56 protein-coding genes, 1 pseudogene and 1 riboswitch are annotated in these 57,671 nt (G+C 34.8%); of the genes and pseudogenes, 31 read left to right on the top strand and 26 right to left on the bottom strand.

The window, feature by feature from the left end; all coding sequences use genetic code 11:
* Positions 1 to 422: 422 nt before the first annotated feature.
* The 7 genes from nifJ to rsmE form a co-directional block, all read right to left on the bottom strand.
* A complete protein-coding gene (nifJ, locus tag Q0K76_RS07810; RefSeq protein ID WP_294613927.1) occupies positions 423 to 3,965 on the bottom strand; it encodes a pyruvate:ferredoxin (flavodoxin) oxidoreductase in 3,543 nt (1,180 codons plus the stop codon).
* Positions 3,966 to 4,288: 323 nt separating this feature from the next.
* Complete coding sequence (gene purM, locus Q0K76_RS07805; protein ID WP_294613924.1) at positions 4,289 to 5,326, bottom strand: phosphoribosylformylglycinamidine cyclo-ligase; 1,038 nt, start codon at positions 5,324 to 5,326, stop codon at positions 4,289 to 4,291.
* 95 nt (positions 5,327 to 5,421) lie between these two features.
* Positions 5,422 to 5,835, bottom strand: coding sequence for a Holliday junction resolvase RuvX (ruvX, locus tag Q0K76_RS07800; protein ID WP_294613921.1), 414 nt, complete (start codon positions 5,833 to 5,835; stop codon positions 5,422 to 5,424).
* 3 nt (positions 5,836 to 5,838) lie between these two features.
* On the bottom strand, positions 5,839 to 6,396 hold the full coding sequence (locus tag Q0K76_RS07795) for a YqgE/AlgH family protein (RefSeq protein WP_294613918.1): 558 nt from the start codon (positions 6,394 to 6,396) through the stop codon (positions 5,839 to 5,841).
* A gap of 33 nt (positions 6,397 to 6,429) precedes the next feature.
* Entirely contained in the window at positions 6,430 to 6,882 is a 453-nt protein-coding gene (locus Q0K76_RS07790) for a GNAT family N-acetyltransferase (RefSeq protein ID WP_294613915.1), read from the bottom strand.
* Complete coding sequence (gshB, locus tag Q0K76_RS07785) at positions 6,879 to 7,841, bottom strand: glutathione synthase (protein ID WP_294613911.1); 963 nt, start codon at positions 7,839 to 7,841, stop codon at positions 6,879 to 6,881. The genes Q0K76_RS07790 and gshB overlap by 4 nt, the downstream gene beginning before the upstream one ends.
* Positions 7,842 to 8,032: 191 nt before the next feature.
* Positions 8,033 to 8,764 carry a 16S rRNA (uracil(1498)-N(3))-methyltransferase gene (rsmE, locus tag Q0K76_RS07780; RefSeq protein ID WP_294613908.1) on the bottom strand — a complete coding sequence of 244 codons (732 nt, stop codon included), beginning with the start codon at positions 8,762 to 8,764 and terminating at the stop codon, positions 8,033 to 8,035.
* Between the two features lie 105 nt (positions 8,765 to 8,869).
* On the opposite strand from rsmE, the gene folB reads away from it, so the two are divergent.
* The 4 genes from folB (at position 8,870) to Q0K76_RS07760 (ending at position 10,944) form a co-directional block, all read left to right on the top strand.
* A complete protein-coding gene (gene folB, locus Q0K76_RS07775; RefSeq protein ID WP_363322437.1) occupies positions 8,870 to 9,235 on the top strand; it encodes a dihydroneopterin aldolase in 366 nt (121 codons plus the stop codon).
* Positions 9,236 to 9,241: 6 nt separating this feature from the next.
* Complete coding sequence (locus tag Q0K76_RS07770) at positions 9,242 to 10,243, top strand: MBL fold metallo-hydrolase (protein WP_294613903.1); 1,002 nt, start codon at positions 9,242 to 9,244, stop codon at positions 10,241 to 10,243.
* Positions 10,244 to 10,306: 63 nt separating this feature from the next.
* Complete coding sequence (locus Q0K76_RS07765) at positions 10,307 to 10,513, top strand: hypothetical protein (RefSeq protein WP_294613900.1); 207 nt, start codon at positions 10,307 to 10,309, stop codon at positions 10,511 to 10,513.
* Between the two features lie 2 nt (positions 10,514 to 10,515).
* Positions 10,516 to 10,944 carry an EamA family transporter gene (locus tag Q0K76_RS07760; protein WP_294613897.1) on the top strand — a complete coding sequence of 143 codons (429 nt, stop codon included), beginning with the start codon at positions 10,516 to 10,518 and terminating at the stop codon, positions 10,942 to 10,944.
* Here Q0K76_RS07760 and moeA read toward each other — a convergent pair.
* The 3 genes from moeA to rsmI all read right to left on the bottom strand — a co-directional run bounded on the left by moeA (position 10,936) and on the right by rsmI (position 14,478).
* The gene (gene moeA, locus Q0K76_RS07755; protein ID WP_294613895.1) at positions 10,936 to 12,165 is read right to left on the bottom strand and encodes a molybdopterin molybdotransferase MoeA; all 1,230 of its coding nucleotides are present in this window, start codon (positions 12,163 to 12,165) and stop codon (positions 10,936 to 10,938) included. The genes Q0K76_RS07760 and moeA overlap by 9 nt on opposite strands.
* Before the next feature lie 202 nt (positions 12,166 to 12,367).
* On the bottom strand, positions 12,368 to 13,459 hold the full coding sequence (gene ychF / locus Q0K76_RS07750; protein WP_294613893.1) for a redox-regulated ATPase YchF: 1,092 nt from the start codon (positions 13,457 to 13,459) through the stop codon (positions 12,368 to 12,370).
* Positions 13,460 to 13,650: 191 nt separating this feature from the next.
* Positions 13,651 to 14,478 carry a 16S rRNA (cytidine(1402)-2'-O)-methyltransferase gene (gene rsmI / locus Q0K76_RS07745; RefSeq protein WP_294613890.1) on the bottom strand — a complete coding sequence of 276 codons (828 nt, stop codon included), beginning with the start codon at positions 14,476 to 14,478 and terminating at the stop codon, positions 13,651 to 13,653.
* Positions 14,479 to 14,760: 282 nt separating this feature from the next.
* Between rsmI and nlpD the strand changes: the two genes are divergently transcribed.
* The 6 genes from nlpD to Q0K76_RS07715 all read left to right on the top strand — a co-directional run bounded on the left by nlpD (position 14,761) and on the right by Q0K76_RS07715 (position 20,197).
* Entirely contained in the window at positions 14,761 to 15,852 is a 1,092-nt protein-coding gene (nlpD, locus tag Q0K76_RS07740) for a murein hydrolase activator NlpD (protein WP_294613887.1), read from the top strand.
* A 123-nt stretch (positions 15,853 to 15,975) separates the two neighbouring features.
* A complete protein-coding gene (gene gpmA / locus Q0K76_RS07735; protein WP_294613884.1) occupies positions 15,976 to 16,728 on the top strand; it encodes a 2,3-diphosphoglycerate-dependent phosphoglycerate mutase in 753 nt (250 codons plus the stop codon).
* A 101-nt stretch (positions 16,729 to 16,829) separates the two neighbouring features.
* The gene (locus Q0K76_RS07730; RefSeq protein ID WP_294613881.1) at positions 16,830 to 17,426 is read left to right on the top strand and encodes a thymidine kinase; all 597 of its coding nucleotides are present in this window, start codon (positions 16,830 to 16,832) and stop codon (positions 17,424 to 17,426) included.
* Positions 17,427 to 17,589: 163 nt separating this feature from the next.
* Positions 17,590 to 18,798 (top strand): aldose 1-epimerase family protein, encoded by a 1,209-nt coding sequence (locus Q0K76_RS07725; protein WP_294613878.1) that lies wholly within the window; start codon positions 17,590 to 17,592, stop codon positions 18,796 to 18,798.
* A gap of 353 nt (positions 18,799 to 19,151) precedes the next feature.
* Positions 19,152 to 19,748: a UbiX family flavin prenyltransferase gene (locus Q0K76_RS07720; RefSeq protein ID WP_294613875.1), complete on the top strand. Its 597-nt coding sequence runs from the start codon at positions 19,152 to 19,154 to the stop codon at positions 19,746 to 19,748.
* Positions 19,749 to 19,762: 14 nt separating this feature from the next.
* Complete coding sequence (locus Q0K76_RS07715) at positions 19,763 to 20,197, top strand: hypothetical protein (protein ID WP_294613872.1); 435 nt, start codon at positions 19,763 to 19,765, stop codon at positions 20,195 to 20,197.
* 147 nt (positions 20,198 to 20,344) lie between these two features.
* Here Q0K76_RS07715 and pdxT read toward each other — a convergent pair whose 3' ends face one another.
* A complete protein-coding gene (gene pdxT, locus Q0K76_RS07710) occupies positions 20,345 to 20,938 on the bottom strand; it encodes a pyridoxal 5'-phosphate synthase glutaminase subunit PdxT (protein WP_294613869.1) in 594 nt (197 codons plus the stop codon).
* Positions 20,938 to 21,825, bottom strand: a complete 888-nt coding sequence (gene pdxS / locus Q0K76_RS07705; RefSeq protein ID WP_294613866.1) for a pyridoxal 5'-phosphate synthase lyase subunit PdxS — start codon at positions 21,823 to 21,825, stop codon at positions 20,938 to 20,940. The genes pdxT and pdxS overlap by 1 nt, the downstream gene beginning before the upstream one ends.
* Before the next feature lie 164 nt (positions 21,826 to 21,989).
* Between pdxS and Q0K76_RS07700 the strand changes: the two genes are divergently transcribed.
* The 4 genes from Q0K76_RS07700 to Q0K76_RS07685 all read left to right on the top strand — a co-directional run bounded on the left by Q0K76_RS07700 (position 21,990) and on the right by Q0K76_RS07685 (position 25,858).
* A complete protein-coding gene (locus Q0K76_RS07700) occupies positions 21,990 to 23,393 on the top strand; it encodes a PLP-dependent aminotransferase family protein (protein ID WP_294613863.1) in 1,404 nt (467 codons plus the stop codon).
* 33 nt (positions 23,394 to 23,426) lie between these two features.
* Complete coding sequence (locus Q0K76_RS07695) at positions 23,427 to 24,647, top strand: MFS transporter (protein ID WP_294613860.1); 1,221 nt, start codon at positions 23,427 to 23,429, stop codon at positions 24,645 to 24,647.
* Positions 24,648 to 24,904: 257 nt separating this feature from the next.
* Positions 24,905 to 25,168 (top strand): SemiSWEET family transporter, encoded by a 264-nt coding sequence (locus tag Q0K76_RS07690; RefSeq protein ID WP_294613858.1) that lies wholly within the window; start codon positions 24,905 to 24,907, stop codon positions 25,166 to 25,168.
* Between the two features lie 465 nt (positions 25,169 to 25,633).
* Complete coding sequence (locus Q0K76_RS07685; protein ID WP_294613855.1) at positions 25,634 to 25,858, top strand: hypothetical protein; 225 nt, start codon at positions 25,634 to 25,636, stop codon at positions 25,856 to 25,858.
* Between the two features lie 431 nt (positions 25,859 to 26,289).
* Here Q0K76_RS07685 and ydiK read toward each other — a convergent pair whose 3' ends face one another.
* The gene (gene ydiK, locus Q0K76_RS07680) at positions 26,290 to 27,342 is read right to left on the bottom strand and encodes an AI-2E family transporter YdiK (RefSeq protein WP_294613853.1); all 1,053 of its coding nucleotides are present in this window, start codon (positions 27,340 to 27,342) and stop codon (positions 26,290 to 26,292) included.
* A 105-nt stretch (positions 27,343 to 27,447) separates the two neighbouring features.
* Between ydiK and eco the strand changes: the two genes are divergently transcribed.
* From eco to ribB, 7 genes and pseudogenes are all read left to right on the top strand, one after another.
* Positions 27,448 to 27,942 carry a serine protease inhibitor ecotin gene (eco, locus tag Q0K76_RS07675; RefSeq protein ID WP_294613850.1) on the top strand — a complete coding sequence of 165 codons (495 nt, stop codon included), beginning with the start codon at positions 27,448 to 27,450 and terminating at the stop codon, positions 27,940 to 27,942.
* Between the two features lie 313 nt (positions 27,943 to 28,255).
* Positions 28,256 to 29,365 (top strand): extracellular solute-binding protein, encoded by a 1,110-nt coding sequence (locus tag Q0K76_RS07670; RefSeq protein ID WP_294613972.1) that lies wholly within the window; start codon positions 28,256 to 28,258, stop codon positions 29,363 to 29,365.
* A 104-nt stretch (positions 29,366 to 29,469) separates the two neighbouring features.
* Positions 29,470 to 30,606, top strand: coding sequence for a putrescine ABC transporter ATP-binding subunit PotG (gene potG / locus Q0K76_RS07665; protein WP_294613847.1), 1,137 nt, complete (start codon positions 29,470 to 29,472; stop codon positions 30,604 to 30,606).
* Positions 30,607 to 30,924: 318 nt separating this feature from the next.
* Positions 30,925 to 31,797, top strand: a pseudogene (gene potH / locus Q0K76_RS07660) (putrescine ABC transporter permease PotH); the annotation flags it as partial.
* Positions 31,798 to 32,040: 243 nt separating this feature from the next.
* Positions 32,041 to 32,799: an ABC transporter permease subunit gene (locus Q0K76_RS07655; protein ID WP_363322436.1), complete on the top strand. Its 759-nt coding sequence runs from the start codon at positions 32,041 to 32,043 to the stop codon at positions 32,797 to 32,799.
* A 385-nt stretch (positions 32,800 to 33,184) separates the two neighbouring features.
* Positions 33,185 to 34,813 (top strand): hypothetical protein, encoded by a 1,629-nt coding sequence (locus tag Q0K76_RS07650; protein WP_294613838.1) that lies wholly within the window; start codon positions 33,185 to 33,187, stop codon positions 34,811 to 34,813.
* 231 nt (positions 34,814 to 35,044) lie between these two features.
* Positions 35,045 to 35,231: riboswitch (FMN riboswitch) on the top strand.
* 251 nt (positions 35,232 to 35,482) lie between these two features.
* The gene (ribB, locus tag Q0K76_RS07645) at positions 35,483 to 36,127 is read left to right on the top strand and encodes a 3,4-dihydroxy-2-butanone-4-phosphate synthase (RefSeq protein WP_294613835.1); all 645 of its coding nucleotides are present in this window, start codon (positions 35,483 to 35,485) and stop codon (positions 36,125 to 36,127) included.
* Positions 36,128 to 36,368: 241 nt separating this feature from the next.
* Here ribB and Q0K76_RS07640 read toward each other — a convergent pair whose 3' ends face one another.
* A complete protein-coding gene (locus tag Q0K76_RS07640; protein ID WP_294613832.1) occupies positions 36,369 to 37,067 on the bottom strand; it encodes a TetR/AcrR family transcriptional regulator C-terminal domain-containing protein in 699 nt (232 codons plus the stop codon).
* 339 nt (positions 37,068 to 37,406) lie between these two features.
* Here Q0K76_RS07640 and Q0K76_RS07635 point away from each other — a divergent pair, with 339 nt between their 5' ends.
* Positions 37,407 to 37,730 (top strand): SMR family transporter, encoded by a 324-nt coding sequence (locus Q0K76_RS07635; RefSeq protein ID WP_294613829.1) that lies wholly within the window; start codon positions 37,407 to 37,409, stop codon positions 37,728 to 37,730.
* Between the two features lie 24 nt (positions 37,731 to 37,754).
* Positions 37,755 to 38,069 carry a multidrug efflux SMR transporter gene (locus Q0K76_RS07630; protein WP_294613826.1) on the top strand — a complete coding sequence of 105 codons (315 nt, stop codon included), beginning with the start codon at positions 37,755 to 37,757 and terminating at the stop codon, positions 38,067 to 38,069.
* A 334-nt stretch (positions 38,070 to 38,403) separates the two neighbouring features.
* Here the strand turns inward: Q0K76_RS07630 and Q0K76_RS07625 are convergent, their stop codons facing one another.
* On the bottom strand, positions 38,404 to 39,006 hold the full coding sequence (locus Q0K76_RS07625; RefSeq protein WP_294613824.1) for a peroxiredoxin C: 603 nt from the start codon (positions 39,004 to 39,006) through the stop codon (positions 38,404 to 38,406).
* Positions 39,007 to 39,132: 126 nt separating this feature from the next.
* A complete protein-coding gene (gene srmB, locus Q0K76_RS07620; protein ID WP_294613821.1) occupies positions 39,133 to 40,443 on the bottom strand; it encodes an ATP-dependent RNA helicase SrmB in 1,311 nt (436 codons plus the stop codon).
* A gap of 787 nt (positions 40,444 to 41,230) precedes the next feature.
* Here srmB and Q0K76_RS07615 point away from each other — a divergent pair.
* Complete coding sequence (locus Q0K76_RS07615; RefSeq protein WP_294613818.1) at positions 41,231 to 41,776, top strand: RNA 2'-phosphotransferase; 546 nt, start codon at positions 41,231 to 41,233, stop codon at positions 41,774 to 41,776.
* Between the two features lie 381 nt (positions 41,777 to 42,157).
* Here Q0K76_RS07615 and Q0K76_RS07610 read toward each other — a convergent pair whose 3' ends face one another.
* Positions 42,158 to 42,625, bottom strand: coding sequence for a hypothetical protein (locus Q0K76_RS07610; protein ID WP_294613815.1), 468 nt, complete (start codon positions 42,623 to 42,625; stop codon positions 42,158 to 42,160).
* Positions 42,626 to 43,047: 422 nt separating this feature from the next.
* On the opposite strand from Q0K76_RS07610, the gene Q0K76_RS07605 reads away from it, so the two are divergent.
* Together Q0K76_RS07605 and Q0K76_RS07600 are read left to right on the top strand one after the other, a co-directional pair.
* Positions 43,048 to 43,743, top strand: coding sequence for an AzlC family ABC transporter permease (locus Q0K76_RS07605; RefSeq protein ID WP_294613812.1), 696 nt, complete (start codon positions 43,048 to 43,050; stop codon positions 43,741 to 43,743).
* A complete protein-coding gene (locus Q0K76_RS07600) occupies positions 43,740 to 44,063 on the top strand; it encodes an AzlD domain-containing protein (RefSeq protein ID WP_294613809.1) in 324 nt (107 codons plus the stop codon). The genes Q0K76_RS07605 and Q0K76_RS07600 overlap by 4 nt, the downstream gene beginning before the upstream one ends.
* 53 nt (positions 44,064 to 44,116) lie before the next feature.
* Here Q0K76_RS07600 and Q0K76_RS07595 read toward each other — a convergent pair whose 3' ends face one another.
* From Q0K76_RS07595 to Q0K76_RS07560, 8 genes are all read right to left on the bottom strand, one after another.
* Positions 44,117 to 45,016 (bottom strand): heme biosynthesis HemY N-terminal domain-containing protein, encoded by a 900-nt coding sequence (locus tag Q0K76_RS07595; protein ID WP_294613806.1) that lies wholly within the window; start codon positions 45,014 to 45,016, stop codon positions 44,117 to 44,119.
* A 10-nt stretch (positions 45,017 to 45,026) separates the two neighbouring features.
* A complete protein-coding gene (locus Q0K76_RS07590) occupies positions 45,027 to 46,472 on the bottom strand; it encodes a uroporphyrinogen-III C-methyltransferase (protein WP_294613803.1) in 1,446 nt (481 codons plus the stop codon).
* A 25-nt stretch (positions 46,473 to 46,497) separates the two neighbouring features.
* Positions 46,498 to 47,229 (bottom strand): uroporphyrinogen-III synthase, encoded by a 732-nt coding sequence (locus tag Q0K76_RS07585; protein ID WP_294613799.1) that lies wholly within the window; start codon positions 47,227 to 47,229, stop codon positions 46,498 to 46,500.
* Positions 47,213 to 48,193, bottom strand: a complete 981-nt coding sequence (gene hemC, locus Q0K76_RS07580) for a hydroxymethylbilane synthase (protein WP_294613796.1) — start codon at positions 48,191 to 48,193, stop codon at positions 47,213 to 47,215. Before hemC ends, Q0K76_RS07585 begins: the two co-directional genes overlap by 17 nt.
* A gap of 109 nt (positions 48,194 to 48,302) precedes the next feature.
* Positions 48,303 to 49,673, bottom strand: coding sequence for an adenylosuccinate lyase (gene purB / locus Q0K76_RS07575; protein WP_294613793.1), 1,371 nt, complete (start codon positions 49,671 to 49,673; stop codon positions 48,303 to 48,305).
* Between the two features lie 48 nt (positions 49,674 to 49,721).
* On the bottom strand, positions 49,722 to 50,369 hold the full coding sequence (gene hflD, locus Q0K76_RS07570) for a high frequency lysogenization protein HflD (RefSeq protein ID WP_294613789.1): 648 nt from the start codon (positions 50,367 to 50,369) through the stop codon (positions 49,722 to 49,724).
* Positions 50,362 to 51,489, bottom strand: a complete 1,128-nt coding sequence (gene mnmA, locus Q0K76_RS07565; protein ID WP_294613786.1) for a tRNA 2-thiouridine(34) synthase MnmA — start codon at positions 51,487 to 51,489, stop codon at positions 50,362 to 50,364. Before mnmA ends, hflD begins: the two co-directional genes overlap by 8 nt.
* 309 nt (positions 51,490 to 51,798) lie before the next feature.
* The gene (locus Q0K76_RS07560) at positions 51,799 to 52,488 is read right to left on the bottom strand and encodes a LexA family transcriptional regulator (RefSeq protein WP_294613783.1); all 690 of its coding nucleotides are present in this window, start codon (positions 52,486 to 52,488) and stop codon (positions 51,799 to 51,801) included.
* Positions 52,489 to 52,640: 152 nt separating this feature from the next.
* On the opposite strand from Q0K76_RS07560, the gene Q0K76_RS07555 reads away from it, so the two are divergent.
* Positions 52,641 to 52,868, top strand: coding sequence for a helix-turn-helix domain-containing protein (locus Q0K76_RS07555; protein WP_294613780.1), 228 nt, complete (start codon positions 52,641 to 52,643; stop codon positions 52,866 to 52,868).
* An 83-nt stretch (positions 52,869 to 52,951) separates the two neighbouring features.
* Here Q0K76_RS07555 and tpiA read toward each other — a convergent pair whose 3' ends face one another.
* A complete protein-coding gene (tpiA, locus tag Q0K76_RS07550; RefSeq protein ID WP_294613777.1) occupies positions 52,952 to 53,716 on the bottom strand; it encodes a triose-phosphate isomerase in 765 nt (254 codons plus the stop codon).
* Between the two features lie 100 nt (positions 53,717 to 53,816).
* Between tpiA and zapB the strand changes: the two genes are divergently transcribed.
* From zapB to Q0K76_RS07530, 4 genes are all read left to right on the top strand, one after another.
* Positions 53,817 to 54,062, top strand: a complete 246-nt coding sequence (zapB, locus tag Q0K76_RS07545; RefSeq protein WP_294613774.1) for a cell division protein ZapB — start codon at positions 53,817 to 53,819, stop codon at positions 54,060 to 54,062.
* A gap of 91 nt (positions 54,063 to 54,153) precedes the next feature.
* Complete coding sequence (locus Q0K76_RS07540; protein WP_294613770.1) at positions 54,154 to 55,458, top strand: DUF2868 domain-containing protein; 1,305 nt, start codon at positions 54,154 to 54,156, stop codon at positions 55,456 to 55,458.
* Between the two features lies 1 nt (position 55,459).
* A complete protein-coding gene (locus tag Q0K76_RS07535) occupies positions 55,460 to 56,818 on the top strand; it encodes a DUF3482 domain-containing protein (RefSeq protein ID WP_294613767.1) in 1,359 nt (452 codons plus the stop codon).
* Positions 56,766 to 57,314 (top strand): NlpC/P60 family protein, encoded by a 549-nt coding sequence (locus Q0K76_RS07530; protein WP_294613764.1) that lies wholly within the window; start codon positions 56,766 to 56,768, stop codon positions 57,312 to 57,314. The genes Q0K76_RS07535 and Q0K76_RS07530 overlap by 53 nt, the downstream gene beginning before the upstream one ends.
* Positions 57,315 to 57,671: the final 357 nt, after the last annotated feature.

Here is a 57,671-nt window from a genome sequence, read left to right as displayed (position 1 = left end):
CTGGCGTATATTTCGATTCCATTGCAAAAAAGTCATTTTGTAATGACTACCCGGATTAATGTAATCTATAGTTGTGCCGTGTGCTTCTGCCCAGTTATTGAACACTACCGCCGTATTTTTCTCGTCATTTATAAAAAGTTGAGTTTCCTATGGCTTATTTTCGGCAAAGCTCCTTAATTGGAATGCCGGCTTCAGCTTCTTTTAAAATAGATACAATTGATGCTCTGTCTTTTTTTCCATATACAAATCCTTTTTTGCTTTTATCATAGCGAATTTTCCTATTTGTTTGCTGTACTATTTGAGGGGATATTTACACTACATCAGTGTTAGATGCTCAAAAATCAACGCAAAAACTGACTTTAGTTTGTTCACTAAAGTTAGTTTTTGCAGAAAATCTATAATAGATAACTTATTGATAGATATTAACTGTCGGCGGGTGGTTCGATATTTGAGTATGTCGACAATAGTTGTAATAATTTAAACTTCGAATTAACCAATTTGGTCGAACGCTCATGCAAAGTATTGGCAATTGCTGGTTCCAATGTTTCTAGACGACGGAATCGTTGCTCTTTAAGCAATATACCAGATAATGCTTCACTATTTGGTGATTTTGAATCTAGTACTAAGCCCGGTTTGCCTTCTAGCATACGTCTAGGATCATAACGATAAAGTGGCCAGAATCCTGATTTAACTAAATCTTTCATCTGTTCATGTGATTTAGCTAGATCGTACCCATGTTCTTCGCAAGGACTATAAGCAATAACTAATGATGGTCCGTCATAGGCTTCAGCTTCTTGCAAGGCTTTGAGTGTTTGATTGAGCTGTGAACCTAAAGCTACTTGTGCTACATAAACATGACCGTACATCATCACACTAAAACCTAAGTCTTTGCGTGCTTTATGTTTGCCCAAGTCAGCAAATTTAGACACCGCGCCCATTGGCGTTGCTTTGGATTGTTGTCCTCCAGTATTTGAATAACATTGGGTATCTAATACTAAGATATTGACATTATCCGTTAAGCTCATTACATGATCAAGTCCACCAAAGCCTATATCATAGGCCCAACCATCACCACCAATTGCCCAGACAGATTTATCAATCAGGTAATCAGCATCTTGCATCAATTGCTTTGCCTCAGGTGAATTGTTATGGGCTATTTGTTCTCGTAACATTACAATTTGGTTACGCTTTTCATCAATAGAACAATCGGCTGATTGTAAATTAATAATAATTTCTGGTGAAATTTCACCGGCAAGATGTCCAAGCAAACGTTGCGCGCGTTTTTTATGTTGATCATAAGTAATACGATAACCTAATGCAAATTCGGCATTATTTTCAAATAAGGAGTTCGCCCAAGCAGGTCCACGACCATTACGATCGGTAGTATAAGGGGTTGATGGTAAATTTCCACCATAAATCGATGAACAACCAGTGGCATTAGCAATGGCTAAATGGTCACCATAAAGTTGCGATAATAGTTTGATATATGGCGTTTCGCCACAACCTGCGCAAGCACCCGAATATTCAAATAGTGGTGTTAGTAACTGTGAAGTTCGTATATCAATACGTTCAAGAGTTTTGATGTCACGATCTGGCAATGCTATAAAGTATTCGAAGTTAGCGCGTTGGGTCTCAAGATTATCGATACGAGGTTGCATGTTGATTGCTTTAATATCAAAGTTATTACGATCACGAGATGGGCAAACTTCAACACATAAATTACAACCAGTACAATCTTCGGGAGCAACTTGTAATACATAGCGTTGACCTTTCATGTCTCGAGCTTTGACTTCGAGTGAACTTAATGATTCTGGGGCATTAAGCATATCCTCAGGTGTAACGACTTTAGCGCGAATTGCCGCATGTGGGCAAGCTACTGCGCAATGATTACATTGAGTACAAAGTTCAGGTTGCCAAATTGGAATCGCTTCAGCGATATTACGTTTTTCCCATTTAGTCGTACCTGTTGGCCAAGTACCATCTGGAGGGAAAGCTGATACGGGTAAATTATCGCCTAACCCTGCTAGCATAGTTGCAGTAACCATTTTCACAAAATCAGGTGCGTTATTGGGTACAACAGGTGGTCTTGATGCGCTACTTTGATCAACACAACTAAGTGGAATTTGCTCTAGTGAGGTAATGGCTAAATCAAGAGCTTTCCAATTATTTTCAACCAATTCTTGTCCTTTACTGCTATAACTCTTAGCAATAACTTCTTTTAATTGCGTAATACTAAAGTCATTTTTAAAGATCTCTGAAAGGTGAAAAAAAGCGGCTTGCATTACCGTATTAATTCTGGCACCTAAATTACATTCACGAGCGATTTTAGCTGCATTAATAATATAGAAGTGAGCCCGTTTTTTAATTAATTGAACTTGGACTTCTTTTGGCAGTCGATGCCAAATCTCTTCTTTATTATATGGGGTATTTAGTAAGAAAATACCATCATCTTTTAGTTGCTCAACAATTTGATATTTATCGATAAACTGATCCTGATGACAACCGATAAAATGAGCGCTAGTAATTAAATACGGAGAATCAATTGGTTCTAAACTGACTCGAAGGTGTGAAGTCGTTAATCCACCCGCCTTTTTAGAGTCATAAACAAAGAATCCCTGAACAAAAAAAGGTGAGCTATCACCAATAATTTTAATATTATTTTTGGTAGCCGAAACTGTACCATCACTACCAAGACCATAAAATAGCGCTTCGAGGGCAGATTTTTGTGGAATGGATTGATCAGGTAACGGTAATGATAATCCGGTGATATCATCATAAATGCCAACGGTAAACCTAGGTCTGGGCTGATTTAATGTCAGTTCATTGAAAATAGCCAATACACAACGAGGATCATATTCTTTTGAAGATAAGCCGTAACGACCACCAATAATTTGTGGCATATCAGTTCGTTCACCGTGTGACAAACTCTCAGCAAACGCCGTCATTACATCTAAATACAATGGTTCAGCTAGTGCGCCAGGCTCTTTGGTTCTATCAAGCACGGCAATTTTTTTGACGGTATTTGGAATAACAGCAAGAAAATGTTTAGCAGAGAAAGGGCGATATAATCTAACAATGACGAGCCCAACCTTTTCATCTTTTTGTAGTAAATAATCAACCACTTCTTTAGTGGTACTGATACCAGATCCCATAATGATAATAATGCGTTCGGCGTCATGAGCTCCATAATATTCAAATGGTTGATATTTTCGGCCGGTTTGTTTTTCAAAAGCGGCCATTGCTTCAACAACATGTTGATAAACCTTATCATAATAAGGATTAATCGCTTCTCTACACTGAAAATAGGTATCTGGATTAGCTGAGGTTCCTCGTATTATTGGTTTATCTGGTGTTAATGCACGGGAACGAAATGCGGCAATGGCTTCATGTGGTAATAGATTATGAATTTCATCATCACTAATAGGGTGGATTTTATTAACTTCATGCGAAGTTCTGAAACCATCAAAAAAATGAATAAAAGGCACTCGGCTATTATAGGTTGCAATTTGTGAAATTAATGCTAAATCTTGTGCTTCTTGTACTGAGCTGGAACAAAGCATGGCAAATCCAGTTTGTCTTACTGCCATTACATCAGAGTGATCACCAAAAATAGATAATGCATGTGTGGCAACCGTTCTTGCTGCTACGTGTAATACAAATGGGGTTAATTCTCCCGCTATTTTATATAAAGATGGGATCATTAACAATAAACCTTGTGAGGAGGTGAACGAGGTAGCAAGTGCCCCTGTCATTAATGAGCCATGTACTGTTGCTATAGCGCCTGCTTCTGATTGCATTTCAACAACTTTAGGGACATCACCAAATACATTAGGTTTGTTAAATTCCGCCCAAGTACTGGCTTGCTCGGCCATAGATGAGCTTGGTGTAATTGGATATATAGCAATGACTTCGTTTGCACGATAAGCTACGGAGGATACCGCACTATTAGCATCTGATATGATCATTAAAAAACCTTGTTTTTATATAGTGTTACGACATTACTTAGTTATAATAATTTGCGCTATTGTACCAGAAAGTATGATAGCTTTTAGTTATTTTTATGTTAATTTTTTAGCATAGATATTGTTATTAGAATTGATAGTTTATCAATTATTATTGAAAAACTAGGTGAAGTGGAACAGTATTTAGTGAGTTATCCTTTTCCTATACATAGCTTTATCATTCATATCAAACTTGCGTTTATTAAAGCGGTATGCAACAGTTTTAGTAAAGATCTTTCAGATTTTATCCGAGAGATCTTTTAATATTAAGATAATATAAATTAATTCTATTTAATTACTACCCGCTCAGCAGATGATGACTGTTTAATTTCACCTAATAACCATGCTACTTCACCGTTATTAGTTAGTAAATTAATAGCCTTATTTGCTAATGCTTTGGGTAAAGCAATAATTAATCCAACTCCGCAATTAAAAGTGCGGTACATTTCGTGACGACTGACATTACCTGCTTGTTGTAACCAATTAAATAGTGCAGGCCACTGCCAGCTTGCTTCATAGACAATAGCTTGAGTATTGTTAGGTAGAACTCGAGGAATATTTTCCCAAAAACCACCGCCGGTAATATGTACTATCGCATGTACTTCAATTTTTGCAATCAAATCAAGTACTGATTTAACATAAATTTTTGTTGGGGCTAATAAATGTTCAGCAAGTGGTTTGTCATCAAGATATTCTGTTAGTGGATTTACACCACTTACTTCAATAATTTTACGAACTAATGAGTAACCGTTGGAATGTGCACCACTTGATGCCAAAGCAATTAATACATCACCATCCTGAACTTTACTGCCATCTATCATATCCGCTTTTTCAACTACACCAACACAAAATCCGGCTAGATCATAATCATTGCCATGGTACATGCCCGGCATTTCGGCTGTTTCACCACCGACTAAAGCGCAACCTGATTGTTTGCAACCTTCAGCAATACCCGAGATAACAGTTGCAGCAACGTCAACGTTAAGTTTACCGGTGGCATAATAATCTAGGAAAAATAATGGCTCAGCACCTTGTACAATCAGATCATTAACACACATCGCGACTAAATCAATGCCAATTGATTCGTGGTGATTTAAATCCATCGCCAAACGAAGTTTAGTACCAACACCATCAGTGCCAGAAACTAAAATTGGCTGATTATATTTTTGTGGAATTGCACAAAGCGCACCAAAACCACCCAGACCACCCATGACCTCAGGTCGTTTAGTTTCTTTTACAACTTTCTTAATGCGATTAACAAGCTCATTACCCGCGTCGATATCGACGCCAGCATCTTTATAACTGAGGGAGTTTTGGTTTGACACGAAAAAAGTCCTTACAATAAAAAGGTATCAGCTATTTTAGCAAGGATGAAATTTATTAGCGATGGATTATTTATAAAATAATCATGAAAAAGGCATTATGAATTGCTTTCAAACCAGCTTTCTAAAATAATTATTGCCGAGGTTGCATCTACATGTCCTTTTGCAAGAGCACGATAACCACGCGAAGCGAAAATATGTGATTTAGCTTCAACGGTAGACAATCGCTCATCTTGTAAATGAACTTGATAACCAAACATACCGTGTAACCGATTAGCAAATTTACGTGCTCTGGCCGTAAGCGGTTGTTCAGTGCCATCCATATTTAATGGTAAACCGACCACTAAAAAATCCGGTTGCCATTCAAGTAAAACTTTTTCTATTGCTTGCCAATTTGGTATACCATCACGTGCTTTAAATGAACAAAGTGGATTTGCCGTTTTGGTAATATCTTGACCGATAGCTGCGCCAATACTTACGGTGCCAAAATCAAATGCAATAATGGTTGCCATGAATTACGCATTACCCATTTGGTGTGAAATATTACTCATATTAATGCCAAGCGATTTAGCTGATTGTTGCCATCGATCTTCAATAGCCACTTCAAAAATAATTTTGGGATCGGCATCGGCAACCAGCCAATCATTACGAGCAACTTCCGCTTCAAGTTGTAATGATTGCCAGCTTGAATAACCTAAAGCAAGAAACATATCTTTGGGTTGTTCGGGTGTGCCAATAGCTTTAAGCGCATCAAGTGATGTGGTTATCATTACATCATCAGAAATATTTATACTTGATGAAAATCCTGATTGAGGCGTGTGCAAAATAAAGCCTTGTTCTTCTGCCATTGGTCCCCCAGCAAAAACTGGATGCTCAAGTTCGGCACAGTTTCTCTTTGCTGTGATTTCTAAACGATCAAGCACGATGGCAACATTAAGTTCAAAAATAGGTTTATTGATAATAATACCCATAGCACCGTCGCGGTTATGTTCACAAATATACACAACCGAACGAGTAAATATAGCATCGTGCATAGTTGGCATCGCTATAATAAAATGATTTTTTAAATTCATAAGCTCACAATTTTGTGTTTTCGATAATAATTATTATAATGCACATTTGCCAATTTTAACTTTATGTTCTACATTGCAGCGCATTAATAATTCATTTTCATTCGTTTCTTCATTTACTGATTCAGAAATAATTTCGAAATGTTGAGCAAGGTAAAAATCAATGGCATGCGTGTTTTTTTTATAAACATGGACAAACAGTTCATTATGATATTGTTTGGCTTTTTCAATTAATGCTTTACCAGTTCCTTTATTTCGGAAATTTTGCTCAACAAATAACCCTGATATATAATTTTCGGTTAACCCAATGAACCCTTTCACACCATCAAGATCTTGAACATATATTTTTGACATTGGGATTAATGATTTTACTAATTCATAATTTTGTTCAAAAAATTCAGGCACTATAAAATCATGAGCTTGTAAATTACCTTGTAACCATATTTCCATGATTTTATTTAAATCTGTAGGTTGATATTCTCTAATCATTTTTGCGCTCTATTATTAAATCGGCATTCAATTGCATCCATTAACATACCAGTAATAGATAAGGTAGGGTGTTCGGCTTCAATTTCAAGTACACAAGTTGGACTGGTCACATTAATTTCGGTTAATTTATCACCAATAATATCCAAGCCAACAAAGAGTAAACCTTTCTCTTTTAGTGTTGGTGCTATACTTTTTGCAATATACCAATCAGTTTCGCTAAGTGGTCTAACTTCACCATGCCCACCGGCGGCTAAGTTGCCTCGTGTTTCCCCCTTTGATGGGATTCTTGCTAAACAATAAGGTACGGGTTCACCATCTACGACTAATACTCGTTTATCGCCATCTTGTATTGCCGGTATAAAGGTTTGTGCCATACAATATCGTTTATTATGATCAGTTAGTGTTTCAATAATTACTGAAATATTGGCGTCATCGGGTTTGATTCGGAAAATCGATGATCCGCCCATACCATCAAGGGGTTTTAAAATAATATCTTTGTGTTGATGATGGAAGGCTTTAATTCGTTCGGTTTGTCTGGTTACCAGTGTTTCTGGGGTAAATTTTGCAAACCAAGCTGTAAATAGCTTTTCGTTACAATCACGCAAACTTTGTGGTTTATTTACGACCAGTACACCATTAGCCTCTGCGCGTTCTAAAATATAGGTCGCATAGATATATTCAGTATCAAATGGCGGATCTTTGCGCATAAGTATTACATCAAGATCGCTAAGTGCTATCATCTGTTCATTGCTAAGATCAAACCAATGCGTTTGGTCATGATACACTGTCACTTTGCGCGTGGTTGCATAGGCTTGACCATTAGATAAGAACAGATCGTTCATCTCCATATAAAAAAGTTGATAACCACGTTTTTGTGCTTCTTGTAGCATAGCAAAACTGGTATCCTTTTTAATCTTAATATGGCTGATTGGATCCATAACAATACCCAGTTTTATCATGTTTGCTCCTTAGTGGTTGTATAGGGTTAAAATAAAACACTGATGATTTTATTATTCTATATTAATGTTTTATGGTAAATTTTGTTACCAGTGTTGAGGTAATTCACAATTGAATTAGTATTTACAACTATCATACTCGCTACTGTTTAAGATGCAAAGCAAACATTATTCATTCTATTTGTTTTAATTTGCTAACCTAAATCACCAAAACGCACTTGTAAGGCGGTTAGCGCAGTTAAGGCTGCGGTTTCAGTACGCAGTATACGTGGTCCAAGCAATATGTCAGTAAAATGATAATTATTCACCATGCTAATTTCATTATCGGATAGCCCACCTTCAGGACCAATCAATAAATGAATATTATTATTTTGATTATTGTATGATAATTGATTAATGCCAAGTTTAGCTTTAGGGTGTAGATTGAGTTTTAAACCATCAGTTAAACTGGCACACCAATTGTCTAACTTCATGACTGGATTGACTTTAGGAATAACATTACGCCCACATTGTTCACAAGCGGAAATGATAATCTTTTGCCATTGTTGTATTTTTTTGTCAAACCGTGCTTCATCAAGTTTTACTCCACAACGTTCAGAAAGTAAAGGTGTGATACTTGTTATACCCAATTCTACTGATTTTTGGATGGTAAATTCCATCTTTTCCCCGCGTGAGATCACTTGTCCTAAATGAATATTTAATGGTGATTCACGATTGTCAGTTATGGTTGTAGCTGTTTTGACAATAACGTTTTTTTTATTGATTGTATGTATAACAGCTGGCGTGATCTGATTAGAACCATCAAACAAGATAATTTGTTCACCAACTTTCATGCGTAGAACACGGATTAGATGATTGAACGCATTTTCATCTAAAGTAATAAGGCTGTTTTGACTTATAATAAAAGGTTGGAAAATTCTGGTCATAATAGCTAGTATTGCAAATAATTTAAAATAAATTATAGCGTAATTTGTTGCGATTCGGTAATCTTTAGTTGCTACAAATTCTAATTTGGAATGACATATAAAATGATGAGTAAAGACAGAGTATTAATCGAAGGATTAACTATTTTAACAATAATTGGTGTCTATGATTGGGAAAAGACCATAAAGCAAAAGTTAGTGCTTGATCTGGAAATGCAATGGGATAATATACCGGCAGGGAAGAGTGATGATGTTTCATTGTGTCTTGACTATTTTCAAGTAAGCCAATCAATTACTTCATTTGTTGAAACACATAAATTTGATTTGATTGAGTGTGTTGCAGAGCAGGTTGCTGAGCTAATTATCCAACAATTTTCGGTTAAGTGGCTTAAAGTTAAAGTATCAAAACCAGGTGCAATTGCAAATGCCAAAAATGTAGCAGTAATCATTGAGCGAAGCAGAGATAGAAAGTAGGGAATAATGACTGAACAAAAAAAGGATTTAACCACTTTAATACAAAAACAGCAAACGGAAAGGTTTGCTAGTTATCAACCAAGTAAATTTAAAATTCGTGATATTGTGCGGTGGTATATCTCTCGTAAAGTATTACCTCCTAAAGCTGGGTATGATTCATTTAAGCAGACATGGTTTGAACAAATCGATTTGACGTTGCCTGGCGATAGAGTTTGGTGGATAGGTCATGCAACCACGTTAATTCGATTGGATGGTAAATTTATATTAACCGATCCTGTATTTTCTAAACGTGCATCTCCTTCACAATTTACTGGTCCTAAACGCCGCACACCACCTGCTTTAGATATAGCTGAGTTGCCGCAAATTGATTTTATTGTTATTTCACATAATCATTATGATCACTTAGATTATAATAGTATTCGCAAATTAATTGATCGTTTTACTAATATTACGATATTGGTTCCACTAGGTTTAAAGGCAATATTATCAAAATGGGGAGCAAAACAAATAATTGAGTTAGATTGGTGGGATTCTCGCACTATTGGTAAATTTACTTTTACCGCTACACCAGCAAAACACTGGAGTAAACGTGGATTATTCGATGAAAATAAAGCACTGTGGTGCGGTTGGATGATACAGTCAGATTCCAACAATCAAAATAACGGTAAATCACTCTATTTTATGGGCGATAGTGGTTATTGCTCTTTTTTGAAAGAGATAGGTGAACGTTTTACTACAATTGATTTAGCTTTAATTCCAATAGGGGCATATGCTCCTCGTTGGTTTATGCATTCACAACATATTGATCCACAGCAAGCAATTCAATTGTTTGATGAATTACATTGTAAGTCGGCAGTTGCTATTCATTGGGGCGCATTTGAATTAGCCGATGAACCAATTGATGAGCCCCCTGAACTATTAAATAGTCATAAGGCAGATCGTGATTTTCACTTATTAAAAATTGGCGGTAACTTAGCTATCAATCACTTAGAATATGGATTAAAATAAAACGATATGTAAATAAATTGTCAAAATTCATATATTAATTGCATATGAAAACGGAGAAAAATCATGAAAACCATAGTGATGGTATTATCCTGTGTCATACTTAGTCTAGGTATAATTGGTTGTGGTGGTAAAGATGATGAGGGCAAACAATACCGTTGGACAAAACCACACGGTGTATTAGAAGGCTGTAATGGTGTAATGAGTAACTCACAACAATGTCAAAAAAATTCCAATAATCAACAATACATGATCCAAATTGATAGGAATTAAATATGAGCGCATGGTTGATCTATGCTTTACTATCGGCAATCACAGCTGCCTGCGTAGCAATTTTAGGTAAAATTGGTTTACAACATTTAGATGCCAATACAGCTACAGCGATTCGTTCTATTGTAATGGCAATTTTTTTAGTTGGTGTCGTTGTAGTTCAAGGTAAATTGAATTTAATTAATACCTTTCTAAATGATAAAAAAGCGTTATTTATAATTGCATTAAGTGGTATAGCTGGAGCACTTTCCTGGTTATTTTACTTTATGGCTATTAAAGAAGGTAAAGTGTCTCAGGTTGCACCCATTGACAAACTCAGTGTCGTATTTGCAGTTGTGTTTGCAGCTATTTTGTTTGGTGAGAAAATATCATTTCCTGCTGGAATTGGCGTTGCTATGATTGCCGGTGGCGCTATATTGGTGGCACTATTTTAATAGTGCATTAAATAGTTCAACCGTTACTTGCTCACCTTTACTAACGTTGCCGAGTTCTTGATCGAGTACAATAAAACAATTAGCATGATTGAATGATTGGGTGATGTGTGAACCTTGTTGACCTGTGGTGGTAACCTCTAGTTCGCCTTTATTGTTGGTTTGCAAAACACCACGTTGAAAATCTAATCGGCCAGGGCTTTTTTTGAGATCTGTTGCTGTATTAACTTTAAATGATAAGTTTGATAATGATGATTCAACGTTACCTGAGAGTGCTAGAATCAATGGTTGCACTAATTGATAAAAGGTAACTAAGGTTGACACAGGATTGCCAGGCAAACCACAAAATAATGCCTCCCCAATTTGACCAAATGCAAATGGTTTGCCCGGTTTCATGGCAATTTTCCAAAAATTAATCTGTCCAAGCTCTTCTAAAGCCGTTTTAGTATAATCTGCATCACCGACCGAAACTCCACCACTGGTTAGCACTAAATTAGCTTGTTTAGCTGCTGCCATTAACGCTTGTTTTATTTGCCTCGGATCATCAGGAATAATACCCAAATCGATAATTTCACAATTAAGTTGTGTCAGTAATAACTTTAAGGTGAATCGATTACTGTCATAAATCGCGCCAGAATAAGATAATGGTTGACCAATCGGGGTTAATTCATTACCCGTTGAAAAGAGGGCAACTTTCAACTTTTTGAATACAGTAAGTTGAGCAAGCCCTAAAGTCGCAAGCGTCGATAAAGTCGGAATTGTAAGGCGTTTACCTTTAGGAAACACTACGGTATTTTTTTTAACATCTTCCCCAATACGGCGAATGTTACTGCCAGCTTTAATGTCACTTAAAAAATGGATACCAGCATTGGTTATTTCGGTTTGTTCTTGCATCACAACTGCGTCTGCTTCATTGGGAACCGGGGCGCCAGTCATTATTCGCAAACACGTACCTGTTGGCCAATTGAGGTGGCTAATATCATCACCTGCAAAAATAGCACCAGCTAAGGGTAATATTTTAGATTTCTCAATATCAAACTCTCTGACGGCATAGCCATCCATTGCTGAATTATCGAAGCTTGGGACATTAATCGGGGAAATAATTGATTCAGCAGTAATTCGATCAAGTGCATCAATTAATGAGATTCTTTCGTTCGCCAATGGTATTGTCATTGATGCGGCTTGGAGTAATTTTTGTTTTGCCTGTTCAAAAGTGAGTAACATAAAATGTTCCTATTGCTGATCCTTATCCTTATCCTTATCCTTATCCATCTGTGAGTTGTAACTACTTGTAAAGAAGTTTCAGGTTAACTATATGTTTCAGTATAAAGATATGCCTGTATTTAAGTATTATGGGTATTGTTGAAAATTAATTGTCTGCCATTGATTATATATACGTCGCTCAGGAGCGACGTATATATGTGCACTACACATTAAATAAAAAGTTCATAATATCGCCATCTTGAACGACATAATCTTTGCCTTCAGAACGCATTTTACCGGCTTCTTTAGCTCCTTGCTCACCACCATATTTTATAAAATCATCAAAAGCTATCGTTTGCGCGCGGATAAATCCTTTTTCGAAATCAGTATGGATTTTCCCCGCTGCTTGTGGTGCGGTATCACCAACTGTAATAGTCCAAGCCCTAACTTCTTTAACGCCTGCGGTAAAATAAGTTTGCAGATTAAGTAAGCTATAACCAGCACGAATAACGCGGTTTAATCCTGGTTCGGTTAAGCCCAAGTCTTGCATAAACTCATCGCGATCATTGTCGTCTAGTTCGGCTAGTTCGGCTTCGATGGCGGCACACACAGGCACAACCACTGATTTTTCTTGTTCGGCAATTGCTTTCACTTTATCAAGATAGGGGTTGTTTTCAAATCCATCTTCATTAACATTGGCAATATACATAGTTGGTTTTAATGTTAAGAAACTAAGGTATTTAATTGCTTCTAGTTCTTCTTTGCTAAGATCTAATAACAATAATTTTTTGCCTTGTTCTAAATGCGGTAGGCATTTTTCTAGTATTTCTAATTCAAATTTGGCATCTTTATCGCCGCCTTTAGCTTTTTTTTGTACTCGATTGATCGCTCGCTCACAAGCTTCAAGATCAGCTAATGCAAGTTCAGTATTGATAATTTCAATATCTTCTGCCGGATCGATCTTACCCGCCACGTGAATAATATTATCATTTTCAAAGCAGCGAACAACATGACCTATAGCTTCAGTTTCGCGAATATTAGCTAAAAATTGATTGCCAAGTCCTTCACCTTTCGAGGCACCTTTAACTAATCCTGCAATATCAACAAATTCCATGGTAGTGGGTAAAATTCGTTGGGGTTTAACAATAACAGCAAGCTGATCTAAACGAGGATCTGGCATTGGTACCACACCGGTATTTGGTTCGATAGTGCAAAAAGGAAAGTTAGCCGCTTCGATTCCTGCTTTAGTTAGCGCATTAAACAGCGTTGATTTTCCAACATTTGGTAGTCCGACGATCCCACATTTAAATCCCATATTGTTTGTTACCTTTCTAATAAAATGTCATAAAAATAAAGGCTAATTATATACTAAATGATGATGTTTGTGCCAATGTTCTTATGGATGATTTTGCATTGACTTCAATGAAGATTCCAAGTTTACCATTTGATATTTGAGATAATATAAATAGGTGTGCGCCTCAGACTATCTAAATCAAAATAGTTAGATCATTTTTCTAAAGTTAAGCCAACTTGGTAAAGTTGATTCTTTTTAAGTCCATATATTTCGGCGGTGATTGCCGCTGCTTTTTTCAATGGTAACTCTTTTTGTAATAATTTAAGGGTATTAATCACATTTGGGGTAATCTCATTATCATTTTTGCTATGCCCCTCAACAATTAAAACAAATTCACCTTTTTGTCTGCAAACATCTTCATTTAGCCATTCAATAAGTTCTCCCACTCGATAACTCACAATGGTCTCCCAAGTTTTGGTCAGCTCTTTTGCTAGTACAATCGGTTTATCCACGCCAAAAATTGCTTGCATATCATTAAGCGTATCCATTAAACGATGTGTTGATTCATAAAATATCATGGTGCGCGTTTCATTAATCAAGGTTAATAAACTATCTTGACGCGCTTTACTTTTAGCGGGTAAAAATCCTTCATAACAAAATTTATCGGAAGGTAAACCTGCAACTGAAAGCGCGGTTATTGCTGCGCAGGCGCCGGGAATTGGTACTACTTTGATTTGATTGTCACGGCATGCTTTAACCAGATGATAACCAGGATCGTTAATTAACGGCGTTCCGGCATCGGAAATTAGTGCAATTGATAATCCTGCTTTAAGTTTGTCAATCAAAATCTGTGACTTTTCTTGTTCATTATGATCATGTAAGGCAAAGAGCTTAGCCTTAATACCTAAATGTTGTAATAATAAGCCACTATGGCGAGTGTCTTCAGCAGCTATAAGATCAACACGTTTAAGAACGTCAATTGCTCTTAAGGTGATGTCATCGAGGTTTCCGATTGGCGTGGCAACAATATATAGAGTCATTATTTCAAATCACATTAAATTATCATAGAATATACTATACTTAAGAATATTTTATTGTATATACTCACTCTATTCAAAATAAATGCTATTACCAATAGCAGATAAGATGTAAAAGTGTTTTTTAGAAAAATATTTACCTTTTTTTATTTCGTTAAGTTGCAATCAAATTGATTACTTCAAAATAATAATGAAAATTGCTACAAAAAGATATGTTCTTATTATTTTGTGATATAAAAGATGAAAATTTATCTAATGTTTTTTTCATTTAAAATGAGATAGAATGTGCAGTTAGGTCAATGTTTATTAACTAAAGGTGTTGCTTTGAAAAAAACGATAACATTAAGTTGCCTAAGTTTGATGATTGTTGCTTGTACTCAAACTAATCCGGCTCAAATTGAAGATATTTCTGATTCATCTAGCGGATCAATTTCGTCGGTTTATACTAAACCTCCTACTAATATTTCAACAAAAGGTACAATTAGTTCATATCCAAGTACATCTGCACCAACTTATTCAACGGCCGAAGTCAGTTCTTCACCAACTGATGGTATTGAAATAGCAAATAATGAACGTATAGTTTATAACCGTAATTATGATGAAATTCCTAAAGGTGGCTACCAAGGTGATACCTATACGGTTAAACGTGGTGATACGTTATTTTATATTGCTTGGGTAACCGGTAATGATTATCGTTCTTTAGCGGCTAAAAATAATATCAGTGAGCCGTATGCTGTAAGCGTTGGTCAAGTATTAGATGTGAGTGGGTATACAACTGTGATTGTGACTGAAAAAGTGTCTGCCGGACAAAATTCATCCAACAATTCAACATCAAATTCGGGAACGGCTAAGTCTAAAACTAAACCGGTTATGACCACAACAACAACGATAACCTCGACATCCAATAAATCTTTGTCATCACAAATAAAGCAAACAACCAAAACAGTGACCAACCCAGTAAGTAATAAAAACAATACATCAACCAAAAGTCCAAATGCAACCTCTAACGTTGCCAATATTACATGGCGCTGGCCTGCTAGAGGTAAAGTTATCGTAAAATATTCCAGTGCTAGCAAGGGTATTGATATAGCGAGCTCTTATGGTGATAAGGTCATGGCGGCAGCTGATGGACGAGTTGTATATTCAGGTAATGCCTTGCCCGGTTATGGTAATTTAATTATTATCAAACATAATGATGATTATTTAACTGCTTATGCACACAATCAATCAATTTTAGTCAAAGAACAACAATCTGTGCGAGCCGGTGAGCAAATTGCCACTATGGGTGCGACAGGTACTTCCTCGGTAAGATTGCATTTTGAAATTCGTTATCGAGCACAGTCAGTGGATCCATTAAATTACTTACCACTTGAATAAGTGTTTTGCCGCAAAGTAACTTGCGCAAAACAATAACAATGCACAAAATATTTTTCCCGTGCATTGTTATGAATACAAAATTCATTAATCAGTTTTATTCTACGTAACAAAGGAGTTATATTCATGGCAGTAAAAAAATTAGTTCTTATTCGACACGGAGAAAGTGTTTGGAATCAAGAAAATCGTTTTTGTGGTTGGACTGATGTCGATCTTTCTGACAAAGGTAATAAGGAAGCAGCAGAAGCGGGTAAATTACTTAAACAAGAAGGTTTTCAATTTGATTATGCCTATACCTCTGTTTTAAAACGAGCTATCCATACTTTATGGCATGTATTAGATGAAGTGGATCAAGCATGGTTGCCAGTTGAAAAATGCTGGAAATTAAATGAACGCCACTATGGTGCATTACAAGGTTTAAATAAAGCCGAAACTGCTGCTAAATATGGTGATGAACAAGTTAAATTATGGCGTCGTGGTTTTGCTATTACTCCTCCGGCATTAGAAAAATCAGATGAACGTTTCCCGGGTCATGATTCTCGTTATAGCAAATTACCAGAATCTGAATTACCATTAACTGAAAGTTTAGCATTAACCATCAAACGTGTACTTCCATACTGGGAATCAACCATTGCACCACGAGTTGCTAAAGGTGAACGAGTTATTATTGCTGCTCACGGTAACTCACTGCGTGCTTTAGTTAAACATTTAGATAATATCAGCGATGATGATATTATTGAATTAAATATACCTACTGGTGTGCCATTAGTATATGAATTTGATGATAACATGAAAGTGATCAAACACTATTACTTAGGTAACGCTGATGAAATTGCCGCTAAACAAGCAGCAGTAGCTAACCAAGGCAAAGCAAAATAATTACTTATTGGTTTATCTAAAAGGTAGGTTGTTAGACTTACCTTTTTTATTATCTGAATCCTATCATTTATTGTATTGACTTTATTTTTGAGAGCATTATTTTGTCTAAAATTTATTTTATTTACTCCGTGATGAATGCTGGAAAATCTACGGAACTATTACAAGTTGATCATAATTACTTAAGTAATAATATGCAGACGTTGTTACTTAAATCTTCTTTTGATACTCGTCATTCTGATATCGAAATCGTTTCTCGATTAGGGTTACGTAAAAAAGCCATGTTATTAGATGATGATAGTGTGGAGCAGATCATTGAGCATATCAGACAAAATAGTTATGCCTGTGTACTTATCGATGAAAGTCATTTTTTATCCGCAAATACCATATGGAAATTGTCAGATGCCTGTGATGAATATGGCGTGCCAATGATGTTTTTTGGTTTAAAAACGGATTATATGGGACATTTATTTGAAGGCTCTAAAGCATTATTAGAAATCGCTGATAATTTTAGGGAACTTAAAACTGTATGTTGGTGTGGCAAAAAGGCTACGATGAATCTATTGGAAGGTCAAGACGGTCAAATTATTAAATTTGGCAATCCTCTACGTCTGGGTGATAGTGAATTTCACTCAGTTTGTCGTAAACATTGGAAAATGGGACAGATTCAACCTAATTCTCAAAAATCTTCAACTAATTGATAGTTAATTAGTTAATTAAATTAATTTGGCATTATTATTCATACTTTATTTTAAAAGTGTGAATAAGCTCTCATTTTCAATTTTTTCTTTTGCTGATTGTATAATTTTATGTCATATTAACTGAAACGATTCAGTTTTATCAAATAACTTATAAGGAATGAATATGAAAATCAAAATTATTTCATTAGCCATAATATTTAGTTTGACCTCATATACAGCTAGTGCGAAAGAATTTGTATTAACTGATAACGATAAAGGTATTGATAAAGGTAACTGGTCTGTAACGAGTGAAAATTTAGGTATCACAGGTGAAAAATTCACTATACAAAATACCGTTCTTAAAGGGGGGAAACAAGATGGCTCTCAACTTCTGACCATTACCAGTGATAAATTAACCATCAAATTAATTCCTACCCGTGGATTAGGTATTTTATCTGTCGTTGGTGATGGAGTCCGTATGGGTTGGGATTCGCCAGTGAATGAAGTTGTAAATCCTAAATTTATAAATTTAGAAAGCCGAGGTGGTATTGGTTGGCTAGATGGTTTTAATGAAATGATGGTGCGTTGTGGTTTTGAATGGACAGGGCATGCAGTACAAGCGGATGGCATGATGTATACTTTGCATGGGCGAGCTGAAAATACACCTGTATCAAAATTAATTGTCGATGTGGCAGATAAAGTCCCTCACATTATTACTGTAAAAGGTTTAATTAAAGAAAATACATTCAAAAAAAGTAATTTAGAAACATGGGTATCATTAAGTTACATTCCAGGTACCAAAGATTTCACTGTGCAGGATATAGTCAGTAATAAAGGTGATTATACACGTGATTATCAGATTATTTATCACAGTAACTTTGGTACTCCAATTTTGGAAGAAGGCGCTAAATTTGTTGCCCCTGTTAAAGAAATTTCACCGTTTAACGATTATGCTAAAGGTGGATTAAAAACATGGCAAACTTACTTAGGTCCTACTAAAGACTTTGATGAAATGGTATTTAATGTTTATCCATTTGCTGATGCAAACGGCAATACTCAAGTGATGGTAACTAACCAAGCGGGTGATAAAGCTGCGGGCATAGCGTTTAATATTAAAGAGCTGCCTGTGTTGTCATTGTGGAAAAATACTGATACGCTCAAACAAGGTTATGTAACCGGTTTAGAACCAGGAACAAGTTTTGCTTATCCTGTCACAATTGAACGTGAACAAAAACGCGTACGTCAATTAGAACCGGGGCAAAGCACAGCCTTCACACTGACATATAGTTTATTATCTGGTAAGGAAGCTGTAGCTAAATATGCAGATAAAATCAAAACTATTCAAGGAAATCAAACAACGAATGTGATCGAAGAACCGATGGCTAAAGAATAAGTTATGTTATTACAGCTAACATCCATGTTAGCTGTAATCTTTTTTCTTTTGACAATCATTTACGCCTTATTTTCATAAAAATATTGAGCTTTTATGACTTAAGCTCAGTAAACTCATACTAATTTTCTCATCTCATTTATGTTTGAATCTAGTTTATTAGCCTATACTTGCTTGAAAGCTAAGGGTGATATCGGTATGATTAAATCAATTTGTTTATTCAGTAACAAATCAAAATTGATTTTTGATTGTGATTTTTAGTTGATTTGAAACAAAAATTCAAATAAGTACATTTTAATAAAGTCGATAATACCAGACGTAATTTTGTCTGACTGCAAATAACCATAGGAATTAACATGGCTGTGCAACGATTAGTGATTGGAATTAGTGGTGCAACGGGTTTTGCTTATGGCATTAAAGCCTTAGAACTGTTACAACCTTTAGATATTGAAACCCATTTAGTGATTTCAAAAGCAGCACATTTAACACGATCATACGAAATGCCACATATGAGTTTAGCGCAAATTAAAGAACTAGCTAGTAAAGTGTATTCAATTGATAATATTGGTGAAGCTATTGCCAGTGGTTCATTTAAAACCATGGGTATGTTAGTTGCACCTTGCTCAATGCAATCATTAGCGGCGATTGCCAATGGTTTATCCGATAACCTATTAACTCGCGCTGCAGATGTAGTGTTAAAGGAGCGGCGGCGATTGGTTTTAATGGTGCGAGAAACGCCATTACATTTAGGTCACATTAAAAATATGGAGGCAGTGACATTAATGGGAGGGATCATCTTTCCACCTGTACCGGCGCTCTATCAACATATTGAAACTATTGATGACATGATCACACATAGTGTAGCAAGGGCATTAGATCTATTTGATATTGATATTCCTTCACTACCACGTTGGGGTGAAGATATGCATTTGCATACTAAACCAGCTAATTAAGTTCATATATAGATATGCAATTAAATCCTAAAATCATCAAATTTATCAAACAACAGCATGTACTTTCACTGAGTGTATTATTACCTAATAACCTGCCTTGGGCGTGTAATGCTTTTTATGTATTTGACCAGGATTTACTTTGTTTATATATTCTCTCCGAACTAAAAACCACGCATGCAAAAGCGATGCAAAAGAACCCAATGATAGCTGGTACAATTAGCTTCACGCCCAAAACCGTAGCTCAAATTCAAGGGATTCAATTTCAAGCTGTAGCGAGTCAACTGACCGATCAACCTGCTCAATTAGCTTATCAACTTTATTATCAAGCTTTTCCATTTGCTAGAATTATCAAAGCGCCCATTTGGTCGTTACAGTTACAACAGATCAAAATGACTAACAATGTAATCGGTTTTGCCCATAAAACACATTGGTCACGAGAGTCTGTTTGAATCATACAATAAAATTGATGTGAATTGCTTACTTTTATGGAAGATTTAACGATGACGGGCTTAACAATTGATTATATTTTATAGTTTATTTTATTCATCCCATCTTAAACATGGGATGATAGATTAAGTTGTTTTATTGAATTGAGATTAGCATAAATCCACGAAATAGTTGATAATCCGATTATCATCACTGAGTTCAGGGTGGAAGGAACAAACTAAAATGTTATCTTGTTGTGCCATAACACAATGGCCATTGACAAAGGCTAGTTGTTTAACCTGATCACCCGCTTTGGCAATATAGGGTGCACGAATAAAAATAGCCGGAATGTGCTTACCGATTGTTGCAATATCTAAGCTTGTTTCAAAGCTATTAATTTGCCGTCCAAAACCATTACGCTCGACACAAATATCGATTAGTTTGAGTTGTTCTACTTCATTTTGGGAAGTAGAACAACCACAAAGTACTAATCCGGCGCAGGTACCTAAAATACCTTTACCTTGGTGCGCCATTTGTTTGATAGCGGTAGCTAGATTATTTTGGTTAATTAAGCGACTGATGGCAGTTGATTCACCACCAGGAATCACTAAACCATCTAAATCAGCTAATTGCACCGCATCTTTAACTGCGATGGCTTGCACATTATCAATATTTGTTAGTGCGTTAAGGTGTTCACTTACCGCACCTTGCAAATTTAAAACCCCTATTTTTTTTAGGGCTTTTTGCTTGGATAATTGTGCCATTACCAACCTCGATCTTGCATTCTTTCCGATGCAGCTAATTGGCTAATTTCAATCCCTTTCATGGCATCACCTAATCCTTTTGAAAGCTCCGCTAAACGAGGATAATCGTCAAAATAGGTGGTGGCTTGTACAATAGCTTTGGCAAATTTTTCCGGATGTTGCGATTTAAAAATACCCGAACCAACAAACACGCCATCGGCACCAAGTTGCATCATCAATGCGGCATCGGCTGGAGTCGCCACACCACCAGCAGCAAAGTTTACAACGGGTAATTTACCTAATTGTTTGACTTGTAGTACTAATTCGTATGGGGCGCCAATTTCTTTAGCTAGGGTCATCAGTTCATCTTTAGATTTACTTGTCACCAAACGGATTTGTTCATTCACTTTTCGCATATGGCGCACCGCTTCAACAATGTTGCCGGTGCCGGGTTCACCTTTAGTTCGTAACATGGATGCACCTTCGCCGATACGGCGCAAAGCTTCACCCAAATCACGACAACCACAAACAAAAGGCACCACGAATTCATTTTTTAGCAAATGGTATTGATCATCAGCAGGTGTTAATACTTCACTTTCATCAATATAGTCAACTCCCATAGCTTCTAAAATACGCGCTTCGACGATATGCCCAATCCTAGCTTTGGCCATTACCGGAATAGTAACTGCTTGCATGACTTGTTCGACAATTGTCGGGTCAGCCATTCTGGCAACGCCACCAACAGCACGAATATCGGAAGGAACGCGTTCTAATGCCATCACGGCAACCGCGCCAGCTTGTTCGGCAATTTTAGCTTGCTCGGCATTAATAACATCCATAATAACGCCGCCTTTTTGCATTTGTGCCATGCCGCGTTTAACGGTTTGAGAACCTATAATTTGGTTCATTTTTACTCCTAATTAATTATTGTTAGTGTTTCGGGATCTATTATTCAAAAATAAAATACAGTAATAAACAGCCAATTGGACTATAATAAAACCATCCAATTTTATATGGTTGTAAAGATGTTTCAGGAAAGGCATACTTTTCAGTATAAAAAGATGTAATTATTATGTGGGATAAACAAAAATTAATAACATTTGATGGTGCCCTTTATGAGAAATTAACCTCATTGGTTGAACATTATATTGAGCAAGGCTTGTTAATTTCTGGCGAACGTTTGCCGTCAGAACGTGAATTGGCCAAAAATTTACACATCAACCGTTCGACTGTGGTTCATGCTCTGGATATATTAACTGAACGTGGCATATTACTGCGGCGAGCAGGTAGTGGCACCTTTGTTAATGATAAAAAATGGGGTGTTCAAGCAAGCTCTACTATCAACTGGCGTTTACCTGTTCATTTTTATCAAAATAAGCAATCAATTTACCAGCAAAAAGCAGAACAACTGCGTAAGCAAAATACCGCTATTTGTGATCTGGCTAATGGTGATTTACCGACAATCATGATACCTAAATTACAGTTGCCTAATGTCTCATCACACGAACTTGTTATGTATGAAAAAAATAGCGATAAACTACAATTAGGCTTACCAGCACTCAAACAACAAATTGTTGATTATATGCAAAATAGCTTCAATATGGTGGTGGATGAAGCTGAAATTCTAATTACTTCTGGCACGCAACAATCTTTATTTTTGATTACGCAAGCTTTGCTCAAACCTGGTGATGCAATAGGTATTGAATCACCATCATATTTTTATTCGTTGCCTTTATTTCAAGCTGCTGGCTTACGGCTGTATGGTATTGAATGTGATGAACAAGGGATTACTTTAGCTAGCTTACAAACTACGCTACTACAACACAAAATTAAATGGCTATTTTTAAATCCTATTTTTCAAAATCCAACCGGTTTGGTAATGAGTGATGCACGCAAACAAGCTGTCTTGGCCTTTTGCCGTTCACACTGTATTGGTATTGTCGAGGATGATGCTTATAGTGGTTTAGCATTCAATGATAATTTAGCCATCACTCCCATCAAGAAATTTGATCTAAATAATCAAGTAATCTATTTAGGATCACTTTCTAAATATATTGGTCGTAATATCCGTATAGGTTGGATGATTGCTCCACGTAATATTATTGAAAATTTGGCTAAAATACGCCAGCATATCGATTCGGGGTTAAGTATTTTGCCGCAATTATTAGCACAACAATATTTACAAAATCACTATATTAGCCATCAACAATCATTGCGGCATCAATTGCAACTCAAAGCGCAGCAATTAATGAATTGGCTTAATCATTATTTTAATAATGAAATAACTTATCAAAATCCTTTAGGAGGCTTTCATTTATATGCGCACTTACTTGTAAGTAGTGCCCAGCAAGAAACAACATTATTAAATCAGCTTCTTACCAACAATATCATTGTATCGCAAGGTATAGACTTTGGTGACAAGCTGGGAATGATACGCTTAAGTTATGGACATTTTGATCAGAATCTGCTTTCATAGCTTAGATTAATTACTTAGCTTACTTGATTCATTATGGAAAATCTTAAAACCACATTATTATCCACCAATAAACTATTGCTAGTTGCAGGTACCGGTTGGCTTTTTGATGCGATGGATGTTGGGTTGCTGTCCTTTATTTTAGCCGCATTAAAGCAAGATTGGGGATTATCACCCGCACAATTGGGTTGGATTGGCAGTGTCAATTCTGTTGGCATGGCAATCGGTGCATTTGTGTTTGGTATTTATGCAGATAAAAAAGGGCGTAAGTCAGCTTTCTTATTTACGCTTTTAATGTTTAGTGTTGCCAGCGGTTTAAGTGCCTTTGCCTGGGGATTGAGTAGTCTATTAGTTTTACGATTTTTTATAGGTATGGGCTTAGGGGGAGAACTACCGGTTGCCTCAACCCTAGTCAGTGAAAGTGTAGCCCCACAAGTTCGAGGACGCGTTGTTGTACTCCTTGAAAGTTTTTGGGCCGTCGGATGGGTACTGGCAGCATTAATTGCTTATTTCTTAATACCACTACCAACAGTGGGATGGCGTGGAGCTATGATTTTATGTGCGATACCAGCATTTTATGCACTTTATTTGCGTTTCAATTTACCAGATTCTGCCAGTTATAATCAATTAAATACAGCGGCTAAAAAAGAGTCGATTATAACTAAGATACAATCGTTGCTTTCCAAAGAATTTCGTCATCAAACGTTAATGTTATGGATAGTATGGTTTTGTGTGGTCTTTTCTTATTATGGCATGTTTTTATGGTTACCCAGTGTCATGATGATGAAAGGTTTTAATATGGTGAAAAGTTTTGAATATATCTTAATCATGACTATCGCTCAATTACCTGGTTATTTTTCAGTTGCGTGGTTAATTGAACGCGTAGGGCGCAAATGGGTATTAGTTAGTTACTTACTCGGTACCTTAATAAGTGCTTATTTGTTTGGCATAGCTGAATCAGCTAATCAATTATTGGTCTATGGTGCTTTGCTTTCATTTTTCAATTTAGGGGCTTGGGGGGCAATGTATGCCTATACTCCTGAACAATATACAACTAATATTCGTGCAACCGGATCTGGTATGGCGGCATCAATTGGTCGAATAGGGGGGATTTTAGGACCTTTGATGGTTGGATTATTGATGACAAGAAGTATTGCGGTTAGTACTATTTTTGCTTTATTTAGTTTATCTATTTTAATCGCCATTGCAGCTATTATTGTATTAGGAAAAGAGACTAAACAAAAACAGTTAAATTAGATAATTAAATTTATAAAGTATGCTTTAACCAATTATTGTAATTAGTTGTCTTATCAATATTAATAGCTTAATCTATTAAAGTGATGAACTAATCTCATAATTAAATTAATTATATCTGTTTTTTAGTTTTCATAAGCAACAGAAGTCTTAATTATTCTGGTGTTTTATGTCGCCGTTCTGCTTAGTTATTTGAAGTCAATATAATGCTTAATTATACTTAAAAAACCAATTTATCTACTATTATATAGGAGGTATTCTTGCATCTTTCAGCAAAATCTTTCCATTATTTGGGTTTAGTTGCAACAGTCGCTTCTTTAGGTATGTATGTTTCTTATATCCCACAAATAATTGATAATCTTATCGGTCTGAAATCTAATCCAACTCAACCTTTAGCGGCTGCAATTAACTGCTCTTTGTGGGTATGCTATGGATTGTTACGTGAAAAAAAAGATTGGCCAATTGCTATTGCTAATTCACCCGGTGTCATTTTTGGTTTAATGGCTTTTTTTACCGCACTATAATTTATTAATGCAATGTAATAACAAGGGATGGATCTATTACTTGTTTAACTTGTTATCTTTTTGCATCTATCAAAATAGATGAACATATTTTTTATTTAAAGCTTGCCTTTTTGCTAAAAATAAAGTCGCCAAAAAACTAGATTAATATTTAACCGCATTAAAATAATATTTATTTTCAATGTGATACATAGTTATCAACAGGTTTGTTAAATACTTATCAAATACTATAGTGAATAATTTATTTTATAAAGCCAAAAAAATAATTTAATTAAGGCGCCACCCATTGTAATGGTTTGGTTAGCATATTATAGTAGATGTTATCTTAATTAAATCGGTATGCATTATTTGCCGAACAATAAGATATCGTTACTGGTATTATTGAGTAACGTTTCCTTTCTGTATTTTAAGAAATATTATCAAATTGCGTTTGAATATTGAATTTTAGAAACAAAGGAAGGGATAGTTATGGTTGAAGTCAATTTTTCAAATGAATTAATCAAAGAATTCATTTATTCAATGTATCGTAAAGAGGTTTTATTAAATTTAAAAGGCGTAGTGTTGACCGAAGAAGACAGGAAAACATTACACGATAAACGTGATTTTGTTAACGGATTATCTGAAACCGAACTTGCTGACATTCGTTCTTGGATTTTAAATAAATTGAAATTATTAGAATCCCAACAGAAATAAACATTTATAAAAAAGGCATTTTTTATAATTTTATGTTTACTTACCATTGGGTTTGTTGACATTGCAACTTGTGGCAAGCACTGCTATAAAAGTTTGTGATAATTATTTTGAAAAAAATAATAACGAACAACTATGCTAAAAGTTATGTTATCAGGTACCTAGTTGCAAAAACGACAAATATTAATATTAAAAACAGGACGAATTTATAATAAGCCTGAGCCCCATAACACATTAGAAGGTATTTGCAACCAAGTACGAATTGGTTACCTGTGGCGTGGTATCGCCACAGTTTTTGATGATTGGTTTGTTATTTATTGTCAATTTAATTTAAAGTGTAAAAATCATAAAATCAAAAGATCAACAGCCATCCTTATTCATTTGTTGAAATAAAATTTTAATCTAGATTTATACTATATTGCGTTAATTAGTTGTTAAGATTGTTCATTAATCCATGTTTGAATTAATTTATAGGTCAATGCTAATACCACAGGTCCAATAAATAATCCCATAATACCAAAACCAAGCATTCCACCAATTACACCAAAAAGAATCAGTAAAAATGGTAAGTCGGCTCCTTTTTTAATTAAAAAAGCACGCATCACACTATCTAGTGTTGTTAATATAATTGCTACTACAATTAAAATAATGCCAGAGGTAGTATGCCCATCCCAAAATTGCCAAATAATACAACCAAGCATTACAACTACAGGACCAATTTGCGCGACACAACAGATAAATAATATTAAAGTTAAAATTCCAGGAAATGGCATGCCTGTTAAAACTAAACTAATTCCACCAATAAAGGCCAGAGTAATGGCAGTAACTACTACACCAAGTGCTACCGCACGAATTGATTGCCCAGCTAATGTTACAGTTGTGCTACCATATTGCTTGGATAACCGATTGGCAAAAAGATAAACATATTTGGTAAAACTTTCCCCTTTTAGAAATAATAGTAGGCTGAAAATGATCATTACGCCGCCATGGAAAATGAAAATACCAATATTAGTTGCTTGTTCTAACAGCCAACCTATCATGGTACCAATATAAGGTTGCACTTTGCTAACTAAATCTGAGCCATCAGTTTTAATAAGTTCTATCCAATTTTGATGTAATTCAGCACCAAACATTGGTATGTTTTCTAACCAATCGAATGTAGGTAGTTCTTTATGGGGTAACGTTTTAGCCCATTCGATTAAATAATGGCCGTTTTGAGTGATACTACTAATAATTAAAATAAAAGGAATAACACAAACAAAAGCCAATATGAATGTCATAACTAATAGCGATAACCAACGCTTATTAAATAATTTATGTTGTATTTTTATCATCAGTGGCCAAGTGGTGATAACCACCATTACCGCCCAAAAAAAACCGAATAAAAAAACTTCAACTACACGATAGGTGACAATAATAATTAATCCAATCACTAATAGATTTAGTATTAACTTTAATAAATCATAAGTATTTTTTTCGGCCGACATTTTTTTACCATATTATTTTAACCATATGATGTTATTATACGCATTACCATAAAAAAATCATACACTGTAATTTTAATGATGAATAATTTTACTGGAGAGATAAAAATGAAAAAATTAATGTTATTAGCGTTGGTGAGTGCCGCATTGTCAGCTTGTGCAACAACTCCTCGTTTACCTAAAACAGTTGTAAATGCTAATGATACTGCTCCTTATCCTGAAGCAATGTCCGGTTACACTCGTTATGCAATTCATCTGCCAGCTCTACCCGATGAAAATAATGCGCGCGTCGAAGTGTTTATTGGCAAAGAAATGAGTGTTGATTGTAACGCTCATAGCTTGGCTGCAACAGTAAAACAAGAAGAGTTAAAAGGGTGGGGGTATTCTTATTACGTTGTAGAGAATGTCAATAATGGTATATCTACCTTAATGGCATGTCCGGCAAATGTTACTAAAAATAAATTTGTCACAATCAATCATAATTTAGGTTGGTTGGACTATAATAGCCAATTACCTATTGTGTTTTATGTACCGAATGATCTAAATGTCAAATATCGTGTTTGGCAACCAAAAGCTAAAATAATGCAAGCTAATGCTGAATAAATTAACAAAATTAATCGATATTCGAACGTAAACTCTGGGTTGAGAGGCTAAATTATAAGCACTCAATCCAGAAACGAATGATATTTAATATTTTAGGTGGACTTCTTTAAAAAAAAAGGTATTTTATCCATCGTAATGCAAGGTTAAGCTCTACTTGCTCATTAATTATTTTAATGACTTGTGATTGCCTGATTACCTCGGTTTCGCCAGATTATATTTAACAGTAGCTGGTAAAATTTGGGGGTTCATTGCCTTTTAGCAATGGGCTTGTGTCTAACATGTAATATCCCTAACTAGAGGAGAAGTGGTGAGCATGTTTACTCAACGTAAAACAATTCTTTCAATCGTTGCTGGTGTTTCACTAGCATTATCTCAAACTGCTATAGCTAAAGATCGTGTCGTGCATTTTTATAATTGGGCAGGACAAATAGGTTCACAAACTATTTCTGATTTTGAAAAATCAACAGGTATTAAACTGGTTTATGATGTTTATGATTCAAATGAAGCTTTGGAAGGTAAACTCATGGCTGGTCATTCAGGTTTTGATGTGGTGTCACCTTCGGATAGTTTTTTAGCCAGACAAATAAAATCAGATATTTATTTACCATTAGATAAGCGTAAATTACCGAATTGGAAAAATCTAGATCCAAATCTGATGAAATTGATGGCAAACCACGATCCTAATAATACTTATGCCATTCCTTATGTATGGATGACCACAGGTATTGGCTATAACATTGATAAAGTTAAAGAACGTTTAGGGGCAGATGCACCAGTAAATAGCTGGGATTTAGTGTTTAAGCCTGAAAATATGGAAAAGCTCAAAGATTGCGGTGTAGCTTTTTTAGATGCGCCAACCGAAATTTTTGCTAGTGCTTTGCAATATTTAGGTAAAGATCCCAATAGTACCGATGCTAAGGATTATACTGAAGCAGCATATGATTTATTAGCAAAAGTGAGACCAAATATCCGTTATTTCCATTCATCCCAGTATATTACCGATCTGGCTAATGGCGATATCTGTGTGATTTTAGGTTGGTCAGGTGACATTTTACAATCCCGTGATAGAGCTAACGAAGCAAAAAATGGCGTGCATATTGGTTATCAAATTCCTAAAGAAGGCGCATTGGTCTTTTTTGATACCTTTGCCATACCAAAAGACTCTGAGAATGTTGATGAAGCCCATGAGTTTTTAAATTTTGTTATGAAGCCTGAAATTGCAGCACAAGTAACCAATGATGTGAATTTTGCAAGTGCTAATAAAGTGGCAAATGACAAGTTTGTTAAACCTGAAGTGAAAAACGATCCTGCAGTTTATCCAAAACCTGAAGTGATGGAAAAGTTATTCACTTTAAAAGTTAAAGAACCTAAGCTTGAACGAGTAATTACCCGAACGTGGACAAAACTCAAAACAGGTAAATAAGCGACTTATTGTATTTTGGGTTATTTACTAACTTATTCTAGACGGAGAGATTGATATAATCTTTCCGTCTCGTTTTTTTGGCTTGTTGTTATGAGGAAAAAAGAGTGAACGATAAAACAACAAATCAGGTACAGCCTAAAAAAAAGATGATTACTCCTTTATTGGAGATCAAGAATTTAACAAAAGTTTTTAATGATGATTATTATGCTGTCGATGATGTTAATCTCACTATTTATACTGGTGAAATTTTTGCATTATTAGGGGCTTCCGGTAGTGGTAAATCAACACTATTAAGGATGCTTGCTGGTTTTGAGCAACCCACTTCCGGACAAATTATTTTAGATGGGAAAGATCTATCACAAGTACCTCCTTATAATCGTCCTATTAATATGATGTTTCAATCTTATGCTTTGTTTCCTCACATGACGGTTGAACAAAATATTGCCTTTGGTTTAAAGCAAGACAAATTAAGCCAAGAAGAGATCCAAAAGCGTGTTGAAGAAATGCTAGCTTTGGTACATATGGAACAGTTTGGAAAACGTAAACCACACCAATTATCTGGCGGTCAAAGACAACGTGTAGCATTGGCCAGAAGTTTGGCTAAACGTCCAAAATTGCTATTACTCGATGAACCAATGGGAGCATTAGATAAACAACTTCGTGATCGTATGCAATTAGAAGTAGTTAGTATTTTAGAACAAGTTGGCGCGACTTGTGTTATGGTTACCCATGATCAAGAAGAAGCCATGACCATGGCGGGGCGAATTGCGATTATGAACAAAGGCCAATTTGTACAGATTGGTGAACCAGAAGAGATTTATGAGCATCCAAATAGTCGTTATAGTGCCGAATTTATTGGTTCAGTTAATATTTTCGATGGTATTTTGCAAGAAACTTTAGATGATGGTTTGATCATTAGTTGTCCGATGATTAAACAACCTTTAAAAGTCGATTATGATTCCCCAGCGGTTGAAGGTGTACCAATTAAAGTTGCTTTGCGCCCGGAAAAAATCAAACTATGTGATGAACTTCCTGAAGAAAAATATAATGTTGCAGTTGGCGAAGTGGTAGAAATTGCTTATTTGGGTGATCTCTCTATTTATCATGTTAAATTACATAGTGGACAAATTATTATTGCGCAATTACAAAATGAGCATCGTTATCGTAAAGGTATGCCAACTTGGGGGGATAGTGTTAACTTATCCTGGGAAGTCGATAGTTGTGTTGTTCTTACCGAATAAACCAGAGAGGATATAGTGATGCGATCCATTTTATGGGGTTTATTTTTAAATGCATTTGTGTTGCTCAATGTTTATTGGCGTTTTGTAACGACAGACGCATTTGATAATCTATTTTTAGATGCATTATTTATGGCAATGACATTGAGTTTTCTAGTGTCATGTTTGGGAACCTATCTAGCGCATTATAAACCATCTAAATTTGCTTATCGACTTATTATTGCTGGTAGTATTTTATTTATTCCGGCAGGTTTGGTGGTAATTTATTTTGCTATCAAAAAATTACGACAGCAACGAGATAATTCTGATTTAATGACGCTTTATGGTCGATTAATAGTAATTGCGATTCCATATCTGTGGATGCTATTACTATTTTTGTTACCATTTATAATTGTCTTTAGAATTAGCTTTTCGGAAATGGCATTAGCGGTACCACCATATACTAAACTATTAAGTTATGATGATGGATTGCTCAATATTACTTTAAATTTTGGCAATTATCTTAATTTAATTAGCGATACCATTTATATTGATTCGTATTTACAATCATTAAAAGTTGCCGCCATCTCAACATTATTGTGTATATTGATTGGATATCCCCTCGCGTGGGCGATTTCTCAATGTAAAGCTTCAACCCGAAACATTCTATTGTTATTAATTATTTTACCGTCATGGACTTCTTTCTTAATAAGAGTTTATGCGTGGATAGGTATACTCAATCCTAACGGTCTATTAAATAACTTTTTACAATGGTTGGGTATAATTGATCAACCACTTATTATAATGAAAACCTATTTAGCTGTTTATATTGGTATTGTGTATTCTTATTTACCTTTTGTGGTATTGCCGATTTATACTTCACTAAGTAAAGTTGATTCCACTTTAATTGAGGCCGCGTTGGATTTAGGTTGTAAGCCAATTAAAACCTTTTTCAAAATTATTGTGCCTTTAACTAAAAATGGCGTAATTGCTGGTGGTATGTTGGTATTTATTCCTGCAGTTGGTGAATATGTTATTCCTGAATTATTAGGTCCTTCTGAAGGCATTATGATTGGTACACAGCTATGGACTGAATTCTTTAATAATCATGACTGGCCAGCAGCTTCAGCGGTTGCAACGGTAATGTTATTGATTTTAATTGTTCCTATTTACTACTTTAATAAGTTTCAAAATCGACAAATAGGGGGTAAATAGATGAACAATTTACCGATTATTATGCGATCAGCATTGATTGTATTTATCTCATCTTGGTTTGGTTCTTATTTATTAACCATATTAATTCCGTCATCAGGATTGGAATTAATCGCGCATAGTAGCTTATATGTTAATTGTTTTATTTTTAGCCTGATTGTGACGGCTATTGTAACCTTAGCTTTAATTTGTAAGTGCTTAAAAGGGCTTATTTTACTAGTGGTTTATGCCTTTTTATATATACCAATGATTATTTTGATCATTTATTCATTTAATAGTTCAAGATTAGTAACAGTTTGGGCTGAATTTTCAACTAAATGGTATTTTGAATTAATACATAACGAAACACTACTTAAAGCTGTTGGATTGAGTTTATCTATTGCGGCAGGAGCAGCAACACTTGCCATTGTATTGGGTACGTTAGCGGCTTATGCGGTTATTCGTTTTAGGCGATTTCGTGGTTCAAATTTATTTTCATTTATGACCACGGCGCCATTGGTTATGCCTGACGTTATAACTGGTTTGGCTTTGCTGTTATTATTTGTTGGTATGGGGCAAGTATTAGGCTGGCCAAAAGATCGTGGCGCATTAACTATCTTGATGGCTCATGCAACTTTTTGTACGGCTTATGTAACGGTGGTTATTAGTGCCAGATTACGCGAGTTAGATAAATCAATTGAAGAAGCGGCTTTAGATTTAGGTGCTAATCCGTTAAAAGTATTTTTTATCATTACATTGCCGATGATTGCTCCAGCGCTAGTTTCAGGTTGGTTACTGGCATTTACACTATCGCTGGATGATGTAGTTATTGCTAATTTTGTAACTGGACCTGGTGCGATGACCTTACCAAAACTGATATTTTCGAAAGTACGTTTAGGTGTTGATCCACAAGTAAATGCGTTAGCAACAATTATATTATTTATTGTCGGTATTATCGGCTTTATTTCGTGGTTATTAATGCGCCGTGCTGAACGCCGCCGTCTGCGCGAAATCCGCATGCGTTAATACTTTTATTCATTTACAATCAATTTATTATTGCCACGTAATGTGGCAATAATTCACTAATTGGCTTTTTGCAACCTAATATCAACAATACCACTAGCGTGCGATTGCTCCTCAATTCATAATATTTAAAACGCTCGAAACCTAATGAATTAATAGCTTTATTATATTTTATAACAACCAGCAAGTGTCAGCTCAATTCCATTAAACAGGCTATTTACTATTCTTTACAAATCTTCCAGGCTGTAAAGGTAGTTAATTTTTTTTTTAACATTATACTTTTAATGTTTAAAACAAATTCAGCATGATTTATTTGCAAATAAGCATAAATATAAAAATATGAAATAAAGAAATGGATTAATTAACGCAAAGGAAGTTATGGAATATAATGATAAAGATAAGAGATTGGCAAACTTATGCCTTAAATTTAAATAAGTATGATTTAGTTCGATTTTTTGGCTTAAACATCAATTTAACTGATAATATAGTTAATAAAAGTGTACAACTAGATCGTAAGTCTTTATTAATTAGTTTTAATAAGTGGTTAAATTCCAATCTAAAGTTGCGATTTAGCCTAATTCTTGATTCAATCTTCCAGTTAGTTTCAATCCTAACTTCAGTTGTTGCTTCTGCTCAACCTAAAAGCCAAGTCCAAACATCAAAATGGTTATCAAAATTGCTTTTAGCATGGATGCCGTTATTATTACTGATGTATTCATTTGATACTCAAGCATTATCAGCCAAGGCAGCGCAAAATATTAATGGTAGTGCGCCATATTTAACCTTCGATGGTGGTAGTACTAAAAGCACTACTACCAATAGTTTATTATCAATCAAATTATCAGATGGTAGCATTTTCACCCCAGCCAATACCTCAACTATTATGAACCCAATAAAGTTACCCAAGGACGGAGAGAGCTTTAATGATATTGTTATGTCAATCCCCGCCTCTGCTAACTCGATAGATTTGAATAAGTTGATTGGTCCACCCAATAACTACTGGGGTGATGATGATGGTGACGGTCAAGGGGTAAATGGCATAACCGCTACCGGAAGTTTAAGTGTAAGTATTACTAATAAAAATAATCAAAAAGTAAGTCGTGGTACTGTTTTAGACATTTGTAGTGCACCTTATAAAGTGATAATAACCAGTACTAATGGTAGTTTAACAACCCAATATGGGGAACCAAATGACAGTACTTTCATTGGTGGCAGTGCTACTTATTACATCAATCCTAATTCATCACCCGTCATCTGTTACGTTAAACCGGAACTGAATTTAGGCGCAGACAGCTATGCTGGTCCTGAAAATGTATGGAGTTCAACTAAGGGTTTTCTCCCTCAATCGACTTCAGATTATAGTCTTAACTTCCCAACTACTGGTGCTAATAATTTGTATTTTGATTTAAATATAGGGGGAACAGGTCCATTAACTTGGCCACCCGTCACTAAGTCTGGTATTACTGCCACTATGACGCCTGATAATAGCGGCACAAGTGTCAGGGTCAAACTAACCGGCCCGGCGAAAGGACAGTCACAAGTCGGCAAACCAACTTTGCCCGCGGTATTCGAGTTAGTCGGTTATGATAGTAGTGATAGAGCGGTAGTAAAATATGGTTTTGTATTAAAGCAGTGGTTCGTCAACCGTGGTGGAGTAACAGCTGATTTCGCCAATACAGAATCTTGGTGTGCAAGCTTAGGTTATCGCCTTCCACACGTAAGGGACCTTACCAATGCAGTGTGTGTAGGCGTTGACTCAGTAGTTTGCCAAGGAGCCGTAGGTGCTAGTCCGCAATCAGATGGTAATTATTATAAACGTCAAATTGGAGCTGGTTTGTTCTCCGAATGGGGTGATACAAGTAATTACGCTGATGCTGGCTTTGTCTACCTCACCTACCATACAAGTGATGCAGCCTTGGGCGGACCTTATCCGTATAACGCTGTTTATCCTTACTGGGGGAGCGTTGACAACTCTTACCCTATTGAAAGCCGCAGTGGATTATGTACTTATCCTTAGCTTTCGCTCATAATTTAAAAGACGTAAAAGATATTATGGAACAAATAAAGAAACAAAAAAGTTGCTTTGGCCAAACTAACCGAGTCGACAAAGCTAGCGAATAATAGGCTTTTGTTGTTCAATAACAAAGGCGATTGACTGATAACGGCACAAAGATGTTGATGTCTCAAATAAAATATTCATATTTTTTTTACGCATTTTGTATTATAGTGATCAGCGTCAGTTAACTGACAAAATTCTCAGGGCGGGGTGTAAGTCCCCACCGGTGGTTATAGCCCACGAGCGCTTAATATAACAAGTTATTGTTGATTGTTACCTAATAATACAACACCGAGTTGCAAGGTAATTATATTAAGGTCTAGCTGATTTGGTGAAATTCCAAAGCCGACAGTTATAGTCTGGATAAAAGAGAGTTGCTTATCTTTTCATAATTTGCTGTTAAGCAAAGTCCCTATGGTCAAGCACTTGCCCTGGTTCAGGTATTTAATTTATTGCTACATAAATAGTATTAACATGGGCAGCATCATTAAAAGCAAAAAAGTATTATTGGCTGAACGCTAAGCCGATTAAACTACTGGTTTAATGCCTCATCATTGAGTAACACCAACTGTTAATACTATTTAGTTAAATAATAAATATTTATTAATGATAAAGAGATAGGTATTTACCATGAATCAGTTTAATTTACAGGAATTTGGCACCCCAACTGAGCGTGTCCAAAAAGCTATCGCTTCGATTAAAGCCGGTCAAGGCGTGTTAGTTTTAGATGATGAAGATCGTGAAAACGAAGGCGATATCATTTGGGCGGCACAAACAATCACTACCACACAAATGGCGATGACGATTCGTTATGGTAGCGGAATTGTGTGTTTATGTTTGCCTTTAAACCATTGCCAACAATTACAATTACCCATGATGGTTGCCAATAATACTAGCAAAAATAACACCGCATTTACTATTTCAATTGAAGCGGCAGAAGGGGTAACTACTGGAGTTTCGGCCGCCGATCGAGTCACAACGATTAAAGCGGCGGTAGCGGATAATGCTAAACCAAGTGATCTAAATCACCCCGGTCATGTATTTCCTTTAGTGGCTAGAGAAGGCGGAGTTTTGACTCGCCGCGGTCATACTGAGGCTTCGGTTGATTTAGTTACTTTAGCTGGCTTAAAACCCGCCGCCGTTTTGTGTGAACTCACTAATGATGATGGCACCATGGCAAGAGCGCCGGAAGTGGTTAAATTTGCTAAACAACATAATTTACCAGTAGTCACTATTGAAGATATTGTTGCCTACCGTAAATCGGTAGATGTTTAAATAAACCATTGGTTTTCGCCGAGTTCATCGGCGAAAGTTGCAATACCAATTTAATAGGAACATTACGCTGACAGCAGTTGCTGATAATTTATTTAATAAACGATCATTTAGAGAAGGTAATTCTTCATCTTTCAAACACCCAAAACAGATAAAGTCATTGCTTTAGGAGTAGGCAATGCCACTTATAATGAACCAGAGCGTACATTATTTATAAGTACTAATATTTCTTTCTAAACAACTTTTATTGATCTACTAAAAACCTCCTAGCCGATTGGCTGGGCGGTGAGTTTATTGATAATGCCTTTCTGATCCCTTCAATAAATAAATTCACGGTGTAGGCAAAAACTTGTCCGGATTCGACTGCTTGGAAGGCGGGAGCTAGTTTTTTGGTCAGTTCAAACCCTTGATCTGGCAAATTCTCAATGTCTTGCACGTCGGTTTCGTCGGCTGGGCGCAGTAGTCCACCCGCTTCTGATGCCGCCAAACCAATTATACAAGCGTAATAACCCAAACAAAAGCTGGTGACTTGATTATCATTACAACCGGCATCGGTGAGAGCTTGGCACACATATTCAGCGCGAATATAGTCGGCTAGCCCGGTACTCCAAAATTGTTGCATTAATTTAAAGGTGTTGGGATAGGCAAGAGCGATCTCACGATATTGATAAGCTAAATACTTTAAGCGTTCATCCCAGGGGCTTGCGTCACTAATGGTTGAAATCCTACGGGTTAACTCTTCGGCCATTGCCCGTTCTAAGCCTTTTTTAGATTTAAAATGGTATTGTAATGACATCGGATCACAAGCAATTTTAAAAGCCAATTTACGTAAACTAAAATTAGAGTCACCTACCTCTTCCATAAATTCAATAGCTGCATTAACCATAGCTTGTGAGGCTAACCCTTTAGGGCCGGTCGTTTTGATTTTATCTGGATTTTTCATGGTTAATCTCAAACACCAAAAAGCGGTATTATTATATCGCTATTCACCTTCACAGAGCAAAGATAACATTACTGAACAATTAAAATGCTATTAATAATAGACAATTGGTGGTTGTTATTTATATTTCTTCATTGTAGAATTATTTCTATAATGAAGAAAGAATAAAAATTTGAATAACGTTTAGCAAGATAATTGCATAAATGTAAAATCATTTTTATTCGATAAATTAAATGGTTAGGTGCAAATCTTACAATTTGCGAACCATCTTTACTTTCAATGATTAACTTCAATGAAAAGAACAAAATCAAATTAGTTTGAAACAAAAGTGATGAGGTAGCTATGTTTAGCGCAAATAAAGAGTGGGCATTTGTGGTATTAACCTGCTTTTTAGAATTATGCTGGATTTTAGGATTTAGCATTGCAACAGAATATTGGCATTGGATTATTATTATTTCTTTGATTTTAATTGATTTTACTTTTCTTACCAATGCGTGTAAAACGATTCCGACCGGTACGGTTTATGCAATATTTTCTGGAGTAGGAGCCATTGGTGCTACTTTTATTGATATGTTTCTTTTTAATAGAGAGATTAAAGTCATACAAATTTTTTTCGTGGCATTAATTATTATCGGGGTTGTACAACTTAAACGTACCGATAGCTAAGTAATAAACGTGAAGGATGATTTTATGGGATGGCTGTTAATATTTACGGCATCAATATTTGAAGTTATAGGTGCAGTTGGACTTAAATTATACGCTCAGCAGAAAAACTTATTCAGATTAGTTTTATACTGGGGGGGATTTTTTGTTTCATTTGTTTTATTTTATATCTCTTTACATTATCTTGAATTAAGTATTGTTTATCCAGTTTGGGTTGGGCTTGGAACCTCAGGAGCGGTATTAGCTAATATGTTGCTGTTTAAAGAACCAAAAAATACAGCGCGGTTGTTGGGATTGGCTATTATCATTATTGGGGTAGTTGGTTTACATGTGACCATGTAACCTATTATATTTTAGGCAATATTTGCTTTAGGATACTCCCATTAAACCAATTACACCACCAATAATAAATCGCATATAATTTGCCTGAACTAAACTAAAACTATCATTAAATAAGATAATACCCAAAATAACCACCCTCCACTGAACCGTCTGCGGTTCAAATTAAAAAAACAATGCAAACTGGCAAGTTTTCATTGCTGAATTGGGCCAAAAAATCAAACCTATAACTTTTTTTATGAATTAGTCATAAAAAAAACCGAAGGTGACCCTTCGGTTAAATCAAAGTCCTTTTTAATTGAAAATAATAAAAAAGATTGTATTCTTAATACAGTTCTTAAAGCTCTTTAGCGTGTTGTTTTAAATAACTAGCCACACCATTTGGATTATCTTTCATCCCTTGTTTACCTTTAGTCCATTGAGCAGGGCATACTTCACCGTGTTCTTCATGAAATTGGAAGGCATCAACAATACGAAGCATTTCGTCAATATTACGTCCAATCGGTAAATCATTAATTGTTTCATGACGTACAATTCCTGATTTATCAATAAAGAATGATGCACGGAGTGCGACACCTGCTTCAGGGTGTTCAATACCATAAGCTTGCATAATTGTATGTTTAACATCAGCAACAATTGGGAATTTGACCTCACCAATACCACCTTTATCTTGTGGGGTATTACGCCAAGCATTATGAACATATTGCGAATCCATTGACACACCAATTACTTCAACACCACGTTTTTGAAATTCATCTAAACGATGATCAAATGCGATGATTTCAGATGGGCAAACAAAAGTAAAATCCATCGGCCAAAAGAATACTACTGCGTATTTATCTTTGATATGGTTAGCTAAGTTAAAATTGTTAACTATTTCACCTGATCCTAATACTGCTGCTGATGTAAAATCAGGGGCTTTACGGGTGACTAATGTCATAATCTATCTCCTTGTTGTATTCAAAATGCATAACTATCAATGCCTGCATTATAACAATTAAAGTCGATTGTCCAAGTTGTTATGAACAATCAATTATATAAGTTTAAACTATTAAGTGAGGATTTATTATTCGGTAGTAGTTATTAACCGTTTCGGTTTACCTTTGTTTTTGGTGTCTCGGTGACGGAGTTTGACCTTGTTCTTGGTAGTTTGTTCTTTCTTCTTATCCGACTGTTTTTGCTTAGTTTTTTGTGAGACTTTTTTCTTAGTTACCGGTTTTGGCGCTTTAGTCTTTGGCCTTAGTTCATCAATTGTTCTTAGTTTAATCGGTTCTTGAATATAGCGTTCGATTTTTTTCAATAATTCATTATCGTGCGCTTCAACCAACATAATGGCAGTACCTTTTTTACCCGCTCGTGCAGTACGGCCAATGCGGTGCAAATAGACATCAGCAGTTTTGGGTGCGTCAAAATTAATAACATGTGTGACATCGTCAATATCAATACCACGTGCTGCTACATCAGTTGCAACCAGTACGTTAACGGTATTATTACTGATTCTTTTGATTGCTTCGTTACGTTTAGCTTGCACCATTTCACCTTCCAAGTAGCAGCTATTAATGCCAGCTTGATGTAACCACGTAACTAATTCGTGTACCCGCTCGCGTTTACGGACAAAGACAATTGTTTTTTTAAACTCATCTTGTTTCAATAAATGTATAAGTAGAGCAGTTTTATGGTTTAAATCATCTGCACGATAATAAAATTGTAAGATTTTTTTACGTTCTTTGCGCGATGGATCAGCATTAATCTCAATGGGTTCATTTAAAATGCGTTTAGCAAAATCATGTAATCCAACTCCTTCAAGGGTTGCTGAAAAGAGCAACGTTTGTTTGCGCCAACGTGTTTCTGCTGCAATGGTTTCGACATCGGGAGCAAAGCCCATGTCGAGCATGCGATCGGCTTCATCAAGAATAAGCATTTCAACTGCACGGCAGTCAAAATTTTCTTCTTTAATATATTGAAGTAGGCGACCAGTGGTAGCAATAGCAATATCTTGATTTTTACTAAACACTTCGGCATGATTCATATAAGCCACACCACCGGTAATGGTGGCAATACTTAAACAAGTATTTTCGGTTAGTCGTTTGGCTTGTTCTGCAATCTGCATCGCCAGTTCGCGTGTTGGGGTTAAAATTAAAATTCGAGGTGGTCCTGGCTTGCGACGAGGAAAGTCAAGTAAATGTTGTACCGCAGGAATTAAAAAAGCTAAAGTCTTGCCTGTACCAGTTGGCGCTGAACCCAAAATGTCTTTACCATCTAACGCAACTGGAATAGTTTTAGTTTGGATCACTGTTGGGGTATGAATATTTTGTGTTTGTAAGTTGCGAATTAAAATGTCATCTAATTGTAAATCTGAAAAAGTCGTTACAGTCATATTGATCTATCATTCTGGAATAATGTGACACATTATAGCGACAATCAACAGAACTACAATCAATAAAACGGTGACGATTTTGTCATATATGGTTTTTATATGATGATTTTAAGCTGTAGATCTTTTATGTCATTCAAGTAAAGAACATACTAATAAATATTAGGTAAATTCAAATAATAAGTGCAAATTTTAACATTAAAAACCGTGGTAAGATATAACATGGTATGCTTAAAGTCTATGGGCTATAAGATCAAAAAGATAGCGCAGGCGCTAGGTAGACATCCTTCATCACGACCTAAAACCGTTGCTAACAGGACTCAATGGATTGTTATTTAAATTCAAGACTAAATTTGTTGACCATGATGTTTTGTCCTATAATTTTTATTTATATCATAGAGGATACTTCAGTCTACTTTTTGGGCGAAAATCATATTAAACTTGTTTACATCGGTTTGTGTCTGATAGGAAAATTAAATAAATGGGATGATTGTTAAATTATAAAATATTATTAAGTGAGACTCTAATCCAAAACATGTCATTACATTGGTAATACACCGTGTATAATGAGGATTTTATACTATTTCGTACCATAAGCATATAACCTGAGACTTAAGACCATAGCTAACCATGACAGGACGCTGATTTGAACAAATCGATTTTTTGCTAAAAGATCAGCTATTGTGATTAAAGCTGAGTAAAGTAAATTGATCGTTGCGCTTGGGTTGTACATTTAATACAAAAAAGGATACCCCATAATTAAATGGGTAAAATTATTAAGGATTAAAACATGAATAATCAATTAGACAAGAATAGCAAATTTCTAAGTTACATTTTAAGGCATCAACCAGAAGCAATTGGTATAACATTAGACGCAGATGGATGGGTTGATATTAATTACCTAATCCTACAAGCAAACCAACATGGTAAATCTCTTAGCCAAGAACTGATTAAAGAAATTGTGGAAACAAATGATAAAAAACGATTTACGATTTCAAAAGATGGCTTAAAAATACGAGCAGCCCAAGGGCATTCAACTAAACAAGTTGAAATTAATTATGCAGAACAGATACCACCTGAATTTTTATATCACGGTACCGCAACTCGCTTTATTGATTCAATAAAAGAACAAGGACTAATTGCAGGTAATCGTCATTATGTTCATTTATCCAGTGATGAACAAACAGCTAATGCTGTAGGAAAACGACACGGAAAGCCTATTGTATTAAAAGTGAAAGCTCTGTTAATGTATCAGCAAGGCTTTAAGTTTTATTTGGCTGACAATGGTGTTTGGTTAACTAATACTGTTCCTACTAATTTTTTACTATTTGATTAAATCTCACCTAATTCCGCCTGCTCTGCTTAATATTGATCTGCTGATTTTTCGACAAACTTTAACTATTGGTTAAAGTTTTGAATACTAGCTAAGTCCACCCATTAGATGAAGCCACAACCAGAACAAAATATCCTTGGGATCACTTAATTTGTCTAAATTATCAAAATAAATAATATTATCGGTATAAATCTATTAGCAAAAAAATTAAATTTTAAATTCACTACCGTTTCTTGACTGTAAAACATCAACTTTGATTTTTATGCTAGTTGGCAATTTGTAATTAAAATCTAGCAAGCTAAGTGAATTATTAAACTTGCAATACGGTTCTGAGAAGTAATTCAAGTTCTCTTCTGTTAAATTGAAAGCTTGTTTATAATTTTATTAACATATAATTTCATAAAGTGTATCCGGTGGTGCTTGATAAGCTTCAAAATCAGCATGAATAATCTCACGCATCTGAGAAAAATTTATTCTTTTTATTGTTTCTATTTGATTACATTCAGTCATAGATACAACCATTTTAGAAGCGTTAGTAATTTTAATCATATCGATCAAAGTATTGACTAATATATCTAAACGTTGTTTTGGATCAGCAGGAAAACCAATATCTGTATCTGGTGCATATTCGCTATAATCGATTAAATAAGTAGCATTAGGATAGCCAGGTACATCACCAATTAAAAAAGCAAATACATTATCATTAGGAATTAAATTAGTTGGGTAATTATATAGCTCATTTATAGCAATCTTTGTTATCCCTAATTGACTATGTTCAATAAATTCAGATAATTTTATTATCTTATCTTCGGTTAATATTGGTTCTATATAACCACAAATATCATTTGACATACTCTTTCCTACTTCCTTTTATTATTAATAATCCTGTTAACAATTGCGTTACCATTTTTTCTATAAATACATACATTAATAAGATTGATTATTTAGCTAGAATCAACTTTAAGGGTTTTATAGATTAAATATTTTAGGAGATTAAGCCACAATTATCACATTATAATTTTAAATTACATAATATTTTAGTTTTTGATTAAAATGAACACTATAATTTTGTTGGTGAAATTATAACAAAGAAGGGAATTAAATAGATTTTTAGTTCATATAATGGCAATAATTAAGCTAGATTGGTGGGAACGGTGAATTCAACATACTAAAACGCATAGTACTCCTGAAACATCTTTACAAAATCGATTATTTATAATCTAATAATTGAATTTTATTTGCTATTTTGACTCTTTTATTTATTAGGAAGAAATATGGAATTAACATTTAAAGATGGTGTACAAGCTTGCATACCAACTTTATTAGGTTATATAGGCATTGGCATTGCGGCAGGCGTAGTGGGTAAAGCAGCTAATTTATCGGTTATAGAAGTGACTTTACTTGCGGTAATTATTTATGCTGGCGCAGCTCAATTTATTGTAACGGGATTGATGGTGGTTGCTACCCCAATTTCGGCTATTATTTTTACCGTTTTTTTAGTTAATTCTCGTCATTTTTTGATGAGTATGGCAACAGCCCCAGCTTTTCGACGCTTTTCTTTACTCAATAATCTAGGTATTGGTAGTTTATTAACTGATGAGACTTTTGCAGTAGCGATGAATGCTATCACTAATAAAACACCGGTTAATCCTGCTTGGATGCATGGACTTAATTTAACCGCTTATATTGCTTGGATTTTATCATGCTTGCTTGGGGCATTAATTGGTGAGTGGTTGCCTAATCCTACACTTTTTGGTTTAGATTATGCATTAGTTGCTATGTTTATTGGTTTACTTTATTTACAACTAGTTGGCGATAAAAGTAAACGTATTAAACACCGATTAATCGCGATGTTAACTGTGATGGTTATGTTGGTATTGCTCATGCGATTTTTGTCATCAGAAATGGCGATTTTAGTTAGTACCTTTGCAGGTTGCTTTATGGGCGTTGCTATGGAGCGTAAAACATGACTAGCTACAGTTTATTAATTATTTTAGGTTGTGGCATTGTGACTTGGTTACCAAGAGTTATTCCTTTTTTGTTGGTACGCAAGTTGCAATTGCCTGATATTGTGATTCGTTTTTTATCCTATGTGCCTATTTGTATTTTAACTGCCTTATTTGTACAAAATCTGTTTATTATTAAACAAGGGGCATTTCCAGATTTTAATGTAGAATATTGTTTAGCTGCAATTCCAACTATTATTGTGGCAGTTTTAACTAAAAATTTAATGTGGATTGTGGTAGCTGGCATGTCTTTTATGGCATTAATCCGCTATTTTTTAATCTGAAGTCATTTTTCTATTATTGTTATGGATTAAAACAGGGCAAATTACCCCCTGTTTTAAGTTCTTTCTTGCGATTCAATTTTTGTAATAGCAACTTGTAATTTATCTGCTTCATCGGTTTGGCCTAATTGCTTGAGACAATAAATCATTGCTTTTTGATAGCTTAAATTGTTTAGTATTGCTCTCGGTTGTGATTTCCACCAATTGATTAATTGTTGTGGATCTTCATCAGCAGTTAACTGTTTAATACGACCAATATACACAGCTTGTTTGAATTGATCTAATTGAGATTCACTATAAACTTTGGTTTTATACATGATCGGCAATAGGTCGATAACAGCTTGGTAATTAGCTGTTTCATAATACAATTGATCAGCAAGTCTTAGTACTTCTGGGTTGCGAGGTTTTTCATTAAGTAAACGTTCAATCAGGATTTGCGCCGCATCGTATTCATGATTTTTAATTTGCAAGCGAAGTTGTACTAATTGAAAGGCAAACAATTCCCGCGGTTGGCAACTTTTAGCCGCTTGTTCAAGTAATTGATTAGCCTGAATTAATTCATCGTTTTCAATTTGAGCTTGGGCTGCTAGCAAATAGGATAATGTGGTATTAGTTGCACCTTTTGCACTTTTCATAAATAGCTTAGCTGCTTGTTGGTAATTACCTTCTAGTAGAAAAATTTGTGCTTGTTCAATTCGTTTCACTGCTTTATGTGGCGATTTTAATCGTAACCATCTACCTAATGTGGTTTTGGAATTAAAGATCTTTTTAATAAACCAATAAATCAAATAAAAACAAAGAAAGGTTAATATTAATAAAATAACAAATGAGATAAAAGACATACTGATTTTGTAATTGGCAACAACAAATATAGCAGAGCCTTGATGTCCTTGTAATAGTGGACCAAGAAAGAATCCAGCAACTAGAATTAAGAAAATAACTAATATTTTAAGCATTATTATTCTCCTATTTTGCCAACATCGAACGAACGCGAGTTTGCATCAATTTTTCTAGCTCACTTGCACTGACCAGTTTTTCTGGAATATATTGGTCACTAATTGGTTGGCTGCGTAAATTTTCAAGGTCATCTAAAAAAGCTTTTACGCTAGGAGCATCACCATCAAAATAAGCATTTACCCAAATAGAAGCATCACTAAGCGCACGTTGATAAATCAATTCTTGATGTCTTGGTACTGCTTGAGCGGCTATTAATAAACGGAAACGAATATTTTCGCGTAGATAAAGCGATTGTTCTAAACTAAGTGGCGTTTTTAAAATTTGACATTGGACAATTTGTTTTTCGTCATTTCCCGCTTTTGATAAACAAGTCGCAAAATTATTTTCAGTTTCATCAAGTTTTTCAATAGTAATAAATTTCTGCATGAAAGTACTAGTATTATTCAATAAATTACTTGACCAATCCGCAATTGATGTTGAAATATTATTGTTGTCACTGTTTTCATTATTGTTTGGTATTGGTTTTACCTCTGATCCATTGTTATTTAAAGTAGTTGTTTCTGGTGGTACTTCAGTATACTGGGTCATACCAAGATCCAAATTTTTATAATTACCTACTAATGGTAATTCTGTTAATGCATCAGATAATCCTATTAACTTTATAATAATACCATCAGTATCAATATAACTGATTTGAGAGAGGGAACTAATATCTTTATTAATTGCTTGCCTGGTGGGTAATAGACTTGGGTCATTGGTTTGCGCTAAACTTTCATCAGCACTTTTTAGTAATAAACGCGCTGAAACATAATCCTGATCGTTCCAAATTTTTCTTCCTGCTAAGTGGACAAGATAATTAGCTTGCGAAATTAACCAAACATTATTATCTGTGGATGACATAGCAGATAAGCGTTCATTAAGATTGTGTATATTTTTTTCGTTAAGTGTGGTTGCGTCATTTATTTGATTAGCTAACTGTTGTTGAACTTTTTGTTGTTCAGAAAGTTGGCGATTGACTCGTTGTTCTAATGACGAAAATTGCTGATTTTGTTGGTTAACGGCCTCAGTGATATTATTTTGTAAATCGTTAGTAATACTTTGTTTTGTTGTTTGTTTTAAATTAGCTAACTGTGTTTGTAATGTTGAAATAACTTTTTTTTGTTTTTCAATTTGTTTATGACCATAATAAAAAATACTCCCACTAAGACCGATCGCTAACACAATTGCCACAATCGATAGTTTTGAAACTGGAGCTTTGTTTGAATTTGGTTTTATGGTAGGAGAGGTATCTTTTATTTCTACTTCAGGACTCGATTTTGATTCATTTGAATTGATTTTCTCTTCTTTCATAGTTTTATTCGTTTCATTTTGGCTATTAATTGTTGAATTTTGACTAAATGAAGCAGTGTTAATTGTTGAAAGTGTTGCATTGGCACCATAATATTTTGATGGCATGACGAACCTCATTTATAATTTTTAATCATATACTGGCATTATGACATAGAGTTATTATTGTTTTAAATAAAATTTGATTATTTGCTCCATCAATTAGTAAAACTTTTTGCCAATTAAGACATTTAGCTTTTGCAAAAATTCGCCAGCTAGTCACAATTAAATTGGCTTGTTGTTTATGTTTATTGTGGCAATAGGCTTCAAGTTGCAGCAAATGTTCTGTACTGGTACTAATAATTACTTGTTTTTCAATATGGTCAGCAAGTATATTGGGTGGATATAAAATAGGATTGCGACGATAACATTCTATTAATTTCACTTTTGCTTTTTGATGAGTTAATGTGTTTACCAATAATGGCCGACCCGTATCACCACGTAAAATTAATACTGAGCGATTTTTTAAAGATATTTTTTCAAGAAGTTGTAATAGCCCTTCACTATCTTCTTGTTTTGGATAACTGATTATGCTATTGGTTAATTGACTAAACAGTTTGGCTGATTTATTACCAACCGCAAAATATTGAATATTTGTTGGTAGTAATAGATTAGGTAAATTATTTTTAATAATATAAGTAACTTGTGGTGATGTAACTATTACAATATCTGATGGCTTTAATTTAGTTAATTCACTTGGTAGATTAAATAAATCATTACCTGTTGAAATGTTAAATAAGGGCAGGTGTTGGGCTGGGATCTTGGCTTCAATAAGTTGTTGGGTTAGTACTTCACCTTCCGGGGAAGGCCTAGTAACTATGATCATCCGCTGTTAATTCCTGTAGTATTTCTTTCGCACCATGTTTAAGTAATTGTTCAGCGAGCTTGCAACCCAATTGTTGTGCTTGTGCAGTACTACCTTGTATCTTTGATTTGATAATTTGGCTTCCGTCAGTGCGACCCACTAAGCCTTGCAATGATAATATACCATCATTTATTTGGCTGTAACAAGCAATGGGTATTTGGCAACCACCTTGTAGTTGTTGATTCATTGCTCTTTCTGCTTGAATACAGATGCAACTATCTCTGTCATTAAGCGGTGCAAGTAGATTGAGCATTTCTTTATCATCAGATCTCGCTTCTATGCCAACAGCACCTTGACCAACAGCGGGTAATATTAAATCAGTATCAATATATTGCTTGATTCGACTATCTAATGCCAAACGTTTTAAACCAACCGCTGCCAAAATAATGGCATCATATTGGTGATCATCAAGTTTTGCCAATCGGGTACTAACATTGCCTCGTAGATCTTTAATTTGAATATGTGGGTATTTTGCACGTAATTGGCATTGCCGACGTAAGCTAGAAGTACCAATGATGGCTCCATATGGGAGTTGATCTAAATTAGTATATTTATTGGAAATAAATGCATCGCGAACTTCATCACGCCGACAAATTGTTGCTAGTATTAATCCTTGCGGTAATTGAGCAGGAATATCTTTGATGGAGTGAACGGCAATATCTGCTTCATTATTTAATATGGCCTGTTCAAGTTGTTTGACAAAAAGACCTTTACCACCAATTTTAGATAATGGACTATCTAATAATATGTCACCTTGGGTGACCATCGGTATAAGCTCAACCGTTAGTCCATTATGGTTATTCAAAAGTTGCTGCTTAACAAAATTAGCTTGCCAAAGAGCAAGCGGGCTTTTTCGAGTAGCTATGCGAATTTTCAAGCTAATTTCCTGTTCAATATTGAAAGGTACAGTTCTTGTTAGTGACATTTGCTCAGTATTACCTTACAAATCAATCATTAACAGAATTAACCTTAATCTAGCCGATTTGAGCTGAAACATTTTCTCAATCAGTTTTAGATTATTTAAATATCATTTGTTATTCTAGTTTATCAACAAAATTAACCGCATAACCAAGGTAGTTTGCTGGAGTTAATTGTTTTAATCTATTTTTTTCACTTTCTGGTAAAGCTAGAGAATCAATAAACTGTTTTAAACCTTCTGCATCAATACGTTTTCCACGCGTTAGTTCTTTTAATTTTTCGTATGGTTTTTCAATACCATAACGACGCATAACAGTTTGTATCGGCTCGGCAAGCACTTCCCAGTTACGATTGAGTTCCTCAAGAAGATAATCGTAATTTACTTCTAATTTATTCAGGCCCTTTAATGTTGATTGGTAAGCAATAATTGCATAACCAATACCGACTCCAAGATTGCGTAAAACCGTTGAATCAGTTAAATCACGTTGAAAGCGAGAAATAGGTAATTTACTGCCTAAGTGGTTCATAATTGCATTAGCTATGCCTAAATTACCTTCTGAATTTTCAAAGTCAATTGGATTAACTTTGTGTGGCATGGTTGATGAACCAATCTCACCAGCGACGGTTTTTTGTTTAAAATGATTTAGCGAAATATAACCCCATACATCACGGTCAAAGTCGATCATGATGGTATTAAAACGGGTAACACAATCAAAATATTCAGCAATATAATCATGAGGCTCAATTTGTGTAGTGTATGGATTCCATTGTAAACCTAATGAGTCGACAAATTCCTCACTAAATTGATGCCAGTCAATTTCAGGGTATGCGACTAAATGAGCATTGTAATTACCTGTAGCACCATTGATTTTACCTAGTATTTCAACGGATTGTAGTTGTTTCAATTGTCGCTGTAAACGATAAGCGACATTAGCAAATTCTTTGCCAATAGTGGATGGTGTTGCTGGTTGCCCATGAGTTCGTGCTAGTAATGGTAATTCTCGATAAGTTTTAGCTTGAAAGGTGATTGCTTTAATGAGTTTATTCCAATAAGGAACGAGAACTGTCTCTCTAGCCGTTTTTAACATTAATGCATAGGATAAATTATTAATATCTTCAGAGGTGCAAGCAAAATGAATAAATTCATTAATTGCGTGTAATTCTTGATTATTAATGACTTTTTCTTTTAAAAAATATTCTACCGCTTTAACGTCATGATTAGTGGTTTTTTCGATCTCTTTTATTCGTTGAGCATCTTGTTCACTAAATTGTTCGACGATTTGATTAAGATGAGTTATTGCTGGCTCACTTAATTTTGGGACTTCAAGAATATCAGCGTGAGAGGCTAATTTTTGTAACCAGCGAACTTCTACTTGCACACGGTATTTTAATAAACCATATTCGCTAAAAATGGATCGTAATTCTATCGTTTTATCACCATAACGACCATCAATAGGCGAGAGGGCAGTAAGTGCGGATAATTCCATTGGTTTAACTCCGTTACTTTTTAAATATATTATTTTGAAAAATATAAGCTAATTTGCTGTGTTGATCTCTTGTAGTAGTTTATGCGCTGCATTACAGATATTTTTTCGTGAAAATAAGATCTGTAGTCGACTGCCTCCAACTTGATACCACAAGATTGCCGAACGAACACAACCAAAAAGAGATGTCCTGACTTTGGCTTGCACTAAAGAATTTTGTAAAAATTCTGCTTTACCAACCACTTTAATTTTAGAAGATAAAGGACTAACAATATCAGAATAAATTCCAGCTAAGGAATAAGAAAGATCATCGATATGTTCAGCAATAGTCTCATCGCTCATATCACTGTAAAGCCCTGATATACGCGTTAATCGCTGATCTATCTTATCTAGTGCCTCTTTATTCTTTAATAATTTATTAGTAATACTTAAAGTCCCAAATAAATAACGGATAATCTCAATTTGCTCTTTCTGTCCTGAAGATAGTAATTGAATCAACGTTTGTAAACCTGTTTTAATGTTATTTATACCATCATAAACATCAGCTGTAGTCTTCGGAGAGGTCTTAAAAACACTTTTTATTGATTGCTCATAAAGAGAAGTACTACATACCCCAGTATTGGCTAACTGTGGAACTAGCATTGCACTTTGCGCAACACCAGCAAGTGCGATAGCAATATGATAATATTTGTTATTCAAAACGCGACTCCTTATTACCAATAAAACGCTCCTCTATTATGCCACCACCAAGGCAAACTTCACCTTGATAAAAAACAGCTGATTGACCAGGAGTCACGGCAGCGACAGGATTGGCAAAAATCACTTCAATTTTATCTTCTGCCAGAGGATTAACACGACAAGCTATATCTTGTTGTCGATAACGTGTTTTTACTGTGCAGGTAAAAGGTTGCGTAATAACTTGGCGATTCACCCAATGTAACTGTTGAGCAATGAGTCCATCAGAGAAAAGAGCAGGGTGATCATGTCCTTGTGCTACAATCAATTCATTATTTTTGACATCTTTTTCAACAACATACCATGGTGTATCGTCGGTATGTTTTAATCCTCCAATACCGAGTCCTTTACGTTGACCTAATGTATGGTACATTAAGCCTTGATGTTGACCGATTATTTCACCATCAACCGTACGAATGACACCAGATTGTGCAGGAAGATAACGTGCTAAAAAGTCACTAAATTTACGTTCACCAATAAAACAGATACCAGTTGAATCTTTTTTTGCTGCAGTAGCTAAACCGAGTTGCTCTGCAATTTTGCGTACTTGTGGTTTTTCTAGTTCGCCAACAGGGAATAAACTTTTGCTGAGTTGTTGTTCGCTAAGTGTGTACAAAAAATAACTTTGATCTTTGTTGTTATCAATACCTCGCAGTAATTCGACTGTGCTATCTTTTTCTCGTTTACGTACATAGTGACCAGTGGCTATATAGTCAGCACCTAAATCTTCCGCGGCGTATTGTAAAAAGGCTTTAAATTTAATCTCTTTATTACAAAGAATATCAGGATTTGGGGTTCTACCGGCTTTATATTCGGCTAAAAAATGTTCAAATACATTATCCCAATATTCAGCAGCAAAGTTGATGGTATTAAGTTTAATACCTAATTTATCACAAACAGCTTGAGCATCAGCTAGATCTACAGCTGCAGAGCAGTATTCTTCGTTGTCATCTTCTTCCCAATTTTTCATAAACAAACCAACAACGTCATATCCTTGTTGCTGCAATAAATAAGCTGAAACAGATGAATCAACGCCACCTGACATACCGACTACGACTTTTTTTGAACTATTTATATTTGGCATAATTACAAAAACTATAGGAAAAATATTAACTGATTTTATCATAAATGCGCGAAAAAAGCATGAAGTTATGCGGATAACAATTTGAAGAAAGTGCGTAAAATAATAATTAAAATTAAGTTTAGTCTCGATGCTTTTGGATTTAGTTATATTTTAAAGAAACAAAAATGATTCAATTGATAAATATTTTATTTTTATCAATCGTCTTATTTATGGTAGTAAAGTAAATGAGTAATATTATCATCTACTAAATACACTGTCGATTGCTATCGACAGTGTGTAACCATACATTATTGGCAAATAGCTATTATTTTAGTATAGATCTTTTATAAGATACACAACATGCCCAATAATTTCGAAGTCTTGAGGTGAATTTTTGTTAATCATTATTGTTGGATATTTACAATTATCACAAAGTAATGCCAAATTATACCCCTGATGTTGAATTCTTTTAATACTAATTTGATCATCATATTGTACTGCATAAAGATAACCGTCTGATGGTTTGCAATGAGCTTTATTAATAATAAGGATATCGTGGTTAGATATTGTTGGTTCCATACTGTCACCTCTAGCCCATACTGCGGTTAAATCTTCGCTATTTAACCCTTGATATTTAATTAAATTAATATCAAATGGTATCGATTCCATTTTTATGAAAAATTTACCTGTTTCATTTAAACGATAAAAAGGGATATGTACTGAACCTCTGATTTCATTCTCAGGAAGTAATCGACATTCTCCTTTTCCGGTAGCTAACCATTCTATTGGAACTTCACATTTTAATGCAATAATAGCGAGTCGATTGAGAGAGGGGTAGGTCTTTCCAGATAAATAATCACGAATTACAGCTTCGGACATTCCAACTTTTTTAGCAAAAGCATTTCCCGACATGCCTTCTAAAACTAATGTTAACCTATTTTTGAAATTTATTACATTAGTATCCATTAATATTCGTGTTTTTTCTTGCTCGTTTAGTGTTTTTAATTTGTTTTCTGTCATTTTCAATTCCGTTTAGTGTTATTTTTTTATTTTTCTTATTTTAATTCGCTTTTTTATGTGGTATGCTTTGCTGGTAATTTATTACCTTTTAAGCTTTGTAATACCGATAATCTTTACAATAGCAAAAGAATTAACTAATAGAGGATCTCATAATGAGCGCACAAGATCAAGACTGGTCACCGTCAAGAGTTGTTGGTGAAATTAAAATTAGAGGTGGAAACTTGAGAGCATTATCACGCTCAAGTGGCTTACAAGCTGACACTTTAAGGAATGCATTATATCGACATTGTCCTAAATATGAACGAATTATTTCTGAATATTTAAAGGTTCCAGTAGAAAAAATTTGGCCTTCCCGCTATTCTAAAAAGCGTAAAAAGTAAAAAAGTAGTTTTTATTTAATTAACTTTAAATAGATATAACTATTAGTCAATTAAAAAAAGACGCCTATTTAGGCGTCTTTTTTTTAATGTTTAGCTTTTGCTGCTGCTTTAACAATAACTGCAAATGCATCTGCTTTTAATGATGCACCGCCAACTAACGCACCATCAATATCAGGTTGTGTAAATAATTCGGCTGCGTTTTTATCATTGACTGAACCACCATATTGAATAATGACTTGCTCAGCAACTTTCTTATCTTGTTTGGCAATATGGTCACGAATGAATTTATGTACCGCTTGTGCTTGAGCGGGAGTCGCTGATTTTCCTGTGCCTATAGCCCAGATTGGTTCATAAGCAATTACTGCATTATTAAATGCTTGAACGCCAAATGCATTAATTACTGCATCAATTTGACGAGCACATACTGTTTGGGTTTGACCAGCTTCATTTTCGGCTTCAGATTCTCCAATACAAAGCACAGGAACTAAACCAGCTTCTTTAATTACATTAAATTTTTTAGCAATAAACTCATCTGATTCTTTGTGATAAGTACGACGCTCTGAATGCCCTATGATGATATGAGTAACACCTAACTCTTTTAACATGTTGACAGATACTTCACCGGTATAAGCTCCTGAAAGGTTAATCCCTACATCTTGAGCGCCTAACAAAATATTTGAACCACCTAATTGATGTTTAACAAAATCTAAATAAACAACTGGTGGTGCAATTGCGATATCACACGCGGCTTCAGTTGATAGCTCATTTCTAAGTTCAGCAACTAAGTTTTTAGCCATATCTATACTTCCATTGAGTTTCCAGTTACCCATGACAAGAGGTTTACGCATAATTTTCTCCAACTTATGATTTAAAATAGTGTTGATTTTAGAATGAATTCGCTATAATAGTAAATATTATTTATTAAATAATTTGAGCATGAGGAAAAATATGTCATTAGAAATATTGAATCAATTAGAAAATAGAATCCAACATACTGTTAATGTTATCAGTACGTTACAACAAGAGATAGCAGCTTTGAAACAAGGTAATCAAGAGTTGGAGCAATTGATTAATGATAGTTCTGATGAAATAAAAGTATTACGTGATGAAAATGAAAAATTAAAGCAAGATCAACAAGTATGGCAACAACGCATTCAAACTTTATTAAACAAAATTGGTGAAATAACCCAGTAATTTATCTAATTTATTTCTTAGACGCGACTTAAGTCGCGTTTCTTCTATGCTCATTTATGCTTGATTAAAAATTAATTTGAAGAAAGGTATAATGCGAGAAGATCTAAAATTATTATGGCTTACAGAAACAATTCGCCTCATAGAGAAAGATTCAGGATCTTTTGCTGATCAAGATATTAATCGGCAAGTAAGATCTTCACATACATCTTTAACTTCTAGTATTGTGATGCGGGCGACAATATTATCTAAGCAAAATGGACTTTTTTCTGCTCAAAAAACATTATTAAACGCTATAAAAATCTCTTTTATTCTATTACTACTGCTATCCGTTTTTCTTGGCGCCAGCTTGGGGATAGGTGCATTAAGTCAAAATCCAGTTAATTTGTATTGGGCTTTGTTTAGTTTATTAGGGGTTCATTTAATTACATTTTCTATTTGGTTGGGATCATTATTTTTCTTTACTAATGTAGGTGGTAGCCTATTAGTTTATTGTTGGATTTGGCTGGCTAAAAAGTTTTCGCAAAAAAAAACGATTCAACAACTTATCCCTGCATTTATAGAACTTTTAGGTGGGAAAATTCGTTGGTTAATTGGATTTGTGCTTAATCTGTTTTGGACCATCATATTGTGTTGTGCATTACTGATTTTATTAATATTACTTTCAACCCAACATTATAGTTTTGAATGGAAAACAACCTTATTAAGTTCTGAAGTTATTATTCATTTAACCCATTATTTAGGATTATTACCTGCCAAATTTGGGTTTCCTATACCTAGTGATAATATCATAAAATATAGCGAACAAGCGTTGAATGATGGTGAAGTTCGATCATCTTGGGCCATTTGGTTATTAGGCGTTTTTATTGTTTATGGCATAGGTATTCGTTTTTTTTGTATGATATTTTGTGGAATTAGTTGGTTGGTAAGTTGCCGTCAAATTAAATTAAATATCAATCAACCTGAATACCAAATATTAGCAAATAAATTACAACCTTTATTAATTAATGTTGAAGATGAAGATAAAATCGGTAATAACTTACAATGGTCTTCATTTGATCATTTAATTGAAAAAGGTGATGGAAGATTTTTAGTTGCAATCGATATGCCAGAAGACTGGAATCCACCTAACTCCATCACTTTTTTAGGTTTTTTAAATACGCGTGAGCAACGGCGTAAAATTCTCGATTATTTACAATTAACGCCTGCTCAAAAACTATTAATCGCAATAGATACAGATAGAGCACCCGATAGGGGAATATTGAATTTACTTAATCAATTAATGAGTAAATCTCAACAAAATCGAATTTGGTTTATTAATCAAGGAAAACAATTTGATAACTGGCAATCATTATCTTTACAATTAGCCAAACCAGAATGGTTAAGCGAGGATATTTAATATGCTAGCAACGCTAAAAATAGCTATAGTTGGTCATGCAAATGTTGGCAAAACATCATTATTACGTGCACTAATTCGCAATAGTAATTTTGGTACAGTATTAGATAAACCAGGTACAACCAAACACGTAGAATCAATTACATTACCGCTAGCTCAACAAAAATCAATAATTTTTTATGATACACCTGGTTTAGAAGATAGCCTTGCTTTATATGATTACATTAATCAATTGCTTCCTGCTCATAAAAAACTAGATGGAATTGATAAATTAACCATTTTTTTACAAAGCCCAGAAGCCGAAAATCTATTTTATCAAGAGGCTAAAGTAATAAGACAACTGTTAAAAAGTGATGTTGGAATTTATGTAATTGATGTAAGAGAACCTATACTCGCTAAATATCATGATGAATTAGCAATTTTGGCCGACAGTGATAAGCCTATGCTTGCTGTATTAAATTTTACCGCGAAAGAAGAACAAAATGAAAAAGAATGGAAAAAATTACTTTCGCGAGTCGGAATTCATGCTATTATTAAATTTGATGCTGTTTTTCCTCCTATGGATGGTGAAGAACGTTTATATCAGAGTCTGGCTTTATTGCTTGAACCCGCCAAAGTGATACTAGATGAATGGTTAGCAAAATTAGTCGAGTTAAAAAATAACCGAAATAAAGCAGCTAACTTAGTTATCGCTGAAACACTAATTGATGTAACTGCGTATTATAAAATAGCAAAGCCTAATGATAAACAGGCTATTATTGATATGCAAAATATTGTCAGAAAGCGAGAACAAAAAGCAATAGACGATTTATTAAGACTTTATCAGTTCAATTTCACTTATGAAACCGAGGAAAATTTACCCTTATTAAAAGGGCGCTTTAAAGCTGATCTTTTCAATCTAGATGCTTTAAAAATGATAAGTGCTCATTTAAGTAAAGGATTTGTCTCTGGTGCTACGATAGGAGCAGGCATTGACTTAGCCGCTGGTGGTATTACATTAGGCTCAGCCACTCTAATTGGCGGCATGATTGGAAGTTTAATGCAAACAGCAAAACATTATGGATCTAGAATGCTAAATCGGTTTTCTGGATATAGTAAATTAAGTGTTGATGATGTAGTTATATGTTTTCTTTCTTTGAGGTTAATTTATCTAAAAGAAAGTTTAAATCATCGTAGCCACGCGAATGCTAGTCCGATAAGATTATCCAAACTAGATAAAAGCGAATGGGAAAAGGGAATATTACCTAAAAACCTTAAAGTGGCAAGACATTATTCGTATTGGTCGACTTTAAATCAAGGAACAAAAAGGCATGATAAAAAAAGACAATCAACTATTAGGAGTATTGCAGAGCAATTGTTTTAATGTAGGAAATAAATTATTAATTGCTACATTGTTCTTATCTTTTTTTATGTTATTTGGTTGTACTAGTAGTAGAGGACAACTATCTGCTAAAACCCGGAAAGCCGATTTATCTATGTTGGCTAAAATTGATGCACATTACCAAAAATGGCAAAATACTCCATATCGTTATGGTGGAACTACTTTAGCTGGTAGTGATTGTTCAGGATTGGTAATGAATTTTTATAAGAGCAAATTTTCTCGAACATTACCTAGAAATACTGCCGCTCAAGCTCAGTTAGGTTATAAAGTAACGACTCCTAGGGCTGGCGATTTAGTTTTTTTTAAGACAAATCGTGGTGGTAGTGGTTTACATGTAGGCATTTATTATGCAGATGGTAAATTTTTACATGCTTCATCATCTAAAGGCGTAATATTTTCTAATTTAAATGAAAATTATTGGAAGAAGCGTTATTGGCAGACGCGTCGAGTGGCTGATGATTTAACTGCTAATAACTAGTAATAATGAATAAAAAAGACTCTCTATCTTTAAATGGTTTTAGAGAGTCTAAATAAAATATTATTTATTTCACTTTTCTATAATTATTTTATAACTAATTAACTTCTTCTTTAATTTTTTCATCCTATTGGCAACATAAAGCTTCTTTCCAGAGTTCTAAGTAATTTGCGACACCAACTAATTGCTGGTTCAAAATCTTTAGCTATATAAATAAAATTTTGTTTCATTAATTCCTTATAATATTCATATTTTTTTATACTCCATAAAGTGTTTTGCCGATATAAAGGGTTTTAACAGCCACTTAACCTATTCAATTAACTGACATTATTACTATTAAACCATTTATTTACTAAAAGT

It is taken from the genome of uncultured Gilliamella sp., from assembly GCA_945271295.1.
Classification (GTDB): Bacteria; Pseudomonadota; Gammaproteobacteria; order Enterobacterales; family Orbaceae; genus Gilliamella.
The sequence above is the reverse complement of the archived record's forward strand: the minus strand, read 5'-3'. Positions and strand labels throughout refer to the sequence as shown.

What these genes read in the sequence shown, in the direction of transcription:
- ribB (WP_294613835.1), top strand. Translation starts at nt 35,483, where the DNA reads ATGAATCAGTTTAATTTACAGGAATTTGGCACCCCAACTGAGCGTGTC.
- srmB (WP_294613821.1), bottom strand. Translation starts at nt 40,443, where the DNA reads ATGACTGTAACGACTTTTTCAGATTTACAATTAGATGACATTTTAATT.
- Q0K76_RS07770 (WP_294613903.1), top strand. Translation starts at nt 9,242, where the DNA reads ATGACTGAACAAAAAAAGGATTTAACCACTTTAATACAAAAACAGCAA.
- Q0K76_RS07585 (WP_294613799.1), bottom strand. Translation starts at nt 47,229, where the DNA reads ATGATCATAGTTACTAGGCCTTCCCCGGAAGGTGAAGTACTAACCCAA.
- Q0K76_RS07795 (WP_294613918.1), bottom strand. Translation starts at nt 6,396, where the DNA reads ATGAATTTAAAAAATCATTTTATTATAGCGATGCCAACTATGCACGAT.
- gshB (WP_294613911.1), bottom strand. Translation starts at nt 7,841, where the DNA reads ATGATAAAACTGGGTATTGTTATGGATCCAATCAGCCATATTAAGATT.
- pdxT (WP_294613869.1), bottom strand. Translation starts at nt 20,938, where the DNA reads ATGGCACAATTATCCAAGCAAAAAGCCCTAAAAAAAATAGGGGTTTTA.
- gpmA (WP_294613884.1), top strand. Translation starts at nt 15,976, where the DNA reads ATGGCAGTAAAAAAATTAGTTCTTATTCGACACGGAGAAAGTGTTTGG.
- Q0K76_RS07630 (WP_294613826.1), top strand. Translation starts at nt 37,755, where the DNA reads ATGGGATGGCTGTTAATATTTACGGCATCAATATTTGAAGTTATAGGT.
- Q0K76_RS07635 (WP_294613829.1), top strand. Translation starts at nt 37,407, where the DNA reads ATGTTTAGCGCAAATAAAGAGTGGGCATTTGTGGTATTAACCTGCTTT.
- Q0K76_RS07695 (WP_294613860.1), top strand. Translation starts at nt 23,427, where the DNA reads ATGGAAAATCTTAAAACCACATTATTATCCACCAATAAACTATTGCTA.
- mnmA (WP_294613786.1), bottom strand. Translation starts at nt 51,489, where the DNA reads ATGCCAAATATAAATAGTTCAAAAAAAGTCGTAGTCGGTATGTCAGGT.
- tpiA (WP_294613777.1), bottom strand. Translation starts at nt 53,716, where the DNA reads ATGCGTAAACCTCTTGTCATGGGTAACTGGAAACTCAATGGAAGTATA.
- Q0K76_RS07590 (WP_294613803.1), bottom strand. Translation starts at nt 46,472, where the DNA reads ATGCCATCAAAATATTATGGTGCCAATGCAACACTTTCAACAATTAAC.
- pdxS (WP_294613866.1), bottom strand. Translation starts at nt 21,825, where the DNA reads ATGAACCAAATTATAGGTTCTCAAACCGTTAAACGCGGCATGGCACAA.
- Q0K76_RS07555 (WP_294613780.1), top strand. Translation starts at nt 52,641, where the DNA reads ATGAGCGCACAAGATCAAGACTGGTCACCGTCAAGAGTTGTTGGTGAA.
- rsmE (WP_294613908.1), bottom strand. Translation starts at nt 8,764, where the DNA reads ATGACCAGAATTTTCCAACCTTTTATTATAAGTCAAAACAGCCTTATT.
- Q0K76_RS07720 (WP_294613875.1), top strand. Translation starts at nt 19,152, where the DNA reads ATGGCTGTGCAACGATTAGTGATTGGAATTAGTGGTGCAACGGGTTTT.
- Q0K76_RS07615 (WP_294613818.1), top strand. Translation starts at nt 41,231, where the DNA reads ATGAATAATCAATTAGACAAGAATAGCAAATTTCTAAGTTACATTTTA.
- Q0K76_RS07655 (WP_363322436.1), top strand. Translation starts at nt 32,041, where the DNA reads ATGATTATTTTGATCATTTATTCATTTAATAGTTCAAGATTAGTAACA.
- eco (WP_294613850.1), top strand. Translation starts at nt 27,448, where the DNA reads ATGAAAAAATTAATGTTATTAGCGTTGGTGAGTGCCGCATTGTCAGCT.
- Q0K76_RS07715 (WP_294613872.1), top strand. Translation starts at nt 19,763, where the DNA reads ATGCAATTAAATCCTAAAATCATCAAATTTATCAAACAACAGCATGTA.
- moeA (WP_294613895.1), bottom strand. Translation starts at nt 12,165, where the DNA reads ATGTTACTCACTTTTGAACAGGCAAAACAAAAATTACTCCAAGCCGCA.
- Q0K76_RS07765 (WP_294613900.1), top strand. Translation starts at nt 10,307, where the DNA reads ATGAAAACCATAGTGATGGTATTATCCTGTGTCATACTTAGTCTAGGT.
- Q0K76_RS07625 (WP_294613824.1), bottom strand. Translation starts at nt 39,006, where the DNA reads ATGACATTAGTCACCCGTAAAGCCCCTGATTTTACATCAGCAGCAGTA.
- Q0K76_RS07760 (WP_294613897.1), top strand. Translation starts at nt 10,516, where the DNA reads ATGAGCGCATGGTTGATCTATGCTTTACTATCGGCAATCACAGCTGCC.
- nifJ (WP_294613927.1), bottom strand. Translation starts at nt 3,965, where the DNA reads ATGATCATATCAGATGCTAATAGTGCGGTATCCTCCGTAGCTTATCGT.
- folB (WP_363322437.1), top strand. Translation starts at nt 8,870, where the DNA reads ATGAGTAAAGACAGAGTATTAATCGAAGGATTAACTATTTTAACAATA.
- rsmI (WP_294613890.1), bottom strand. Translation starts at nt 14,478, where the DNA reads ATGACTCTATATATTGTTGCCACGCCAATCGGAAACCTCGATGACATC.
- zapB (WP_294613774.1), top strand. Translation starts at nt 53,817, where the DNA reads ATGTCATTAGAAATATTGAATCAATTAGAAAATAGAATCCAACATACT.
- ydiK (WP_294613853.1), bottom strand. Translation starts at nt 27,342, where the DNA reads ATGTCGGCCGAAAAAAATACTTATGATTTATTAAAGTTAATACTAAAT.
- Q0K76_RS07605 (WP_294613812.1), top strand. Translation starts at nt 43,048, where the DNA reads ATGGAATTAACATTTAAAGATGGTGTACAAGCTTGCATACCAACTTTA.
- ruvX (WP_294613921.1), bottom strand. Translation starts at nt 5,835, where the DNA reads ATGGCAACCATTATTGCATTTGATTTTGGCACCGTAAGTATTGGCGCA.
- Q0K76_RS07535 (WP_294613767.1), top strand. Translation starts at nt 55,460, where the DNA reads ATGCTAGCAACGCTAAAAATAGCTATAGTTGGTCATGCAAATGTTGGC.
- Q0K76_RS07530 (WP_294613764.1), top strand. Translation starts at nt 56,766, where the DNA reads ATGATAAAAAAAGACAATCAACTATTAGGAGTATTGCAGAGCAATTGT.
- Q0K76_RS07640 (WP_294613832.1), bottom strand. Translation starts at nt 37,067, where the DNA reads ATGAAAAATCCAGATAAAATCAAAACGACCGGCCCTAAAGGGTTAGCC.
- Q0K76_RS07650 (WP_294613838.1), top strand. Translation starts at nt 33,185, where the DNA reads ATGATAAAGATAAGAGATTGGCAAACTTATGCCTTAAATTTAAATAAG.
- Q0K76_RS07670 (WP_294613972.1), top strand. Translation starts at nt 28,256, where the DNA reads ATGTTTACTCAACGTAAAACAATTCTTTCAATCGTTGCTGGTGTTTCA.
- Q0K76_RS07610 (WP_294613815.1), bottom strand. Translation starts at nt 42,625, where the DNA reads ATGTCAAATGATATTTGTGGTTATATAGAACCAATATTAACCGAAGAT.
- Q0K76_RS07700 (WP_294613863.1), top strand. Translation starts at nt 21,990, where the DNA reads ATGTGGGATAAACAAAAATTAATAACATTTGATGGTGCCCTTTATGAG.
- Q0K76_RS07540 (WP_294613770.1), top strand. Translation starts at nt 54,154, where the DNA reads ATGCGAGAAGATCTAAAATTATTATGGCTTACAGAAACAATTCGCCTC.
- ychF (WP_294613893.1), bottom strand. Translation starts at nt 13,459, where the DNA reads ATGGGATTTAAATGTGGGATCGTCGGACTACCAAATGTTGGAAAATCA.
- Q0K76_RS07560 (WP_294613783.1), bottom strand. Translation starts at nt 52,488, where the DNA reads ATGACAGAAAACAAATTAAAAACACTAAACGAGCAAGAAAAAACACGA.
- purB (WP_294613793.1), bottom strand. Translation starts at nt 49,673, where the DNA reads ATGGAATTATCCGCACTTACTGCCCTCTCGCCTATTGATGGTCGTTAT.
- Q0K76_RS07595 (WP_294613806.1), bottom strand. Translation starts at nt 45,016, where the DNA reads ATGCTTAAAATATTAGTTATTTTCTTAATTCTAGTTGCTGGATTCTTT.
- hemC (WP_294613796.1), bottom strand. Translation starts at nt 48,193, where the DNA reads ATGTCACTAACAAGAACTGTACCTTTCAATATTGAACAGGAAATTAGC.
- Q0K76_RS07685 (WP_294613855.1), top strand. Translation starts at nt 25,634, where the DNA reads ATGGTTGAAGTCAATTTTTCAAATGAATTAATCAAAGAATTCATTTAT.
- Q0K76_RS07725 (WP_294613878.1), top strand. Translation starts at nt 17,590, where the DNA reads ATGAAAATCAAAATTATTTCATTAGCCATAATATTTAGTTTGACCTCA.
- Q0K76_RS07790 (WP_294613915.1), bottom strand. Translation starts at nt 6,882, where the DNA reads ATGATTAGAGAATATCAACCTACAGATTTAAATAAAATCATGGAAATA.
- Q0K76_RS07600 (WP_294613809.1), top strand. Translation starts at nt 43,740, where the DNA reads ATGACTAGCTACAGTTTATTAATTATTTTAGGTTGTGGCATTGTGACT.